General features: G+C 71.6%; 55 protein-coding genes and 3 tRNA genes (1 of these 58 only partly in view). 20 read left to right on the top strand and 38 right to left on the bottom strand.

Translation table 11 applies throughout. The annotated features are described in order from the left end of the window. The 11 genes in view from ACFCZF_RS22475 to ACFCZF_RS22525 are tightly spaced (at most 53 nt apart) and all read right to left on the bottom strand, a layout consistent with a single transcriptional unit that may run on beyond the window. Positions 1 to 370, bottom strand: partial view of a Rieske 2Fe-2S domain-containing protein gene (locus ACFCZF_RS22475; protein WP_376673156.1) — the 5' end (the start) only. 659 nt of this gene lie to the left of the window's left edge; 370 of the gene's 1,029 nt are visible here — the first part of the coding sequence; its start codon is at positions 368 to 370; its stop codon lies beyond the left edge, outside the window. Position 371: 1 nt separating this feature from the next. Then, positions 372 to 599: a recombinase-like helix-turn-helix domain-containing protein gene (locus tag ACFCZF_RS22480; RefSeq protein WP_100048119.1), complete on the bottom strand. Its 228-nt coding sequence runs from the start codon at positions 597 to 599 to the stop codon at positions 372 to 374. An 18-nt stretch (positions 600 to 617) separates the two neighbouring features. Then, positions 618 to 1,568 (bottom strand): PDR/VanB family oxidoreductase, encoded by a 951-nt coding sequence (locus tag ACFCZF_RS22485; RefSeq protein WP_376673157.1) that lies wholly within the window; start codon positions 1,566 to 1,568, stop codon positions 618 to 620. A gap of 15 nt (positions 1,569 to 1,583) precedes the next feature. After that, positions 1,584 to 3,215 carry a thiamine pyrophosphate-binding protein gene (locus ACFCZF_RS22490; RefSeq protein ID WP_376673158.1) on the bottom strand — a complete coding sequence of 544 codons (1,632 nt, stop codon included), beginning with the start codon at positions 3,213 to 3,215 and terminating at the stop codon, positions 1,584 to 1,586. Positions 3,216 to 3,224: 9 nt separating this feature from the next. Then, the gene (locus ACFCZF_RS22495; protein ID WP_376673159.1) at positions 3,225 to 4,016 is read right to left on the bottom strand and encodes an SDR family oxidoreductase; all 792 of its coding nucleotides are present in this window, start codon (positions 4,014 to 4,016) and stop codon (positions 3,225 to 3,227) included. 53 nt (positions 4,017 to 4,069) lie between these two features. Further along, the gene (locus ACFCZF_RS22500; RefSeq protein WP_376673160.1) at positions 4,070 to 4,822 is read right to left on the bottom strand and encodes an SDR family oxidoreductase; all 753 of its coding nucleotides are present in this window, start codon (positions 4,820 to 4,822) and stop codon (positions 4,070 to 4,072) included. Beyond that, a complete protein-coding gene (locus ACFCZF_RS22505; protein ID WP_361203918.1) occupies positions 4,815 to 5,336 on the bottom strand; it encodes a cupin domain-containing protein in 522 nt (173 codons plus the stop codon). Before ACFCZF_RS22505 ends, ACFCZF_RS22500 begins: the two co-directional genes overlap by 8 nt. A 5-nt stretch (positions 5,337 to 5,341) precedes the next feature. After that, positions 5,342 to 6,145 (bottom strand): alpha/beta fold hydrolase, encoded by an 804-nt coding sequence (locus ACFCZF_RS22510; RefSeq protein WP_376673161.1) that lies wholly within the window; start codon positions 6,143 to 6,145, stop codon positions 5,342 to 5,344. Next, on the bottom strand, positions 6,142 to 6,954 hold the full coding sequence (locus tag ACFCZF_RS22515) for an aspartate dehydrogenase domain-containing protein (protein WP_376673162.1): 813 nt from the start codon (positions 6,952 to 6,954) through the stop codon (positions 6,142 to 6,144). The genes ACFCZF_RS22510 and ACFCZF_RS22515 overlap by 4 nt, the downstream gene beginning before the upstream one ends. Further along, entirely contained in the window at positions 6,951 to 7,901 is a 951-nt protein-coding gene (locus ACFCZF_RS22520; protein WP_376673163.1) for a VOC family protein, read from the bottom strand. The genes ACFCZF_RS22515 and ACFCZF_RS22520 overlap by 4 nt, the downstream gene beginning before the upstream one ends. A 23-nt stretch (positions 7,902 to 7,924) precedes the next feature. Then, positions 7,925 to 9,412, bottom strand: a complete 1,488-nt coding sequence (locus ACFCZF_RS22525) for an aldehyde dehydrogenase family protein (protein ID WP_376673164.1) — start codon at positions 9,410 to 9,412, stop codon at positions 7,925 to 7,927. 378 nt (positions 9,413 to 9,790) lie between these two features. On the opposite strand from ACFCZF_RS22525, the gene ACFCZF_RS22530 reads away from it, so the two are divergent. Next, complete coding sequence (locus ACFCZF_RS22530) at positions 9,791 to 11,191, top strand: MFS transporter (RefSeq protein ID WP_376673165.1); 1,401 nt, start codon at positions 9,791 to 9,793, stop codon at positions 11,189 to 11,191. 115 nt (positions 11,192 to 11,306) lie between these two features. On the opposite strand, the gene ACFCZF_RS22535 is transcribed toward ACFCZF_RS22530, so the two are convergent. Further along, on the bottom strand, positions 11,307 to 12,281 hold the full coding sequence (locus ACFCZF_RS22535) for a helix-turn-helix transcriptional regulator (RefSeq protein WP_376673166.1): 975 nt from the start codon (positions 12,279 to 12,281) through the stop codon (positions 11,307 to 11,309). A gap of 101 nt (positions 12,282 to 12,382) precedes the next feature. Between ACFCZF_RS22535 and ACFCZF_RS22540 the strand changes: the two genes are divergently transcribed. The 3 genes from ACFCZF_RS22540 to ACFCZF_RS22550 are packed head-to-tail and all read left to right on the top strand — an operon-like array spanning position 12,383 to position 13,749. Then, entirely contained in the window at positions 12,383 to 12,748 is a 366-nt protein-coding gene (locus ACFCZF_RS22540) for a VOC family protein (RefSeq protein ID WP_376673167.1), read from the top strand. Between the two features lie 33 nt (positions 12,749 to 12,781). Beyond that, positions 12,782 to 13,270 carry a GNAT family N-acetyltransferase gene (locus ACFCZF_RS22545; protein WP_376673168.1) on the top strand — a complete coding sequence of 163 codons (489 nt, stop codon included), beginning with the start codon at positions 12,782 to 12,784 and terminating at the stop codon, positions 13,268 to 13,270. Further along, on the top strand, positions 13,267 to 13,749 hold the full coding sequence (locus ACFCZF_RS22550; RefSeq protein WP_376673169.1) for a MarR family transcriptional regulator: 483 nt from the start codon (positions 13,267 to 13,269) through the stop codon (positions 13,747 to 13,749). The genes ACFCZF_RS22545 and ACFCZF_RS22550 overlap by 4 nt, the downstream gene beginning before the upstream one ends. Before the next feature lie 16 nt (positions 13,750 to 13,765). Here the strand turns inward: ACFCZF_RS22550 and ACFCZF_RS22555 are convergent, their stop codons facing one another. After that, a complete protein-coding gene (locus ACFCZF_RS22555; protein WP_376673170.1) occupies positions 13,766 to 14,185 on the bottom strand; it encodes an ATP-binding protein in 420 nt (139 codons plus the stop codon). Positions 14,186 to 14,403: 218 nt separating this feature from the next. On the opposite strand from ACFCZF_RS22555, the gene ACFCZF_RS22560 reads away from it, so the two are divergent. The 3 genes from ACFCZF_RS22560 (at position 14,404) to ACFCZF_RS22570 (ending at position 16,626) form a co-directional block, all read left to right on the top strand. Continuing rightward, positions 14,404 to 15,255, top strand: a complete 852-nt coding sequence (locus tag ACFCZF_RS22560) for a helix-turn-helix domain-containing protein (RefSeq protein ID WP_376673197.1) — start codon at positions 14,404 to 14,406, stop codon at positions 15,253 to 15,255. Between the two features lie 3 nt (positions 15,256 to 15,258). Continuing rightward, positions 15,259 to 15,453, top strand: coding sequence for a DUF397 domain-containing protein (locus ACFCZF_RS22565; protein ID WP_376673171.1), 195 nt, complete (start codon positions 15,259 to 15,261; stop codon positions 15,451 to 15,453). 72 nt (positions 15,454 to 15,525) lie between these two features. Continuing rightward, complete coding sequence (locus ACFCZF_RS22570; RefSeq protein ID WP_376673172.1) at positions 15,526 to 16,626, top strand: LLM class flavin-dependent oxidoreductase; 1,101 nt, start codon at positions 15,526 to 15,528, stop codon at positions 16,624 to 16,626. Here the strand turns inward: ACFCZF_RS22570 and ACFCZF_RS22575 are convergent. Beyond that, positions 16,602 to 18,497 (bottom strand): putative bifunctional diguanylate cyclase/phosphodiesterase, encoded by a 1,896-nt coding sequence (locus ACFCZF_RS22575; RefSeq protein WP_376673173.1) that lies wholly within the window; start codon positions 18,495 to 18,497, stop codon positions 16,602 to 16,604. The two genes, ACFCZF_RS22570 and ACFCZF_RS22575, sit on opposite strands and share 25 nt — an antisense overlap. 284 nt (positions 18,498 to 18,781) lie before the next feature. Here ACFCZF_RS22575 and ACFCZF_RS22580 point away from each other — a divergent pair, with 284 nt between their 5' ends. Continuing rightward, the gene (locus ACFCZF_RS22580; protein ID WP_375909922.1) at positions 18,782 to 20,158 is read left to right on the top strand and encodes a M6 family metalloprotease domain-containing protein; all 1,377 of its coding nucleotides are present in this window, start codon (positions 18,782 to 18,784) and stop codon (positions 20,156 to 20,158) included. Between the two features lie 133 nt (positions 20,159 to 20,291). On the opposite strand, the gene ACFCZF_RS22585 is transcribed toward ACFCZF_RS22580, so the two are convergent. From ACFCZF_RS22585 to ACFCZF_RS22610, 6 genes are all read right to left on the bottom strand, one after another. Further along, positions 20,292 to 20,365: transfer RNA gene (locus tag ACFCZF_RS22585), tRNA-Lys, on the bottom strand. After that, positions 20,356 to 20,964 (bottom strand): bifunctional DNA primase/polymerase, encoded by a 609-nt coding sequence (locus tag ACFCZF_RS22590; RefSeq protein ID WP_376673174.1) that lies wholly within the window; start codon positions 20,962 to 20,964, stop codon positions 20,356 to 20,358. Before ACFCZF_RS22590 ends, ACFCZF_RS22585 begins: the two co-directional genes overlap by 10 nt. Positions 20,965 to 21,123: 159 nt before the next feature. Next, complete coding sequence (locus ACFCZF_RS22595; protein ID WP_375909915.1) at positions 21,124 to 21,483, bottom strand: hypothetical protein; 360 nt, start codon at positions 21,481 to 21,483, stop codon at positions 21,124 to 21,126. A gap of 167 nt (positions 21,484 to 21,650) precedes the next feature. Continuing rightward, complete coding sequence (locus ACFCZF_RS22600; RefSeq protein WP_376673175.1) at positions 21,651 to 23,219, bottom strand: polysaccharide lyase family 1 protein; 1,569 nt, start codon at positions 23,217 to 23,219, stop codon at positions 21,651 to 21,653. A 401-nt stretch (positions 23,220 to 23,620) separates the two neighbouring features. Next, positions 23,621 to 24,430: a hypothetical protein gene (locus ACFCZF_RS22605; protein WP_376673176.1), complete on the bottom strand. Its 810-nt coding sequence runs from the start codon at positions 24,428 to 24,430 to the stop codon at positions 23,621 to 23,623. A 122-nt stretch (positions 24,431 to 24,552) separates the two neighbouring features. Further along, positions 24,553 to 25,704: an MFS transporter gene (locus ACFCZF_RS22610; protein WP_376673198.1), complete on the bottom strand. Its 1,152-nt coding sequence runs from the start codon at positions 25,702 to 25,704 to the stop codon at positions 24,553 to 24,555. A 162-nt stretch (positions 25,705 to 25,866) separates the two neighbouring features. On the opposite strand from ACFCZF_RS22610, the gene ACFCZF_RS22615 reads away from it, so the two are divergent. Beyond that, positions 25,867 to 26,766 (top strand): LysR family transcriptional regulator, encoded by a 900-nt coding sequence (locus tag ACFCZF_RS22615; RefSeq protein ID WP_376673177.1) that lies wholly within the window; start codon positions 25,867 to 25,869, stop codon positions 26,764 to 26,766. 186 nt (positions 26,767 to 26,952) lie between these two features. Here the strand turns inward: ACFCZF_RS22615 and ACFCZF_RS22620 are convergent, their stop codons facing one another. Together ACFCZF_RS22620 and ACFCZF_RS22625 are read right to left on the bottom strand one after the other, a co-directional pair. Further along, entirely contained in the window at positions 26,953 to 27,684 is a 732-nt protein-coding gene (locus ACFCZF_RS22620) for an aspartate/glutamate racemase family protein (protein ID WP_375909905.1), read from the bottom strand. Continuing rightward, entirely contained in the window at positions 27,681 to 28,550 is an 870-nt protein-coding gene (locus ACFCZF_RS22625; protein WP_375909902.1) for a decarboxylase, read from the bottom strand. Before ACFCZF_RS22625 ends, ACFCZF_RS22620 begins: the two co-directional genes overlap by 4 nt. Before the next feature lie 188 nt (positions 28,551 to 28,738). On the opposite strand from ACFCZF_RS22625, the gene ACFCZF_RS22630 reads away from it, so the two are divergent. Then, entirely contained in the window at positions 28,739 to 29,710 is a 972-nt protein-coding gene (locus tag ACFCZF_RS22630) for a D-2-hydroxyacid dehydrogenase (RefSeq protein ID WP_376673178.1), read from the top strand. A gap of 27 nt (positions 29,711 to 29,737) precedes the next feature. After that, positions 29,738 to 31,141, top strand: coding sequence for an amidase (locus ACFCZF_RS22635; protein WP_376673179.1), 1,404 nt, complete (start codon positions 29,738 to 29,740; stop codon positions 31,139 to 31,141). A 144-nt stretch (positions 31,142 to 31,285) separates the two neighbouring features. Here the strand turns inward: ACFCZF_RS22635 and ACFCZF_RS22640 are convergent, their stop codons facing one another. Further along, a complete protein-coding gene (locus ACFCZF_RS22640) occupies positions 31,286 to 31,780 on the bottom strand; it encodes a DUF3830 family protein (protein WP_376673180.1) in 495 nt (164 codons plus the stop codon). A 106-nt stretch (positions 31,781 to 31,886) separates the two neighbouring features. Here ACFCZF_RS22640 and ehuB point away from each other — a divergent pair, with 106 nt between their 5' ends. The 6 genes from ehuB to ACFCZF_RS22670 all read left to right on the top strand — a co-directional run bounded on the left by ehuB (position 31,887) and on the right by ACFCZF_RS22670 (position 36,167). Continuing rightward, positions 31,887 to 32,816, top strand: coding sequence for an ectoine/hydroxyectoine ABC transporter substrate-binding protein EhuB (gene ehuB / locus ACFCZF_RS22645; protein ID WP_375909891.1), 930 nt, complete (start codon positions 31,887 to 31,889; stop codon positions 32,814 to 32,816). Continuing rightward, positions 32,813 to 33,526, top strand: coding sequence for an ectoine/hydroxyectoine ABC transporter permease subunit EhuC (ehuC, locus tag ACFCZF_RS22650; RefSeq protein WP_375909888.1), 714 nt, complete (start codon positions 32,813 to 32,815; stop codon positions 33,524 to 33,526). The genes ehuB and ehuC overlap by 4 nt, the downstream gene beginning before the upstream one ends. Beyond that, complete coding sequence (gene ehuD, locus ACFCZF_RS22655) at positions 33,526 to 34,176, top strand: ectoine/hydroxyectoine ABC transporter permease subunit EhuD (RefSeq protein ID WP_375909885.1); 651 nt, start codon at positions 33,526 to 33,528, stop codon at positions 34,174 to 34,176. Before ehuC ends, ehuD begins: the two co-directional genes overlap by 1 nt. After that, on the top strand, positions 34,166 to 34,951 hold the full coding sequence (ehuA, locus tag ACFCZF_RS22660; RefSeq protein WP_376673181.1) for an ectoine/hydroxyectoine ABC transporter ATP-binding protein EhuA: 786 nt from the start codon (positions 34,166 to 34,168) through the stop codon (positions 34,949 to 34,951). Before ehuD ends, ehuA begins: the two co-directional genes overlap by 11 nt. A gap of 222 nt (positions 34,952 to 35,173) precedes the next feature. Beyond that, positions 35,174 to 35,932, top strand: coding sequence for an IclR family transcriptional regulator (locus ACFCZF_RS22665; protein ID WP_376673182.1), 759 nt, complete (start codon positions 35,174 to 35,176; stop codon positions 35,930 to 35,932). A gap of 161 nt (positions 35,933 to 36,093) precedes the next feature. Continuing rightward, positions 36,094 to 36,167 (top strand) — tRNA-Lys (locus ACFCZF_RS22670). A gap of 45 nt (positions 36,168 to 36,212) precedes the next feature. Here the strand turns inward: ACFCZF_RS22670 and ACFCZF_RS22675 are convergent. The 3 genes from ACFCZF_RS22675 to ACFCZF_RS22685 all read right to left on the bottom strand — a co-directional run bounded on the left by ACFCZF_RS22675 (position 36,213) and on the right by ACFCZF_RS22685 (position 39,460). Continuing rightward, positions 36,213 to 36,818, bottom strand: coding sequence for a lytic polysaccharide monooxygenase (locus ACFCZF_RS22675; protein ID WP_375909877.1), 606 nt, complete (start codon positions 36,816 to 36,818; stop codon positions 36,213 to 36,215). Positions 36,819 to 36,934: 116 nt separating this feature from the next. Further along, complete coding sequence (locus tag ACFCZF_RS22680; protein ID WP_376673183.1) at positions 36,935 to 38,092, bottom strand: SPFH domain-containing protein; 1,158 nt, start codon at positions 38,090 to 38,092, stop codon at positions 36,935 to 36,937. Positions 38,093 to 38,152: 60 nt separating this feature from the next. Beyond that, positions 38,153 to 39,460: a peptidoglycan-binding protein gene (locus ACFCZF_RS22685; RefSeq protein ID WP_376673184.1), complete on the bottom strand. Its 1,308-nt coding sequence runs from the start codon at positions 39,458 to 39,460 to the stop codon at positions 38,153 to 38,155. A 208-nt stretch (positions 39,461 to 39,668) separates the two neighbouring features. On the opposite strand from ACFCZF_RS22685, the gene ACFCZF_RS22690 reads away from it, so the two are divergent. The 3 genes from ACFCZF_RS22690 to ACFCZF_RS22700 all read left to right on the top strand — a co-directional run bounded on the left by ACFCZF_RS22690 (position 39,669) and on the right by ACFCZF_RS22700 (position 43,955). Continuing rightward, positions 39,669 to 39,742, top strand: a tRNA-Lys gene (locus tag ACFCZF_RS22690). A gap of 293 nt (positions 39,743 to 40,035) precedes the next feature. Further along, positions 40,036 to 42,021 (top strand): glycosyltransferase family 2 protein, encoded by a 1,986-nt coding sequence (locus ACFCZF_RS22695; RefSeq protein ID WP_376673185.1) that lies wholly within the window; start codon positions 40,036 to 40,038, stop codon positions 42,019 to 42,021. Then, a complete protein-coding gene (locus ACFCZF_RS22700) occupies positions 42,018 to 43,955 on the top strand; it encodes a galactose oxidase-like domain-containing protein (protein WP_376673186.1) in 1,938 nt (645 codons plus the stop codon). The genes ACFCZF_RS22695 and ACFCZF_RS22700 overlap by 4 nt, the downstream gene beginning before the upstream one ends. 73 nt (positions 43,956 to 44,028) lie before the next feature. On the opposite strand, the gene ACFCZF_RS22705 is transcribed toward ACFCZF_RS22700, so the two are convergent. The 12 genes from ACFCZF_RS22705 to ACFCZF_RS22760 form a co-directional block, all read right to left on the bottom strand. Beyond that, positions 44,029 to 45,060, bottom strand: coding sequence for a glycoside hydrolase family 6 protein (locus tag ACFCZF_RS22705; protein ID WP_376673187.1), 1,032 nt, complete (start codon positions 45,058 to 45,060; stop codon positions 44,029 to 44,031). Positions 45,061 to 45,149: 89 nt separating this feature from the next. Next, a complete protein-coding gene (locus ACFCZF_RS22710; RefSeq protein ID WP_375909861.1) occupies positions 45,150 to 45,821 on the bottom strand; it encodes a class F sortase in 672 nt (223 codons plus the stop codon). Between the two features lie 6 nt (positions 45,822 to 45,827). Further along, complete coding sequence (locus tag ACFCZF_RS22715) at positions 45,828 to 46,391, bottom strand: hypothetical protein (protein WP_376673188.1); 564 nt, start codon at positions 46,389 to 46,391, stop codon at positions 45,828 to 45,830. 131 nt (positions 46,392 to 46,522) lie between these two features. Next, a complete protein-coding gene (locus ACFCZF_RS22720) occupies positions 46,523 to 47,302 on the bottom strand; it encodes an HAD-IIA family hydrolase (protein WP_375909857.1) in 780 nt (259 codons plus the stop codon). Positions 47,303 to 47,384: 82 nt separating this feature from the next. Beyond that, positions 47,385 to 48,437 (bottom strand): 2-aminoethylphosphonate ABC transporter substrate-binding protein, encoded by a 1,053-nt coding sequence (locus tag ACFCZF_RS22725; protein WP_376673189.1) that lies wholly within the window; start codon positions 48,435 to 48,437, stop codon positions 47,385 to 47,387. 53 nt (positions 48,438 to 48,490) lie between these two features. After that, positions 48,491 to 49,288, bottom strand: a complete 798-nt coding sequence (locus ACFCZF_RS22730; protein ID WP_376673190.1) for an ABC transporter permease — start codon at positions 49,286 to 49,288, stop codon at positions 48,491 to 48,493. Further along, positions 49,275 to 50,153 carry a 2-aminoethylphosphonate ABC transporter permease subunit gene (locus ACFCZF_RS22735; protein ID WP_376673191.1) on the bottom strand — a complete coding sequence of 293 codons (879 nt, stop codon included), beginning with the start codon at positions 50,151 to 50,153 and terminating at the stop codon, positions 49,275 to 49,277. The genes ACFCZF_RS22730 and ACFCZF_RS22735 overlap by 14 nt, the downstream gene beginning before the upstream one ends. Further along, complete coding sequence (locus ACFCZF_RS22740; RefSeq protein ID WP_376673192.1) at positions 50,146 to 51,207, bottom strand: ABC transporter ATP-binding protein; 1,062 nt, start codon at positions 51,205 to 51,207, stop codon at positions 50,146 to 50,148. The genes ACFCZF_RS22735 and ACFCZF_RS22740 overlap by 8 nt, the downstream gene beginning before the upstream one ends. Then, entirely contained in the window at positions 51,207 to 51,914 is a 708-nt protein-coding gene (locus tag ACFCZF_RS22745) for an HAD family hydrolase (RefSeq protein WP_376673199.1), read from the bottom strand. Before ACFCZF_RS22745 ends, ACFCZF_RS22740 begins: the two co-directional genes overlap by 1 nt. Positions 51,915 to 51,994: 80 nt before the next feature. Next, entirely contained in the window at positions 51,995 to 53,119 is a 1,125-nt protein-coding gene (locus tag ACFCZF_RS22750; protein WP_376673193.1) for a TIGR03364 family FAD-dependent oxidoreductase, read from the bottom strand. Positions 53,120 to 53,250: 131 nt separating this feature from the next. After that, on the bottom strand, positions 53,251 to 54,006 hold the full coding sequence (locus tag ACFCZF_RS22755; protein WP_376673194.1) for a GntR family transcriptional regulator: 756 nt from the start codon (positions 54,004 to 54,006) through the stop codon (positions 53,251 to 53,253). A 90-nt stretch (positions 54,007 to 54,096) separates the two neighbouring features. After that, entirely contained in the window at positions 54,097 to 54,933 is an 837-nt protein-coding gene (locus ACFCZF_RS22760; protein ID WP_376673195.1) for a hypothetical protein, read from the bottom strand. Between the last annotated feature and the right edge of the window lie 20 nt (positions 54,934 to 54,953).

Below are 54,953 nucleotides of genomic sequence, written 5' to 3' on the forward strand. Positions count from 1 at the left end.
GGATCGCGCCGCCGACCTCGCGGACGGGCAGCGAGGTGACGAGGGTCTTGCCCTCCAGGTTGCAGCCGGGCAGGCCGGGGACGCTGGTGACGGTGCCGGTGCCGTCGATCTCGACGCCGTGGTACCAGCAGGCGACCCGGTCGCCGAGGTGCTTGCCGAGGGAGAGGGGCGCCCCGCGGTGGGGGCAGCGGTCGGCGAGCATGGAGAGCGCGCCGTCGGACTTGCGGAAGAGCAGCCAGTTCTCGCCGAGGGCGGTCACCCTGCGCATGCCGCCGGGCTCGACGAAGTGGGACGGTACGACGGGGTGCCACTGGTTGCGCAGGCCGTGGGCGTAGATGTGGTCGGCGGTGTCGTAGGTCGAGAGGGTCATGTCAGGCTCCCAGGCGGTGCATCTCGGCGCGGAAGGATTCCTCGGTCCAGGGCTCTCCCGTGGGTGTGCGCAGTTGGCGGGAGTTGAGGCCGTCGATCACGTCGGACAGCTCGTGACCGTCCTTGGTGAAGATGTCCTCCAGGGTGCGCGCGAGTTTCGTCTCGTACGGGGTGGGCTCGTGGTCTCGGGTCTGGTGGGGGTCCAGGAAGGGCCAAGTGGTCTCGGGCACAGCGTTCTCCGTAGGTGGTCAGAGGTTCAGGACGAGGCGGTCCGAGGCACAGCGCGAGACGCAGATCATCATCGTCTCGCCGGTGGCGCGTTCGGCGTCGCTGAGCAGGAAGTCGCGGTGGTCGGGGGTGCCGGCCAGGACGCGGGTCTCGCAGGAGCCGCAGATGCCGTCGCGGCAGGAGGAGGCGACGCTCAGGCCGGCGTTCTCGGCGGCCTCCAGGACGGAGGTGCCGGGGCCGACGTGCAGGGTCACTCCCGAGGCCCGGCACTCGACCTCGAAGGCGCTGTCGTCGCCGTCGTCGCGTGCCACGGCGGGCGCGGCGAAGCGCTCGGTGCGGAGCCGCCCCTCCGGCGCCGCGTCCTCGACGGCCTTCAGCAGCGGCTCGGGGCCGCAGCAGTACACCAGCGCGTCGGCCGGGAGGTCCGCGAGCGTGCCCGTCACGTCGATGTGGCCCTGCTCGTCCTGCGGTACGAGCGTCACCTCGCCGCCGTCGAGCGCGGCGAGTTCGCCGCCGAACGCCATGGAGGCGCGCGTACGGCCGCCGTGGACCAGCCGGTACGAAATGCCGTCCCGTTCGGCGCGGCGGGCCATCGCCAGGATCGGCGTGATGCCTATGCCGCCGGCGATGAAGACGTAGGAGGCGGCCGGTTCGAGGGCGAAGTGGTTGCGCGGCCCGGCCACCCGCACAGTCTGGCCGGGCCGCACCTTCGTGTGCACGTGACGTGAACCGCCACGGGACGTCGGCTCGTTGAGGATGCCGAGCCGGTACGTCCCAGCCACCTCCGGGTCGCCGCACAGGCTGTACTGGCGGACGTGGCCGCCCACGTGCAGGTCCAGGTGCGCGCCCGGCGTCCAGGCGGGCAGCGGCTTGCCGTCCGGGTGGACCAGCTCGACGGAGAGGACTCCCTCCGCCTCCCAGGTCGTGCGGTGGACGAGGAGGTCCAGTTCCTGCTCTTCGGTGGCGCTCATGTCGGCGGGGCCTCCCTACCGGGTGGGGATCTTGACGGGCGGGGTGAACGGGTTTTTCATCGGGCCGAGCGAGGCCAGGTCGACCTCGACGAGGGTCGGACCGTCGGAGGCCACGGCCGCCTCGATCACCTTCGCGGCCTCGCTCGCATCGCCGATCCGCGCGTACGGGAGTGAGCAGGCGGCGGCGAGCTGGGCGAAGTCGGGGGTGAACAAGTCGACGCCGGAGCGGCGTTCGGTGTAAGTGGCCTGCATGTTGCGCAGTACGCCGTATCCGCCGTCGTTGAAGACGACCAGGGTCAGCCGGGGCCGTTCCTGGGCGAGGGTGAGCAGTTCGCCGAGGTGGACGGCGAGTCCGCCGTCCCCGGCGATGACCACGGTGGGTTCGTCGGGGCGGGCGAGGGCGGCGCCGATGCCCATGCCGAGGCCCTGGCCGATGCCGCCGCCACGCGGGAAGACGTTGGCCCGCGGATCGTGGATGGGCAGCAGTCGGTTGCCCCAGGCCGACGAGGGGATGGTCACGTCGCGGGCGACGACGGCGCCCCGGGGCAGGGCGGCGGCGAGCGCGTCGCAGATCGCGGCCTGGGGGCCGATGCCGTCGTGCAGGGCGGCCCGCACCTCCTCGCGTACCCGCCGCACCCGGTCCGTCCAGTCCGCGTCCGCCCGTACGGCTGCCTCGGTGAGCCTCGGCAGTACCGCCGCCGCGTCACCGTGGAGGGCGTGCGGTGCGGGGTACACCCGGCCGAGGGCGGCGGCGTCGACGTCGATCTGGATATGTGCCTCGGGGAGCCGAAGTCCGTAGTCGGCGGTCTCGTTGGAGCGGAAGTGGGTGCCGACGGTGACGAGGACGTCCGCGTCCGCGAGGAGGGCGCGGGCGGCGGGGGTGGTGGCGAAGTTGCCGACGACCTGGTCGTGATCCTCGGGGACGGAGCCCCGGCCGGAGTTGGAGGTGAGCAGACCGGCGCCGGTCGCCTCCAGCAGGGCGAGGAGCTGGTCGCGGGCGGTGTTCGCGCCGCCGCCTGCCCAGATCAGCGGGCGTCGGGCGGCGGCGAGCAGGTCGCGTGCCGCGGCCAGCCGGGACGGGTCCGGCACCGGTGCCCCGAAGGCGGGGGCGCTTTCGCCGTCGTCCTCCTGGGCCGCGTACTGGAGGTCGATCGGCCACTCCACGCTCGCCGGTCCGCCCGGCGCGGTGAGTGCGGCGGCGGACGCCTCGCGCAGGACACGGCCCGCGTCCCGGGCGGAGGTGACGGTCGCGGCGTACTTGGACGCCGCGGCGAGCATGCCGAGCTGGTCCTTGGTCTCGTGGATGAAGCCGCGCCCGCTGCCGAGGTACGCCGTCTCGACCTGACCCGTGATGTGCAGCACCGACGTCCCCGACGCGAGCGCCTCGATCAGGGATCCGGCGGCGTTGCCGGCGCCGGTGCCGGTGGAGGTGAGCGCGCAGCCGATGGAGCCGCGGGCGCGGCCGTAGGCGTCGGCGGCGTTGACGGCGCTCGCCTCGTGCCGCACCGGCACGAACCGCAGCTCCGGGTCGGCCTCGACGGCCTCCACCAGCGGCAGGTTGTGCACGGACACGATGCCGAACACGGTGTCGACGCCGAGGGACTTGAGGTGGGCGGCCAGGAGTCCGCCACCGTGGTCGTAACGCATGCGAACTCCTCAGAGGATGCCGCGGCCGACTCCGCCGCAGACGTCGATGCTGGTTCCGGTGATGTACGAGGCGCGCGGCGAGAGCAGCGCGACGATCGCGTAGGCGACCTCCTCGGCGCGGCCGAGCCGCCCGAGTGCGATACCCCGGTCGGCGGCGATCTCCGCCTGCCACTCCTCGTAGGTCAGCCCGCTGTCCGCCGCCGCGTGGCGGCGGGTCCACTGGCCGGTGTCGACCAGGCCGAGGCAGACCGAGTTGACGCGGATGCCCTCGGGGGCGAGTTCGCGGGCCAGGGAGGTGGAGAGGTTGAGGATGCCGGCGCGGGCGGCGCTCGTCGTGATCAGCCGGGTCTCGGGCTGCTTGGCGAGGACGGCGTTGACGTTGACGATCGCGGCGGCGTCGGAGGCGCGGAGGTGGTCGCGGGCGGCGGCCAGGGGATGGAGGACGCCCGAGAACTTCAGTTCCAGCTCGTCGCGCCAGTCGTCGCCGGTCGTCTCGTCCAGGGACTTCATGCGGGACTGGCCGGCGTTGTTGACGAGGCCGTCCAGGCGTCCGCCGAGGTGGGCGGCGGCGCGCTCGGTGAAGTCCCGTACGGCGTCGGCGTCCCGGACGTCGCAGACGCCGGTGTAGAGGCGGTCCGTACCGGCGCCGAGGCCGGCGGCGGCCTTGGCGAGCCGGTCGGCGTCGCGCCCGCAGGTCGCGACGCGGGCGCCTTCCGCGAGCAGGGCGCGGACCGTGGCCAGGCCGACGCCGGAGCTGCCGCCGGTGACCAGGACGGTGCGGTCGGCGAGGCCGAGATCCATGGGTGCTCCTTGCAGACGGATGTACTGAGGGGGCTGAGCGGGCTGAGGGGGACTCAGTGCATGGTGAAGCCGCCGTTGACGGCGACCACCTGCCCGGTCAGGTAACGGGACTCCTCGCCCAGCAGGTACGAGACGAGCCCCACCAGGTCGTCGGGCCGCTGCGGCCGGGGGATCGCGCGGTTCGCCGCGTACAGGGCGTGCCGCTCGGCCGGGACGGTCTCGGTCGCCTCGACCTCCGTGAGGCCCGGCGCCACCGCGTTGACGGTGATGCCGCGCTCCCCCAGCTCGCGGGCCATCGCCCGGGTCAGGGCGACGACCGCGCCCTTGGAGGCGATGTAGTGGGCGAGGCGCGGGGAGCCGTAGAGGGCCGCGTCGGAGGCGATGTTGACGATGCGTCCCGGTGCGGACATCAGCGGCAGCAGGTGCTTGGCGACGAGCCAGGGGCCGCGCGCGTTGACGGTCATCAGCCGGTCCCAGGCCTCGACGTCGATGTCCTGGAATTCCCGGCCGCCGACGCCGTTGGCGAGCGCCGCGTTGTTGACCAGCCCGTAGACGGGGCCGCCGGGTGCGAGGCGGGCGGTCAGCGCCTCGGCCGAGGCCGGTTCGGCGACGTCCAGCGGCACGAACTCCGCCGCGCCGCCCGCCTCGCGGATGGCCGCCGCCGTACGGGAGCCCCACTCCTCGTTCAGTTCGGCGACGACGACCCGGTACCCGTCGGCCGCCGCCCGGCGGGCCATGGCCTCCCCCAGGCCACGGCCCGCGCCGGTCACGACGACCGTACGGCGCCCGGTGGCCGGGTCAGTCACGGGTGACGCCGTACAGCGGGGAGTACTCGGGGTAGGTCGGCACCTGCGGCTTCCGCGTGCCGATGATCACGCAGAACAGCGCGTCCGTGTCGCCCTCGTTCTTCAGCGAGCGGGTCACCCCGGCCGGCACCACGATCATGTCGCGGTAGCCGAGGGTGCGGTACTCGGTCTCGTCCGGGCCGCGGTGGATGCCGACGCGGACCTCGCCCTCCAGGACGAAGAAGGCCTCCTCGACGTCGTGGTGGGTGTGGGCGGGGCCCTCGGCGCCGGGCGGCAGCAGCATGTTGGAGAAGGTGAACCCGCCGGAGGGCAGGATGCGGCCGTCGTTCTCGTGGTTGCCGGTCGCGCCGGAACCGACGTAGCGGATCTGCGCCCGCTTGTACTGCGGGCCCGCCTTCTCCTGGAAGGACAGGGTGCCCCAGTCCGGCTCGCGGGACGCCTTGGAGGCGATCAGGGAGTCGGTGTACTTGGCGAGGTCCCCGTTGTTGTCGTACTCGTCGGTGGTCAGCGGCATGGTGGTCAGCCCTTCGTGGTGCGGGTGTTGGTGACGATGTGCAGGTGGGAGAGCAGCCAGGCGTTGAAGTGCTCGGGCTGTTCCTGGTTGGCCAGGTGACCGGCGTCCTTGACGATCACGTAGGCGGTCCGGTGCAGACCGCCGGCCAGGACCTGTGAGGCTTCGGGGCCGGTGATCCGGTCCTTCTCCCCGCACAGGACGAGGGTGGGCGCGGTGACCCGGTCGAGTTCGCCGCGCAGGTCGGTGCGGGCCATCGACTCGGCCGCCCTCCGATAGCCGGGCGACCGGACCGAGTCGGCCATGGTGTCGACGACGCGTCGCACCAGCTCGGGCGGCGCGTCCTCGGACAGCAGCCGGGGGCCGCGCTCCTCCGCGAAGGCACGCGGTCCGAGGCGCTCCAGCTCCGGGGCCCGGGCGCGCATCGCGGCGGCCTTCTCCGGGCTCGTACCGGAGCCGGGCGTGGAGTCGGCGACGGTGAGGGAGGCGACGAGGTCCGGGTGCCGGGTGGCGAGCCGCAACGCGATCACGCCGCCCCAGGAGACGCCGACGACGTGCGCCTCGGTGCCGCGCGCCCGGATGACCTCGGCGGCGGTGTCCGCGTAGTCGTCGAGGGTGAGGTCGTGGTCCGGGTCGGCGGATTTCGCGTAGCCGGGGGCGTCCCAGGCAACCACCCGATGGTCGGCGGCGAGGGCGTCGGTCTGCGGGGCGAAGGCGGCGGACGAGGAGCCGATGCCGTGCAGGCACAGCACCAGCGGCCCTTCGCGGCCGGCTTCCTCCAGGTGCAGCCCGGCGAGGTCGTACGCAGTCACAGGATCTGCCCCCGGCGTCCGGCCAGGGCGGCGAGCGAGCGCAGCACGGCGTAGGGGACGACCCTGCTGGTGGCCGGGTTGGCGGCGTCGGGGACGTGGCGCACCTCGAAGCGGTACGAGCCCCGCGGGCCGCTCGCCTCGATCACGTGGGAGGTGTGCGAGGCCGCCGGGTCGGCGACTACGCGCACCTGTACGGCGTCGAGGTCGCCGACCGCGAGCGCCACCGAGGCGGCGACGTTCGTGGACTTGGGGAACTTGACCGGTACGTCGCGCGCGGTGCCGCGCATGACCTCGACGGGGCCGGTCGCGGACCGCAGCCGGGTGAGCGTCACCTCGTCCATCCAGGGCTGTTCGAGGGTGGACGGCAGCTTGGTGGTGGTCAGTGTGACCTCGCCGAGCGGTCCCATGGCGCGTACCGCCTGGAGCAGGTCGAGTCCGCCGACGGCGCCGCCGGTGAAGTACACCCGGCCGGGCCCGGCCGCCAGGAGCCGCTTCGACAGGTCCTCGTCGGTCAGTGCTCCGGTGGACGCCACGAGCAGGTCGGTGCCGGACGCGAGGACCGTCTCGCCCCATTCGCGTACGACGCCCTGTCCGGCGGCCTCGACGATCAGGTCGCAGGAGGCGAGGGCCTGTTTCACGGTGAGCTGCGGGGCGGGGACGGCGTCGCCCAGAGGCCGGTTGTCGACGATGCCGACAAGCTCGGCCCCCGGCACCTCGCCCGCGGCGAGCGCGCCGCCGACGATCCGGCCGATGGCGCCCCAGCCGATGAGACCGACCTTGCGCGTGTGGGCTTTCGTGGCGCTGTTCATGCCGCCGCTCCATCCGGGCCGGTGGTGGCGTCCACGGGGGCGGCGACGGGGCTGCCGTCGGGCGTGCCCGTCATGTGGGTGCGGATCCGCCGCGACGGCGGGCCCGCGGTCCCCCACAGGTCGGACAGCTCGGGCGTGCGCCGCCACACCTTGCAGATCCAGGTGTCCTCGACGACCTGGGCGACCTCGGTGGTGTACTCGCACACCAGGCCGGTGGGGTCGGTGAAGTAGGAGAAGGTGTTGTTGCCGGGGCCGTGCCGGCCGGGGCCCCACTCGGGGGTGATCCCGTGGTACCGGAGCCGGCCGAGGCCGCGCATGAAGTGGTCGATCGAGGTCATCTCGTAGGCCACGTGGTTGAGGGAGACCCATGGCGCCTGGTTGAAGGCGACGCAGTGGTGGTCGGTGCCGCAGCGCAGGAACGCCATCTGGTGCTCGGACCAGTCCGAGACGCGCATGCCGAGAACGTCGCGGTAGAAGGCGACGGAGGCGTCGATGTCGGGGGTGTTGAGGACGGCGTGGGTGACGCCCACCGGCAGGGACGCGTCACGGCTGCGCTCGGTGACCGCCCAGGTGTCGGCGGACAGTTCGATCAGCCGTCCGTCGAGGTCGTGGAAGCGCAGCCCGTAGCCGCCGCCGACCTGGTCGAGGGGGCCGGGCTCGGTGACGAGCGCGATGCCGCGGGCCCGGAGGCGGCGTGCGGCCTCGGCGACCTCGGCGGGCGTGCCGAGGGCGAAGACGAGACGGCCCAGGCCGATCGTCTCGGAGCGGCTCAGGTGCAGGGCGTGGTGCTCTCCGCCGGTGCCGCGCAGCCAGCTCGCGCTGTGCTCGGCCTCGACGACCTGGAGGCCCCACACCTCCTCGTAGAAGTCGACGGCGTCGGCGAAGTTCGGGGTGAGCAGCTCGACCGAGCGCAGGGCACGCAGCCGGCCGATCGGGGGGTGGGTCATGGCGATATCTCCCGAGGGGTGGGTCAGTTGGCCCAGGGCAGGGGCGTGGCGTCGGTGCCCCAGTACAGGGACTTCTGCCGCTGGTAGGCGCGGATCAGGTCGCGGCCCTTCTCGGTGCCGAGCCCGGAGTCCTTCATCCCGCCGAAGGGGGTGGAGATGGAGAACTGCTTGTACGTGTTGATCCAGACGGTGCCCGCCTCGATCCGCCGGCCGAGGCGCCAGGCGGCCCGCGCGTCGCGGGTCCAGATGCCGCAGGCGAGTCCGTAGACGGAGTCGTTGGCCCGGGCGACGAGTTCGTCCTCGTCGTCGTAGGGGAGCGCGACGAGCACCGGGCCGAAGATCTCCTCCTGGCAGACGCGGGCCGAGTCCGGCAGGGAGTCGATGACGGTCGGCAGGTAGTAGGCGCCCTTCGCGTACCGCTCGCCCTCGGGTGCGGCGCCGCCGCACAGCACCCGGCCGCCCTCCTGCCGGGCGAGGTCGACGGCCGCGGCGACGGCGTCGCGGTGCGCGTGGTGCACGAGCGGCGCGACCTGGGTGCCGGGGGACGTGCCCGGTCCGACCCGCAGCTCGCGGACCCGCTCGACGAGTTCGCCGACGAAGGAGTCGTAGCGCGAGGCGTGGACGAACAGCCGTGAACCGGCGATGCAGGACTGGCCGCTGGAGGAGAAGATCCCGTACATCACGCCCGCGAGAGCCTGTTCGGCGTCGGCGTCCTCGCGCACGATCGTCGGTGACTTCCCGCCCAGTTCGAGCGAGGCGGGGACGAGTTTGTCGGCGGCTGCGTGGGCGATGGCGCGCCCGGTGGTGGTGCCGCCCGTGAAGCCGATCCGGCCGACCAGCGGGTGTCTGACGATCGCGTCGCCCACGACGCGGCCCTTGCCCGGAAGCACCGCGAGCAGTGCGGTGGGCAACCGCTCCTCGGTGAGGACCTGGTGGACCAGGCGCCCGAAGGCGAGGGAGACCAGCGGGGTCCACTCGGCGGGCTTGAGCAGGACCGCGTTGCCGCCGCCCAGCGCGGGGGCGACCTTCTGCGCGTCGGAGGCGATCGGCGAGTTCCAGGGGTTGATCGCTCCGACGACGCCGACCGGTTCGTACGTGCTCATCGTGACGTAGGGGCCGCGCGAGGGCGTGAGCGCGTCCTCGGCCGTCTCCAGTGCGGCGGCCGTGTACCGGAAGGTGCCGGCGGCGCTCAGCGCGAGGGCGTGGGTCTCGCCGAGGGTCTTGCCGGTGTCGGCGGTCTGGAGGGCGGACAGCCGGTCGGCGTGGTCCTCGATCAGGTCGCCGATCCGGTACAGGACGCGGGCCCGCCGGTGCGGCGGCAGGTCCCGCCACTCGGGTGCGGCGGCGGCCTCGGCGGCGGCGTGCGCGGCCTCGTCCACGTCGTCCGGCGAGGCTGCGTGGACGGTGGTGATGACGCTGCCGTCGGCGGGGTCCACCGTCTGGATCGGCAGCCCGCCGCCGCGTCGCCACTGCCCCGCGATGAGGATCTCGTCGGCTGGGATGCGCGGCATGGGGGCCTCCGGGAAGGGACGGTGCGGGAACTCGCGGACACGGCGGGGGCGTTGCCCGAGTCATTGTGCCTAAGCACTAGGAATCTAAGGGCTTAATTAATTGGCCCGCAAGGGACCGCGGTCGATGAATTTTTTACGACGTCAGGAGTAAGGCTTGCCTAACCTCGGCGGACTACCGGTAGAACTTAAGCCCTGAGACATTCAGCGCCTACATAAGTGGTGCGGCACCCTCCGCACGGCCCGCCCGTCTCGTCCTCGCCGCACCTCTCCAGCCCTCATCGCCGCCCGGCACGCGGTCGCTCCGCCGTGCCGTACGGCCCGAACCCTCCCGTGCGGGCTCGCGCGTTTCTCGCCCTACGGGAACCGGAGACCACACTCATGACGATCGACGCAACCCGCGCCGGCACCGGCGGAAAGGGCGACTCCGCCGAGCTCGCGGCCGCCATCGGCGCCCGCTTCGAACGCCTGCCGCTGTGCCGCTGGCAGGTGATGGTCCGGCTCGTCGTCGGCGCCGTCACCTTCTTCGAGGCGTTCGACCAGCTCCTGATCGCATACGCGCTTCCGGACCTGCGCGACGAGTGGAGCCTCGGCACCACGCAGGTCACCGCCCTGATGACGGTCGGCTCGATCGGCATGCTGGTCGGCGCGCTGGCCTCGGGCCGACTCGCGGACCGGATCGGCCGGGTCAAGGTCATCGCCGGCTGCATCGCGCTGTCCGGCCTCTGCAACCTGGCCCTGACGCTCTGCACCTCCCCCGAGCCCTTCATGGCGATCCGCTTCGTCCAGGGCATGGCCATCGGCGGCGAGGTGCCGATCGCGGCCACGTTCATCGCGGAGATCACTCGCGCCCACCAGCGCGGCCGCTTCGTCCTCCTCTACGAACTGGTCTTCCCGGCCGGCCTGACCGCGGGCGCGCTGCTCGCCGCCTGGCTGGTGCCGGTACTCGGCTGGCGCTGGGTCTTCGCCCTGGCGGCCGTCCCCGGCCTGCTCTGCTTCGCCCTCGCCCGCTGGGTACCGGAGTCACCGCGCTGGCTCGCCGACCACGGCAGGCACGACGAGGCCCTGGCGACGATGGCGTCCATCGAGGAGAAGGTCGAGCGGATCACCGGCGCCCCGCTGCCCGACCCCGCCCCGGCGCGGCCCGCCCCACCCGCACCGAACAAGAGCGGCCTGCGCGAACTGCTGAGTGGCCGGTACGGCAAACGCACCCTGGTCATCGGCATCCTCTGGTTCACGGGCTACTTCGCCAACTACGGCATCACATCCTGGCTGCCGACCATCTACGAGGATCACTTCGACCTCGACCTGTCCACGGCGCTCCTCTACTCCACCGTGACGAGTTGCGCGGGTCTGGTCGGCTGCCTGGTCGTCGCCCTCACCGTCGACCGCGTCGGCCGCCGCAACACGGTGATCTGGTGCCTGTCGGCGGCGGCACTGTGCCTGCTGCTCCTCGGCCTGACGGGCGGCGACTCGGCGACGGGCATCCTCGCCTGGACGTCCCTGGCCGCGGTCTTCCTCTTCGGCTCCAACATCTGCCTCTACCTCTACACGCCGGAGCTCTTCCCCACCCGAATCAGGGCGCTGGGCTCCAGCGTGGGCGGCGCGATGAACCGCCTGGGCGTCATCCTCGGCCCGATCGTCGTGGGCGCGATCTACGCGGGAGGCGCCATCGGCACGGTGTTCGTGACCCTGGCGGCCGTCGCCCTCGTCGGCTCGCTGTCGGCGGCGGTCGGCGCGGAGGAGACGAGCGGCCGGACGCTGGAGGACGTCGCGCCGTAGGGCCGCCGCGAGGCCGGGAGGGTGGGGGGCTTTCCGGCACGGCGAGGACGGAGTGGTGGAATCTGTCCTCGGGGGGCTCATGTGAGCGGTGAGTGAACAGATCGGGCCGCGGTGTTCACGGCGGCGAGTGGTGGGTGTGGGCGATGCGGGTCGCGAGCCGGTGCACGAGTCGGCGGGCCGCCTCCGGTTCCACGACCTCGATGTGGTCGCTGAACTGAAGCAGCTGCCGCACTCCGTCCAGGTGGCCGTACGCCACGGTGATCTCGACACGCCCGTCGTCGTCCTGCCGGTCACTCACCGTCCGGATCCGAGCCCCCAGGATGCGGCGGACCAGGTCGATGCTCCCGGCATCGACGCGCGCCGTGACGATGACCTGCTGACCACTCTCCAGCGCCTCACCCAACTCCCGTGCCGTGCCTGCGAGGTCGGCGCCAGGCCTGAGTCGCCGGGCGGTGTTCAGCACCGTCCAGTCCCGGAGGCGGATGAGTGCGAACATGCGCGGCCGCCCGTCACGGTCGCCGACGAGGTACCACCGTCCCGCCCGCTCCACCAGCCCGTAGGGATCGACCACGAAGTCCTCGGCGGCAGCCGCGCCACTGGGCCGGTAGCCGATGCGCAGCCGCCTCCCCGTGCGCAGGTCCCGCACCAGTGCCGCGACGTCGGGCAGGGGCGCGGCCTCACCGAACCAGGGCCGGTTGTCGATCGCGATCACGTCCGTCAGCGACAGCGGCAGGTCGTCCCGGCCGGGCCGTGGCGACCGGCGCGGCGTGAGCTTGCGCAGCGCAGACCGGGCGGCCGCCTCGCCACCCACCCGGCGGGCCCGGTCGGGATCGAGCCCGACGGCCCGCAGCAGATCCGCCTCACCGATCGTCAGCTTCGACAGATCGGCCTGGTCACCGGGCAGCAGACTGATCCCGCCGTACTTACCCCGCTCGGTGAGGACGGGAATGCCCGCGTCGACCAGCGCCCGCACATCGCGGAGCACCGTCCGCGTCGAGACCCCCAGCTCCCGGGCCAGCGCCTCGGCAGTGGTCCGCGGGTGCGCCTGCAGCGCCGCCAGGAGCTCGATCAACCGCTGCGGCCGCCCCATGCGACCCCTTCCTCCCTGGAACAGGACAGTCCCTGTCATGTTCCCACGCAAGGCTGACACCGACGGCCGGAACCGGCCCACTCGGAAGGAGCCCGACACCCATGTCCGCACCCAACCTCTTCCTCGTCTACGTCAACGACGTCGAGCGCGCGACCGCGTTCTACGCCGACCTGTTCGACATGAAGCCGATCATGGTCACGCCGCGCTACGTCCCGTTCGAGGTCTCGCCCGGAGTGGTGTTCGCACTCTGGAGCGGCAAGTCGGACCAGGTCGCCCCGGGCACGCCGCGCACCTCGGAGATCGGCCTGATGCTCCCGGGCCCCGCGTCCGCCATCGACGACATCCACACCACGTGGACCGCCAAGGGCGCCACCGTGGTCGAACCGCCGCACGACGAGGTCTTCGGCCGCACCTTCGTCGTCGCGGACCCGGACGGCAACCTGATCCGGGTAGCGCCGGTCGACTGACCCGTGCGGTTGTGGCAGTTCCGGCTGGGTCAGATGGACGCCGATCCCGGTCATGCGCGGTGGATGGCGCGGCAGGCGGTCGTCGGCGACGAGAGTCTCGTCGTCGGGCACGCCGGGTTCCACGGGCCGCCCGACGAGGCGGGCATGGTCGAGATCGGCTACTCCATCGATCCCCGCTTCCGCCGCCGGGGATACGCCCGGTCGACACTGATCGAGTTGCTTCGCCGGGCGGCGGCCGAACCCACGGTCGCGACCGTGCGGGCAACAATCGGCCCCGACAACGTAGCGTCCCTGGCCACGATTTCGGGCTTCGGTTTCACCCACGTCGGGGAAGAGTGGGACGAGGAGGACGGCCACGAACTGGTCTTCGAGGCCCGGCACGCCGGGGGCGTGCCACACCGCATCCCCGGCGTCCGCCTGATCAACGCTTGCTCTCAAGCGAACTTGAGGTCTTACGGTCTCCGCACGACCGCGCGCGGCCCCGCTCCGCGCGCGACGCAACCAGGAGGGGACCTCTCATGACGACCCAGCAGTTCTCCGAGGCCGAACTCGCCAAACAACCCGCGGCCTACTGGACCGGTGTCGCCTACGAGGCGCTCATCGCGTACACCCGGGCTCGACAGGCCGAAAAGGGCTACACCCAGCCCCAGTTCTGGCTGCTGCGCAACCTGTCGGCAAACGACATCTCGCCCGACGGCGCGGGGATGACGCTGCCCGAGCTGCGGGCGGCCATGGCCTCCTACATCCGGCCCGAGGACGACCTGGCGGCGGAGGCCGAGGTGCTCCTGGATCGCGGCTGGCTGACCCGGGACGCAGAGGCCCGGCTGTGGCTCACCGACAAGGGCGAACAGGCCCGCGTCGACCTCGCGCGCAGCGCCCCCGCGATCCGCGCCGCCCTCCACCAGGGCATCGACGACGCGGACTACGTCACCACGGTGAAGGTGCTCCAGCAACTGATCCGCAACGCGGACGGAATGCCCGGCCCTGTCGCGAGCCGGTGACGGGCCGGCCGACGCGTCAGGCCGTACGTCTCGCGGCGCCCAGCTCGCACCACACGTACTTGCCCCGGTTGCCCTCGCGGGCCAGTGGCTGCCACCCCCACACGTCGGCACAGGCCCGGACCATCGCCAGCCCCCGCCCGTCCTCCCGGTCCACGCCCCGGTCGAACGGCTGCGGCGGCTCGGGCGGCGACGGGTCCGCGTCCCAGGCCCCGATCCGCAACACGCCCGCCGCCCAGCGCACCCGCAGGGCGGCGGGCCCCTTGGTGTGCCGCACGGCGTTGGAGACCAACTCCGCCGCCAGCAGCTCCGCGACGTCGACCAGCCGGATCAGCCCATGCATGGTCAGGATCAGCCGAAGGGTGCGGCGGCACACGGTGACGGCACGGGGGTCGTTCGGGATGTAGAGGGAGTACTCCCACGGATCGTTTTCGGGCACGCGGACTCCTTCGGAGACGGGAAGGGGGATGGGGGTGCGGTGGCATTGCCGCAGCCGTCATGGCAGGACGACGCGGTGCGCTTCCGACATCCCGCGATTTCGCAGAGTGTGCGTCACATCACCGACGGTAGGTCATAGATTTATTACTCGGCAACCCAGTCGCGTAACCTTGCCCCGAACGAGCCGCCCGAGGGCGCCCGTTGAGCGAGGAGGAAGTTGTGCCGCCGAGACGCACGCCCACAGCACGTCAGGAGCGCCTGGGGGCTGAACTGAGGAAGATGCGGGAAGCCGCGGGACTCAAGGCAACCGAGGCGGCAGCCCTTCTCGGCGTGAACTCCGTCCAGATCAGTCAGATCGAGTCCGGAATCGCCGGAGTGAGCGAGGAGCGACTACGCCGCCTCGCAGCCAACTACGCTTGCTCCGGAGGCGACTTGGTCGATGCACTGGTGGCCATGGCGACGGTTCGGGTCCGGGGCTGGTGGGACGACTATCGCGGCGTGCTGCCCGCCGCCTATCAGGATCTCGCCGAGCTGGACCATCACGCGACATTCCGCCGCGATGTGGCGGTCATCCACGTGCCAGGTCTGTTCCAGACGGAGGACTACGCGCGCTCCCTCTTCACCTACATGAACCCGGAGTTCCCCGACCGCGAAGTGGAGCACCGGGTGCGCCACAGGATGAAACGGAAGGTCATCGTCGAGGGCCCTGATCCAGTGCCCTACGAGACGTTGATCCACGAAGCGGCGCTCCGGATCAAGGTGGCTGGACGTGCTGCGACACGGATGCAACTTGCGCGCATCGTGGAGATGTCCGAGGCCAAGCACGTCACAGTTCGCGTCATTCCGTTCGCACTGGACGACTTCGCGGGAGCCGGCAGCGCGATGGTGCATGTGGGCGGAGCCGTGCCCCGTCTGGACACCGTGGTACGCGACGCACCGCATGGCACGGTCTTTCTCGATTCCGAAGCCCAGCTGGGTCACTTCCGGAAGCTCTTTCGTAGGGTGAGAGACGAGTCGCTCTCCCCGGAGCGGTCACGTGACCTCATCCACGGTCTGACCAAGGAGCTGTGAGGGATGACCACCCCCACCCAGTGGCAGAAGTCGTCCTACTCCGGCGGGGGTGAAGGCAACGACTGCATAGAGGTCGCCCACCTCCACCCCCACATAGCCGTCCGCGACTCCAAGGCCCCGGACCGAGCCATGCTCACCTTCGCCACCCCCGCCTTCACCGCCTTCCTCGGCACCCTCAAAACCACCCCCGGGGAATAACCGGAGACCCCCTCCTGTTACGCCGCGCAGCGAACCCGCAGCGATTGTTCACGACACAGGAGGCACCCCACCATGCCCGCAGACGCCGCAGAGGAGATCCGGGGCACGGCCCACGGCACCGCACCCGTCCCCCTCTCCGTGCTGGACCTGGTGACCGTCGGCGCCGGCCGAACCGCCACCGACGCCCTGCGCACCAGCGTGGACATCGCGCGCCTCGCGGAGAGCCGCGGCTTCCACCGGTACTGGGTCGCCGAGCACCACTCGATGCCCGGCGTCGCCTCCTCCTCCCCCGCGGTGATCCTCGCCCACCTGGCCGCCCACACCACCCGCGTCCGGCTCGGCTCGGGCGGCGTCATGCTCCCGAACCACGCGCCCCTCGTCATCGCGGAGCAGTTCGGCACCCTCGAAGCCATGGCCCCCGGCCGCGTCGACCTCGGCCTCGGCCGCGCCCCCGGCACCGACGGAGCCACCGCCGCCGCCCTGCGCCGCACCGACCGGCTGAACGAGGGCGCCGACGACTTCCCGCAGCAGCTCGCCGAGCTGATCCGGTTCCTGGACGACGACTTCCCCGACGGGCACCCGTACCGGCGTATCCACGCCGTGCCGGGCCCTGTGCAGGCCACCTCCCCCGGCGGCGTCCAGTCCCCGCACCGGCCGCCGGTCTGGCTGCTCGGCTCCTCCGGTTTCAGCGCCCGGCTGGCCGGCACCCTCGGGCTGCCCTTCGCCTTCGCGCACCACTTCTCGGCGCAGAACACCGTCCCGGCGCTGGACCTGTACCGGGAGTCCTTCCGGCCGTCCGCCGTCCTCGACGCCCCGTACGCCCTCATCGGCGTCTCCGCGCTCGCGACCGACGACGAGAAGGAGGCCCGCAGGCAGGTGCTGGCCGCCGCGCTGAACATGGTCCGGCTGCGCACCGGCCGCCCCGGGCTGGTGCCGACGCCGGAAGAGGCCGAGGCGTACGACTTCAGCCCGATGGAGCAGGAGTTCATCCAGTCCTGGAACTCCAACGTCATCCACGGCACCGCCGACGAGGTCCGGTCCGGCCTCGACGATCTCCAGAAGCGCACCGGCGCCGACGAGCTGATGCTCACCGCCAACGCCCACGGCGGCGACGTACGGCTGCGCTCCTACGAGCTGATCGCCGACGCCTACGGGTTGCCGACGCTCGCCTGAACCCCGGCCGCTCCGGGCCCGGCGGGGCCCAGCAGCGCGGAGATACGATCCGGCGCCACCGGTCGGGAGTACAGCCAGCCCTGACCGGTGTCGCAGCCGATGCGGCGCAGGCGGGTCGCCTGGTCGGACGTTTCCACGCACTCGGCGGTGACGGTCAGGCCGAGCCGGTGGGCCAGCTGGACCATCGCCTCGACGATGACCTCGTCGGCCGGGTTCGCGGTGGACGCGTCCGCGGACGCGTCCACCCCGGCACCCGCGTCGACCTTGTCGTACTGGAAGCCCCGTACGAAGGCGCCGTCCAGTTTCAGGACCGAGACCGGCAGCCGGCTGAGGTAGGCCAGGTTCGAGTAGCCGGTGCCGAAGTCGTCGATGGCGATGTGGACGCCCATGTCGCTGAGCGCCTTGAGGGCCTGGAGCGGGCGGCCCGCCGAGCCCATCACCGCCGACTCGGTCAGCTCCAGCTGGAGCAGGTGCGGGGCGAGGCCGGTCTCCTCCAGGGTGGCCGCCACGTCCGCCACCAGGTCGGAGTCCCATACCTGCCGGACCGCCACGTTGACGCTGACGAAGATCGGCGGGTCGTCCGGGTGGGCCAGCTGCCAGCGGCGGGCCTGGTGGCAGGCCGTGCGCAGGATCCAGCGGCCGAGGGGAACGATCGAACCGTCCTCCTCCGCCAGTGCGATGAACCGATTCGGCGCCAGTACGCCGAACTGAGGATGATTCCAGCGGATGAGCGCCTCGACGCCCCGCACCCGGCCGTCCTCCATGCCGACCAGCGGCTGGTACTCCAGGGCGAACTCGCCGCGCTCGATGGCGGGGCGGAGCGTGGCGGCGAGGGCCTGGCGGGTCATGCGGTTCGCGTTGCGCTCGGGGTCGAAGAGCGTCCAGCGGGCCCTGCCGTCGGCCTTGGCCCAGTACAGGGTCGTGTCGGCCGCCTGCATCAGGGCGGTGGGGGTGGTGCCGGCGGTGTGGCGTTCGACGACGCCGACCGACGCGGTGACCGAGAGGCGGCGATCGCAGAGCTCGAAGGGCGCCTGGAGCGCCGTGAGGACCGAGTCGGCCAGGTCGGCGAGCTGGTCGGTGCCCGTGGAGTCCTCCACGAGGAGGGCGAACTCGTCGCCGCCGAGCCGAGCCACCAGCGGGGCGCCGGACCGGGCGTCGGCGGCCTCCTCCGCGCAGCGCGTGAGGCGTTCGGCGACGGCGGCCAGCAGCCGGTCGCCGACCCGGTGGCCGAGGGTGTCGTTGACGGCCTTGAAGCCGTCCAGGTCCAGGTAGCACACGCCGATCCGGCCGGTGCCGCCGTGTTCGTACGACTCCGCCTCCAGCGCGGCCGTCAGACGCTCGAAGAACAGCGCGCGGTTGGGCAGCCGGGTCACCGGGTCGTGCATCTGGAGGTGGCGCAGCCGGGCCTGGAGTTCGCGCCGGGCGCTGATGTCGGCGACCGACAGCAGCAGGCCGCCCGGCACCTCCCCCGGCTCGGCCAGGGGCGCGACCGTCACCTGCACCCACAGGGAGTGCCCGTCGGCTCCCTTGAGCCGCCGGGTGCAGCGCAGCCGGGGCTGCCGGCCCCGCAGCACCTCGCGGTACGCGTGCCAGGTTCCGGCGTCGGAGGCGAGGTCGACCAGGTCGGCGGCCGCGCAGCCGGCCAGCGCGGCCGGGTCGGTGCCGAGCAGGGTGCCCAGCGTGTCGTTGGCGCTGACGACCAGGCCCTCGGCGTCGACGACGGCCATGGCGAGGGGGGCGGCCGCGAACGCCGAGTGGTAGGTCGGGGGCCCCGTACACGGCGTACGAGGAGCCAGATAGTTGCCACTCTCTGTGACGGCCGACCGATCGAGGTCTGCCGCGGGCGCCGGCCCTTCGGAGGTTCCGTTCACCGCTCGCTCCCGCAGTGCCTCGATCTCTGTTCGTGCTCTGTTCGTGCAGGAAAGTGTGCCGATCATAGAGGCTGCCACCGAGCCCTTCCAGCCGCCGTTCCGCGGTCCGGACCGAGTGACCCCCATGGGGGATCGTTTCTGCCCACACCTGGACGGGTTCTACATGCCCCCGACCAGTTGTGACGTTCCGTAAGTGTCCTCGGGGTGTCGGCCGGTGGGCCTCCCGCGAAATTCCCGGCGGCTCACCCATCCGGTGCAGACGAACAGGGCGTAGTACGACAATCATGCACAAGCTGGGTGCGGTGTCCCGTCAACCGCACCCGGAGGTCCATGTGCCGCGCCAGCTCCCCCTGAGGCGACTTCCCCGGGAGACCCTCAAGGGGCTCGGCGCGGTCCGCCGGGCGGCGGGGGCGCCCCGGTCCCGACTGCGCAGTACGGCGGCGGTGTGCACCACGATGTCGGCACTGGCCGCGACCTCCCTGGTCACCGCCCCGTCGGTCGCCGAGCCCTTCTCCCCGGAGCCCTGCGCGCTCCAGCGCACCGAGGTGCACCACTCCGAGGGCCTGGACACCTGGAACGCCGCCTACCCGCGGCCGGCCCGCGCCCTGGACGCGGTGATGGTGTTCCTGTCCTTCCCCGACTCCCAGCCGCTGACCGCGCCCGCCGAACTCGCCGCCGACCACTTCCCGGCGACCACCCGCTTCTTCCAGCGCGCCTCCTACGGCACGTTCACGCTCCGCCCGCACCCGCTGCCGAGCTGGATCCCCATGCCGCGGCCGTCGACGGCGTACGACATACAGCGTGACTGGAGCCCCGAGCACCGGGCCGCCTACCTGCGCGACGCGCTGGGCGCCGCCGACCGGCACGTCGACTTCTCCCGCTACGACATCGTCTACTTCGTCGCGGACCCGGACGCGCCCGGCGTGGACTCCGACGCCACGAAGGTCGTCAACCTGAACACCCCGATGAGGGCCGACGGCACCGACATCCGGCGGGTCGTCACGGTCTTCGAGAACCATCCGCCGGACCGGCTGGTCCTGGCCCACGAGACCGGGCACGTCTTCGACCTGCCCGACCTGTACCACCGGCCCGTCGACGGCAAGGGCGACTGGGACACGCATGTCGGCGACTGGGACCTGATGGGCAGCCAGTTCGGGCTGGCTCCGGATCTCTTCGGCTGGCACAAGTGGAAGCTGGGCTGGCTGGAGCCACGGCAGGTGGCGTGCGTGCGGGGCAGCGGGACCACCCGGCTGACGCTGGAGCCGCTGGGGGCGGGGCCGGGGGTGGTGGTGACGGGCGCCGCCGGGGCGCCCGCCTTCGGCCTCGGGCGCGGTACGAAGCTGGCCGTGGTGCGCACGGGCGCGGACAGCGTGCTCGCCTTCGAGGCGCGCGGGCCGGTCGGCAACGACCTCGCCGCCTGCCGGGCGGGGGTGCTGGTGTACCGGGTGCGGAGCGGCGCGGAGTCCGGGGGCGGGCCGATCGAGGTGATCGACGCCCATCCGGACACCGAGGCCTGCTGGGAGGACTCGGTCTACCCTCCGCTCGCCGACGCTCCGGTGAGCCTCGGCGAGAGTTTCACGGTGCCGGAGGAGGGCGTACGGGTGGAGGTGGAGGGGCGGACGGTGTCGGGGGCGTGGACGGTACAGGTCACGCCGGGCTGAGCGGTCTGCCCGGGGCACGGTGACCGAGGGGGTGCGGGTGGCGGAGCCCCCGCCACGCGCGGCGAAGCCGCGCAGGAACAACGATGGCGAGGCCGGTTCGCGCTTCCGCGAACATGCCTCGCCATCGACAACGTGCGCCGCCAGGGACTCGAACCCCGGACCCGCTGATTAAGAGTCAGCTGCTCTAACCAACTGAGCTAGCGGCGCCTGCTGACGTCGTAGACCTTAGCATCCTGGTCGGCGGGAGGAAAAATCGAAATCCGCACCGCCGCGCGGGCCGCCCGTACGGCCGCCCAGAGCAGGATCTCGGGGCCCGGCAGCCACGGCAGGCGCGTGTCCGGCGCCACCAGCCAGCGGGAACCGGAACGCGCGGGTCCGCCCACGGGGGCCGGCACCGTCACCGCGTCCCCGGCACCGTGGCACAGCAGCGGGGGCACCGCGCCCGTACGGCCGCCCGCCCGGCCACGCGCGCTCCACTCCTCCCACTCCAACAGCGACGGCAGCCGCTGGGCCGTGCCCGGCGCGGCGAACAGCAGCATCCGGCCCCGGAACTCCGCCACCGGCCCGGACCCCGGCCCCTCGTCCCACATCCGGTCCAGCATCCGGCGCCCGAAGATCGCAGGGGCGCTCACCACGTCGAAGGCGGAACCGCAGGGCAGGACGACCGGGGCCTGGGGCCGCTCCTCCCAGAGGGCGAGCGTGCTGCGCGGGTACGGGCCCGCCGAGGCCAGCCAGGCGGCGCCGTCGGAGGTGACGTCCGAGACGTGGGACGTGGCGTCGAGGATGACATCGCGTGTGCTGCTCATGACGCATACATCTACCGGGCGTGAGGGGACCGCTCCGCTGGGTTGCGGGAAACCGGGACAGGAGGGAGAGGAAGGGAGTATCTTGCCCACTCGCCTGGCATATGCGGACGAGCCAGTCGGGCGCTGGTCGGGCTGCTCGGGCTGCTCGGGCTGCTCGGGCTAGTCGGGGTGCACGCCGCCCTCGCCGCCGCGCATCAGGTCGCGCCCGAACTCCACCATCTTCTTCGCGTAGTCCTCGGTCCACTCGGCCCGCTCGGCGATGTCCGCTGGCGTCAGCCGGTCGAAGCGCCGCGGATCGGCGAGCTGCGCCGCCGCCATCGCCTGGAACTCCATCGCCCGGTCCGCCGCCGCGCGGAAGGCATGCGTCAGCTCCGTCGCCCGGTCCAGCAGCGCCCGGGGGTCGTCGATCGACTCGAGGTCGAAGAAGTGCTCGGGGTCGGCGGACGCCTCCGCCGGCTCGAAGAGCAGGGGCGCGGGGCGTAGCCGCGGTTCGTTCCGACGCGGCGTGGGCTCCGCCATGTCTTCTCCTCCTCGTACGTACGGCGGCCCTCCCCGTGGACCGGGGCACTCCCCCGTGAAGGAGTGGGCCACCGTCCATTGTCCCGCGCCCACGCAAGAGGGCGAGGCCGTGCCGGTACGCGCATACCGGACACTCCCCGCCCACTCCCGCGTGACCTGGCCGCTCGCTAGCCGGCGTAGGTCTCGAACTCGGCGACCTTCGGCGTGCCGCTGGAGCCGGTGATCTGGAAGGTGACCTTCTTCAGCGAGGTCGCGGCGAAGTCGATGGCGCCCGCTCCGCTGCCGGAGGCCAGGACGGAGCCGGTGTCGTGGTTGACGACCCGCCAGGACCCGATGGCGCCCTCGGAACCCGATGCCTCCCGGATGACGGCCTTGGAGACCGTGGTGGCGGATCCCCACTTCACGGAGACGGAACCGGTCGAGCCGGACGGGGACCAGTAGGTGCCCATGTCGCCGTCGCGGACGTTGCCGTAGCTCGTTCCGTCGGCCTTGGAGGAGCCGTCGGAGCCCGCCCCGATGCTGAGGTTGGCGCCGGTGGGCGGGTCAGTGGGGTCCGGGTCGGTCGGGTCCGGGTCCGGGTCGGTGGGGCCGGGGTCGGTCGGACCCGGGTCGGTCGGGTCCGGGTTCTGCGGCGTACAGCTGCCGTCCGAGACCTTCAGCCCCTTGCCGGCGCCCGCCGTCTGGCTCACGAGGCCCGGCACGCAGTCGGCCGCGTCGAGGCTGTAGGAGTACGGGATGCTGACGCTGGTGTTGGACTGCGGGTCCGGCCCGGCGGGGTTGTTGTCGCCCTCGCGCTCCGACCAGGTCACGTTGTCGAAGATGTTGCCGCTGACCTGCCAGGAGCCGGCCTGGTCGGTGTAGAAGGTGCCGAGGACGTCCTTGGAGTCCTCGAAGTAGTTGTTGTCCACCTTGGCCTTGGCGCCGGCCCGGGAGTTGATGCCCGACTCGTTGAGGCTCACGTAGTGGTTGTTGTAGATGTGGGCCGTGCCGCCGCGCAGCAGGGGCGCGCGGGAGTCGATGTTCTCGTACTTGTTGTGGTGGAAGGTGACGTAGCCGTTGGAGCGGTCGCTCTCGCTGGAGCCGATCAGGCCACCGCGGCCGGAGTTGCGCAGGACGCTGTAGGACAGGGTCACGTACTGGGTGTTGTCCTTCATGTCGAAGAGGCCGTCGTAGCCCTCCGACTCCCCGCCCGACGCCTCCAGGGTGGTGTGGTCGACCCAGACGTTGCGGACGTCGCTCTCCATCCCGATGGCGTCGCCGCCGTTGGACGTGGGCGAGCCCAACTTCTTGACGTTCCGGACCGTCACGTTCTGGATGATGATGTTGCTGGACTCCCGGATGTGGATGCCCAGTTGGTCGAAGACGGCACCGCCGCCGACCCCGACGATCGTGACGTTGCTGATCTGCTTGAGCTCGATCTTGTCGGCCGCGGTGCTGCAACTGTCGCCCGACACCTTGGTGGTGTTGCCGTGGTTGATCGTGCCCTCGACCTCGATGGTGATCGGGGTACTGCTGTCGGCCCGGCCGCACAGGGCCTGGTGGATCGCGGTTCCGGTGGTGGCCCGGACCGTCTGTCCGCCCGCACCGCCGGTCGTGCCGCCGTTCTGGGTCGCGTAGCCGGTGGCGCCGCCGGCCGCTGCCGCCGCCTCGGGCATCGACAGCACCACACCGGTCGCGGCGGCGACAGCCAAGGTGGCCAGCGCCGCGTGAAGTCGCAGCGCGACTGGTCGTCTCATCCTCGGTCTCCCCATTCGTCTTCACATGACGGAACGAACTATCTGTCGTAATCATGTCAACACGACAGTCGGGAAAGCGCTTTCTCGCCGTGAGAATAGGGGTGCCTTCGGGGGCTGGCAAGAGATTGGACATGTTCAGCAAGCAGACCGGCGTCCAAATAGGTGAACCCGCTTCTTCTGCGCCACGGAGCCGATGTGCACCCCGAGCAGAGCTGCGGTACGATCATCCTGCCAGCTCGCGGGGCTCAACCCCCCACGGTCGGCAGTGCGTTGGTGGTCCAAGGAAAGACGCCCCACTTCCCGTGGGGAAATGCAGGTGCAAGGCCTGCCCAGCGCTCCGGTCGAAGAACCCCGGCCCGCCTCGGCGGACCGGGGTTCTTTCGTGTCGGTTCGAGTCCGGGTCAGCCGAGCTTGGCGGCCTGCGCGTCGATCACGGCGGTCGGCTGCTCGAACGCCTCGCCCCGGCTGATCGCCGCGATGTTGAAGGACGAGAACCCGGCGAGCGTGGTGCCCTGCCGGAAGACGGCGACCTTCGTCTCGACGGCTTCGCCGTCCGTCTTCGTCCCCACCGTCCAGGCCACGGCGTCGTCGCCGACGGCGAGCTTCTCCTCAGCGACCTTGGTGACCTGCTGCTTCTCCCCGTCGATCGTCATGGCGAAGCCCCCGGCGCACTTCTCGCCGGCCTCCCGCAGCGTGCCGAGGGTGCGCTCCGCGCCGTCGGAGTCGTAGGACCAGAGGGAGGTCATCGTCTTGGTGATGTCGAGGGAGTCGATGGTCGCCTCCTTCGCCTCCTCCTCCGTCATCTCCGCGAGCTCCTCCATCGAGGGCATGCCCTTCTTGGCCGCCGCGGACTCCTGGACGACGAGCCGCTGGGCGCTCGCCGCCGGGTCGCCCGCCGGCAGGGCCGACAGCACCCGGGCGACGGGCTCGCACTCGGCCTTGTCGACGGAGAGGGCCTCGGCCTCGAAGACGTCGTCCTTCCCCGGCTTCTGGACCTTGTGGTCCTTGAGGTCGCCCGTGGCTATGACCAGCTTCTCCAGTTCAGCGGCGGTCAGCGCCTTCGCCGCCGGCTTGTCGGACGCGCCGCCGCCCTTCGCCTTGGCGTCGGCGCCGTCCCCACCGTCCTGGTCACCACTGCCGCAGGCGGTGACCGCCAGGGCGAGGGTGACCGCGGAGGCGGTCAGGACGGTACGGCGGACGGTGGTGCGCATGGTGCTCTCCCTGTGCTCAAGCGCCCCGCGCCCAGGTACAGCGCGGGGTCGACAAGATCAAGACCAACGTGACCGGCCCGGGGTTGTACCGGCACCACCAGGCGTTCGTGCGGTTGCTCCGCTCAGCCCCCGGAGCCCGTCGGGCCGTCGGCCGTCGCGGGGGCCCGCCCGAGGGCGGTGACCACCAGGGCGGCCAGTGCCAGCGAGCCGCCCAGCCACAGCACCGACCGGGTGCCGAGGCCGTCCACCGCCCGGCCGCCCACGAAGGCGCCCAGGGCGATGGCCCCGTTGAACGCGCCCACGAACAGGGAGGTCACGCCCTCCCGGGCCCGCGGCGCGGCGAGCGCCAGCCACGTCTGGGTGCTCACCGACACACCGCCGTAGGCCAGGCCCCACGTCACCAGCAAGGCCGCGGCGCCTGCCGCGGACAGCCCGAGCAGCGGGAACAGCAGTACCGCGGCCGCCAGGGCCGGGCTGATCACCAGCAGGACGCCCCGCACCGATCGCCCGGCCCGGGCGCCGACCACGAAGTTGCCCGCGACACCGGCGATTCCGTACACCAGCAGCAGGGTGCCGACCATCGAGGCCTGAACGCCGGAGACCTCCTCCAGGACCGGCCGGACATAGGTGTACGCGGCGAAGTGGCCGGTCACCAGCAGGACCACCACGGCGAGCCCGGTGACCACCCGGGGGTCGCCGAACAGTCGCACCACACCCCCCAGGGCGACCGCCTCCTCGGCGGGAAGCGGCGGCAGCAGTACGGCCATGGCGACCGTCACCAGCAGAGCCAGACCGGCGACGGCGAGGAACGCCGCGCGCCAGCCCGCCAGTTCACCGAGGTACGCGCCGGCCGGGACGCCCGCCACCGAGGCGACGGCGATACCGCTGAAGATCATGGAGGTGGCCGGCCCGACGGCCCCGGCCCGAACCAGCCGGATCCCCAGACCGCCCGCGAGCGACCAGACACCGCCCATGCCCACGCCGATCAGCACCCGGGCCACCATCATGACCGCGAAGTTCGGCGACCAGGCGGCCAGCGCGTTGGCCGCCGCCAGCAGCACCATCAGGGAGCAGAGCACCGTACGCCGGTCCAGCCGCCCCACCGCCGAGGTGACCAGCGGCGCGGCGAGCGCACCGACCAGGCCGGTGACGGTGAGCGTCAGCCCGGCCGTGCCCTCGCTCACCCGCAGGGAATCGCCGATCGGCGTGAGCAGGCCCACCGGCAGCATCTCCGCCGTGACCACGGTGAACGTCGCGGCCGCCACGGCCACCACCGCGGGCCATCCGCCTCTCGCGGGGCCCCTCGGTGCGGGGGCGTGTACGGGCAGGTCGTCAACTTTTGCCATGGCCTCAGCCAACGCCGGGGCCCCAGGCGGAACAAGCGCGAAGTTCTCATGCTTCCATGAGGCGGATTAATCGATCCGGAGGGCAGGACCTTGAGCGTGGAGATCCGTGAGCTGGAGTGCTTCCTGGTCCTCGCGGAGGAACTGCACTTCGGACGGACGGGAGAACGGCTGTACGTCTCCCAGGGCCGGGTCAGTCAGCTGATCCGCGCCCTGGAGCAGCGCATCGGCGCCCGCCTGGTGGACCGTACGAGCAGACGGGTGCGGCTGACCCCGCTCGGGGAGGACTTCCTCGGCGCCCTGCGCCCCGCCTACGCCGCCCTGCGCGCCACCGTCGACGACGCCCGCGCGGCGGCGCTCGGCGGCAGCGGGCCCCTGCGCATCGGGTTCCAGGGTGTGGCGGGGTACGGATTCATGGACGTGGTCAGGGAGTTCGGGGACCGGTATCCCGGCTGCGAGACCTGGATCACCGAGCTGCCGCTCTGTGACCCCTTCGGGCCGTTGCACCGGGACGAGGTGGACACCGCCGTCGTCCTGCTGCCGGTCAAGGAGCCTGCCCTGGTGCTCGGGCCCGTCTTCTCCCGTCGGCCGCAGTACCTGGCGGTCTTCCATCGGCACCCCTTCGCCGGCCGGGCCGGCCTGGACGCCGAGGAACTGGCCGGCGCGCCGCTCGTCGGTGTGGCCGCACCGGCGCCGGACTACTGGCGCGAGGCCCAGGCGCCGAGCCGCACCCCGTCCGGTACCCCGGTGCCGCGGGGGCCCGCGGCCGGCACGCTTCAGGAGGGCCTGTCCCTGGTCGCGGCGGACCGGGGTGTGATGCTGCTGTGCCACCCGACCACCGAGTACCACCAGCGCCGGGACGTGGTCTACGTCCCGGTGGCCGGGCTGCCCGAGTCCGCGGTCGGGCTGGTCTGGCACGGCGAGCGGGAGAACGCCCGGATCCGCGCCTTCGCCGACGCGGTGGCCGGCGACCTGACCGGCCCGGGCCGCTGACCCGGCCCGGGGACCCGGCCCGGCCCGGGGACCCGGCCCGGCCCGCGGTCTGGCCCGGCCCGGGGTCTGACCCGGCCCGGGGTCTGACCCGGCCCGCGGTCTGACCCGGCCCGCGGTCTGACCCGGCCCGGGGACAGACCCCGGGGACAGGCCCGCCCGGTGTCAGCCCCAGCGTCGGCCCCGGTGTCAGGCCTGCACCACCGGCTCCCGGGTGAACAGCGCTCCCAGTTCCGGTGCGTTGACCCGGCGGTCCGCCAGGCGCAGGCCCTCCCAGATGGTGACCTGGTTGGCGGTGAGGACCGGCTTGCCCAGTTCCTTCTCCAGGGCCGGGATGTGGGCCGCCGTGTGCAGGGCGGTGTCCGGGAGGAGGACCGCCTCCGCGTCCGGGTGGTCGGCGGCGCGGGCCAGGGCCAGCACCTCCGACTCGGTCCAGGTGCCGACCTCCGCGGCCGTGATGATGCCGGAGCTGACGACGCCGACCGCCTCGATGCCCGCGGCGCGCAGGAACTCCGCGAAGAGCTGCGCCACGTCGTCCGGGTAGGTCGCCCCGATCGCGACCCGCCGCGCCCCGATCTCCTTCGCCGCGTGCACGAAGGCGAAGGAGGTGGAGGAGGCCGGCAGGCCCGCCGCCTGGGCCAGGGCGCGCACCTGTTCCTGGGCGCCGTCCCAGCCGTGCACGAAGCTTCCGCTGGTGCAGGCCCACACCACGGCGTCGGCGCCCGCGAGCCGCAACTCCTCCACACCCGCCGCGAGCCGCTGCGGTGAGCCCATCTCGCGCAGCGCGTCGACCCGGTGCGCGTCCTCGCCGATGTCCGTGTGCACCAGGTCCACCCGGATGTCGCTGCCCAGGAGCTGCTCGATGCGTGGATAGTCGTCCTCGCCGGAGTGGCCCGGGTACAGGAATCCCAGTGCTGTCATGTCCACCCTTCCTGCTGCTGTTCCGTGTCCGGAGCGTCACCGACGCCCGGCAGGTCCGCCACCGCGGGGCCGACCGGACCCGCGACCGCGGGACCCACCGGACCCGGCACCGCGGGGCCGATGCGCGCGGACGGATCGGTCAGCGCCTGATACGGCCCCACCGCAGGGGTACCCAATCGGCGCAGTGCCGCCCACATCGTCACTTGGTTGGCCGAGATCACCGGGATCCGCAGCTCGGCCTCCAGCTGTGGGATGACGTCGTAGGTGGGGAGGTTGGTGCAGGAGATGAACAGGGCGTCCGCCGACCCCGGGCTCGGTACCGCCTGGCGCGCCATGTCGGCCACATCGCGGTACGGGACCTTCCAGATGTGCCGGGTCAGGCCCATGAAGGCGCAGCCGGTGACCGCGACACCGGCTTCGGCGACGTACGCCTCCAGCGCCCGGGTCACGGACACGGTGTACGGCGTCACCAGCGCGACCCGGCGTACGCCCAGTTCGGCCAGCGCGTCCAGCAGCGCGCCGGAGGTGGTCACGGACGGGACCGCGCCCGCCCAGGTCATCGCCTCGCACATCGCGCGTTCCCCGGCGATGCCGCCGACGAAGCTGCCCGAGGTGCAGGCGTAGGCGATGACCTCGGGCGCGATGGCGTTGAGGGTGCGCACGGCCTCACCGAGCGTCTCGTGTTCGCTGACCATCCGGGCGAGGTCCAGACTGACCTCGACGGGTACAAAAGGGGTTCGCGTCATGTGCAGCGACACGTCGTCGGGCACCCAACGCCACAGCTCGCGATCGAGCGCGAAGTCGAACGGGGCGACCACGCCGACCCCGCGTTGCGGAGCTGGTCCGCCGAGAAAGGAGATGTCCATGGCACGCACCGGCCTCACACTGAGAAAGGGGAGGACAACGCACCGTTACGCACGGCCGTGTTGACGAAGGTAGGTTCCGGTGCGAGCGTGGTCAATCCGCCCGCGTCACTCCCAGGTCAACAGCCGGTTAACTTCCCCGTCAACTCCTGAATCGCACCCGTTTTCACCGACCGGAGACAGACCTGCCGATGACCACGCCCACGCCCCCGCCCCCGCCCCCGCCCACGCTCCTCGTCCTGGACGCCGAGCCGCTCCCCCGCCTGGGCCGGCTGACCGGCCGGGCCCGGATCGAGCACGCCGACGAGAAGAGTCTCGCCGAGCGGCTGCCGCACGCGGACGTCCTGCTCGTGTGGGACTTCGCCTCGCACGCCGTACGGAAGGCGTGGCCCGGCGACGGTCCCCGGCCGCGCTGGGTGCACACGGCGAGCGCCGGCGTGGACCATCTGATGTGTCCGGAGCTGGCCGCGTCGGACACGGTGGTGACCAACGCGCGCGGTGTCTTCGACCAGCCGATCGCCGAGTACGTCGCCGCGCTCGTCCTGGCGATGGCGAAGGACCTGCCCACGACACTGCGGTTGCAGGGTGAGCGGACCTGGCGGCACCGGGAGTCGATGCGGGTGGCCGGAACTCGCGCCTGTGTGGTCGGCTCCGGGCCGATCGGGCGGGCGATCGCGGGGACGCTCAAGGCGCTGGGGATCACGACCGCGCTGGTCGGCCGGACCGCCCGCACCGGCGTCCACGGGCCCGGTGAGCTGGACCGGTTGCTGGCCCGCGCCGACTGGGTGGTCGCGGCGGCGCCGCTCACCGACGACACGCGCGGCATGTTCGACGCCCGGCGGTTCGGGGTGATGCAGCCCTCCGCGCGGTTCGTGAACGTGGGGCGGGGTCAGCTGGTCGTCGAGGACGATCTCGCCGAGGCGCTGACCAGGCGCTGGATCGCGGGCGCCGCCCTGGACGTGCTGAGCCACGAGCCCCTCGCGTCCGACAGCCCGTTGTGGCGGGTCCCGGATCTGATCATCTCGCCGCACATGAGCGGGGACACGATCGGCTGGCGGGACGAACTGGGCGCGCAGTTCGTGGAGTTGTACGAGAGCTGGGCGGCCGGCGAGCCGCTGGCGAACGTGGTCGACAAGAAGCGCGGATACGTGCCCGGACACTGACGTCCCACATACGCGGGAGGGTGCTGCATGACCGACCTCACCGAGCTGACCGCTGTACAGCTCGTCGACGGGTACCGCAAGGGCGACTTCAGCCCCGTGGAGGTGACCCGGGCCGCGCTGGAGCGGGCCGAGCGGATCCAGCCGGAGGTGAACGCGTTCGTCCGGCTGACCGGCGAGGAGGCGCTCGACGGGGCACGGCGGTCCGAGGAGCGGTGGCGGCGCGGGGAGCCGGGCGGTCGGCTGGACGGCGTACCGGTCACGGTGAAGGACATCCTGCTGACGCGCGGTCACCCGACCCTGCGCGGCTCCCGCGCCGTCTCACCGGACGGGCCCTGGGACGAGGACGCGCCCTCCGTGGCCCGGCTGCGCGAGCACGGCGCCGTGTTCCTCGGCAAGACGACGACGCCCGAGTACGGCTGGAAGGGCGTCACGGACTCGCCCCTGTCCGGCGTCACCCGCAACCCGCACGATCCGACCCGCACCGCGGGCGGCTCCAGCGGGGGCGCGGCGGCGGCCGTCGCGCGCGGGGCGGGGCCGCTGGCGCTCGGCACGGACGGCGGCGGCAGCGTGCGCATCCCGGCGTCCTTCTGCGGCATCTTCGGCCTGAAACCGACGTACGGCCGGGTCCCGCTCTACCCGGCGAGCGCGTTCGGCACCCTCGCGCACGTCGGCCCGATGACCCGGGACGCGGCGGACGCGGCGCTGATGCTGGACGTCATCGGCACCCCGGACGCCCGTGACTGGTCGGCGCTGGGCCCGGCGCCCGGGTCGTACACCGAGGCGCTGTCCGGCGGGGTGCGGGGGCTGCGGGTGGCGTACTCGCCCTCGCTGGGCGGGCAGGTGGCGGTACGCCCGGCGGTGGCGACGGCGGTCCGGCGGGCGGTGGAGCGGCTGGCGGAGCTGGGCGCGTACGTGACGGAGGCCGACCCGGACTTCGCGGACCCGGTGGACGCCTTCCACGCGCTGTGGTTCAGCGGGGCGGCGCGCGTGGTGCAGCACCTCGGGGCGGGTCAGCGGGAGCTCCTGGACCCCGGACTGCGGGAGATCGTCGGCGCGGGGGCGCGGTACTCGGCGCTGGAGTACCTGGCCGCGGTGGACGTGCGGATGGAACTGGGCCGGCGGATGGGCCGCTTCCACGACGCGTACGACCTGCTCGTCACGCCGACGCTGCCGATCACGGCGTTCGAGGCGGGGGTCGAGGTGCCGAAGGGGTCGGGGCTGCGGCGGTGGACGGGGTGGACGCCGTTCACCTACCCGTTCAACCTGACGCAGCAGCCGGCGGCGACGGTGCCGGTGGGGGTCGACGGGGATGGGCTGCCCGTCGGGCTTCAGCTTGTCGCGGCGCGGCATCGGGATGATCTGGTGTTGCGGGCGGCGCATGCGTTGTATGGGGCGGGGGTGGGGGTGGGGACGGGAACGTCGGCCGAGTAGTGGTCGGCGTGCGGGTGGGCGCCGGGGTGGGTCGCGCTGCCCGGCGCTAACGGGGTGCCGCTGCGCCCACCCGTGCCGCCCCAGCGGCACGACTGCCCGCAGCGGGGGCGGCGTACGGCTGCGGGCAGTCGGGGGCGCGACGTTCTACGCTCGGCGGAAGCTGAGTGTCTCCCCCTCCGCTCCCGCTCGCCACAGGTCGTTGCAGGCCTCGGCCATCTCGGTCAGGCCCTCGACGATCTGGCCCCAGACGGTGCCGGGGACCCAGCCGACGTCGCCGTTGAGGAGCAGGTTGTTGCGTTCGTAGAACAGGGCCAGGTCGACGAGGGTGGTGCCCGCGCGGACCTCACGGTCGTAGCCGTACGCCTTGGTGCCCAACTCGGCACCCGCGAAGGCGAAATAGCACAGGTCGCCCGGAATGGGCGTCACGGTCGGGTTCTCCAGCGGTGGTGCGGATGCCGCGAAGGGCGGGAAAAGGGCGTAGATCTCGTTGCGGGCGTATTTGGCGTGGTATACGTCGCCGCCGAGAGGGAGCGCGTCCCAGACCGCCGCGCAGGTGATCGGGGCCCGGTCGTCCAGCAGTTGGGCCGTGCAGGTGATTCCGCGCTTGACCAGCGAGACTTCGATGAAGCGATCAGCCATACCTCCATGGCAGTGCCCGGCGGCCCCGTGGTCAAGGGTGCGGGGCCGAGGTATCGGACTGAAAAAGATCGGCATAACCTGCCCGGCTTCGGGTAGCTGCGCGCCCATGGCTCCACCACACAGAACCCCTCCATGGGGTATATCCGACCAAAGGCCCAGCACAGCCGGGCCCACTCGCCGGTCGCTGCTCGCGGGGGTCGCGGCGCTCGGCGCGCTGGGGGCCGCCGGCTGCTCGCGGGTGGCCACCGCGTCAGACGTGGAAGGCGGCGATCTCCTCGACCGGCTCAAGGCACAGGGCGTGGCCCGGCTCGGCATCGCGGGCGAGATCCCCTTCGGGTACATCGACAAGAACGGTGAGCTGACCGGCGAGGCGCCGGAGCTGGCGAAGGTCATCTTCAAACGGCTCGGAGTGGACCGGGTGCAGCCGGTACCGACGGAGTTCGGCTCCCTCATCCCGGGGCTGGCGTCGCAGCAGTTCGACGTGGTGGCGGCCGGGATGTACATCAACCCCGAGCGCTGCCAGCAGGTCATCTTCTCGGACCCCGACTACCAGATGCTCGACGCGTACATCGTGCGCAAGGGCAACCCGCTCGGGCTGCACAACTACAAGGACGTCTTCAAGAAGAAGGCCAAGTTCGCGACCGGCACCGGCTACGCCGAGATCGCCTACGCGGTGGAGCACGGCATCAAGGAGGACGACATCCTGATCGTCCCCGACCAGGTGGCCGGACTCAACGCCGTCGAGTCCGGGCGCGTGGACGTCTTCGCGGGTACGGCGCTGACCGTCCGCGAAGTGGTGAAGAAGTCCAACAAGGCCGAGGCGACCGAGCCCTTCTCGCCGATCATCGACGGCAAGCCGAAGGTCGACGGCGGCGGCTTCGCCTTCCGGCCCAACGAGACCAACCTGCGGGACGCCTTCAACGTCGAGCTCCAGAAGCTCAAGAAGAGCGGCGAACTGCTGCGCATCCTCAAGCCCTTCGGTTTCACCGAGAACGAGATGACCGATCTGACCGCGAAGGAGCTCTGCGGCGGATGACCTCGGGACTGTGGGAACTCGTACTCCAGGGTGTCTGGGTCACCATCCAGCTGCTCTTCTTCAGCTCGCTGCTGGCGGGGGCCGTCTCCTTCGTGATCGGTGTCGCGCGCACCCACCGGCTGTGGGTCGTCCGCTTCCTCGCGGGCGTCTACACCGAGGTGTTCCGCGGGACCTCGGCGCTGGTGATGATCTTCTGGGTGTTCTTCGTGCTGCCGCCGGCCTTCGGCTGGCAGCTGGTGCCGATGTGGGCGGGCACGCTGGCGCTGGGCCTGACCTACGGGGCGTACGGCTCCGAGATCGTGCGCGGCGCGCTCGGCGCGGTCGACCCGGCGCAGAAGGAGGGCGGCATCGCCCTCAGCTTCACGCCCTGGCAGCGGATGAAGCTGATCCTGCTGCCGCAGGCGGTGCCGGAGATGATCCCGCCGTTCTCCAACCTGCTGATCGAGCTGCTCAAGGGCACCGCGCTGGTGTCGATCATGGGCATGGGCGATCTGGCGTTCAGCGGCAACCTGGTACGCCTGGCGCTGCAGGAGAGCGCGGAGATCTACACGTACATCCTGCTGATCTACTTCGTGATCGCCTTCCTGCTCACGCGGGTGATGCGCGGTCTGGAGAAGAAGCTGAAGGCGGGCGTCGGGAAGGCTCCCACGCGCAAGTCCGAGGCGGAACTGAAGCGCCCTGAGGCGACCAACGTGGGGGGTGCTGTCTGATGAACTGGGACTGGAGCGCGGTCTCCGACTTCATGCCGCACTTCTGGGACGGTCTGCTGGTCACCCTGCAGATCCTGGTCCTGGGGTCGCTGGTCTCGTTCGTCCTCGGACTGGTCTGGGCGATGCTGATGCGGGTGCCGTCCCGCTGGGTGACCTGGCCCGTCGGCGTGGTCACCGAGTTCGTCCGGAACACTCCGCTGCTGGTGCAGCTGTTCTTCCTCTTCTACGTGCTGCCCGAGTGGGGAGTGACCGCCTCGGCGCTCACCACCGGCGTACTCGCCATCGGTCTGCACTACTCGACGTACACGATGCAGGTCTACCGGGCCGGTATCGAGGCGGTGCCGGTCGGCCAGTGGGAGGCCGCGACGGCGCTGAACCTGCCGATGGGGCGGACCTGGTCGGCGGTGATCCTGCCGCAGGCGATCCGCCGTGTGGTGCCCGCCCTCGGCAACTACGTGATCTCCATGCTGAAGGACACGCCGCTGCTGATGGCGATCACGGTGCTGGAGATGCTCGGCGAGGCACGGCTGTTCTCGCAGCAGAACTTCCAGTTCACCGAGCCCCTGACGGTGATCGGCGTGGCCTTCATCGTCATCTCCTACCTGGCCTCCCTTGCCCTGCGAGCCCTGGAGCGACGCCTTGCCCACTGACACTCTCCCCAATCCCGAGAAGAGCCCCGAGCGCAGCTCCGGCGAGCTGATACGCCTGGAGCAGGTCACCAAGCGGTTCGGTGAGAACACCGTCCTCGACCACCTCGACTTCTCCGTCGACGCCGGCAAGCACGTCACCCTGATCGGCCCGTCCGGGTCGGGCAAGACGACGATCCTGCGGCTGCTGATGACGCTCCTCAAGCCCGACGAGGGCACGATCACCGTGGACGGGCAGAAGCTCTTCCCGGCGACCGAGAAGGAGCGGCGGGAGGTCCGCAAGCAGATCGGGATGGTGTTCCAGCAGTTCAACCTGTTCCCGAACATGAGCGTCCTGCGCAACATCACCGAGGCGCCGGTCACGGTCCTCGGCATGTCCAAGGACGAGGCGGCGGAGCGGGCCAAGGGCCTGCTCGACATGGTGGGCCTGGCCGACAAGTGCGACGCCCGCCCCGCCCAGCTCTCCGGCGGCCAGCAGCAGCGCGTGGCGATCGCCCGGGCGCTGGCGATGCGGCCGAAGGTGCTCCTCCTCGACGAGGTGACCTCGGCGCTCGACCCGGAGCTGGTCGCGGGCGTCCTCGACCTGCTGCGGGACATCGCCCGCACCACGGACATCACCATGCTGTGCGTGACCCACGAGATGAACTTCGCCCGGGACATCTCGGACCAGGTCCTGATGTTCGACTCGGGCCGGGTCATCGAGACCGGTCCGCCGGAGAAGATCTTCAGCGAGCCGGAGCACGACCGGACCCGGGAATTTCTCAGCGCGGTGCTGTAAGTACGCGGCGTCACCGCCCCAACGCCCGAGGTCGGGGCGTTGGGGCACGCCGCTGGCATATGCCAGCGGGCCAGCACCGCAGTTGGGGGCGCTGAAATCTCGCCAACACCCCCTCACTTCGGGCCGCTTGGCGGCTATCGTGAAGGGGATCCGCTGTCCGGATCGGGGGCACAGGCAGGGACAGGGGCAGGGGCCTACCAGCGAGCGCAGGGGGAGACCACCGTGGCGCTGCAGCACAAGCCGACCGCGCCGCACCACTCGGCCCAGGACGCCCTGCGCGTCCTGGAGACGGTGACGCGGCACAGCACCGGAGTCACGGACACCGAACTCGCCCGGCGGACCGGCCTCGACCGGGAGCGACTGACCACGCTCCTGCGCATGCTGCGCCGCGAGGGCTACGTCGAGCAGACCAACGACGGCACATACGTCACCGGCGAGGCCCTGGCCCGCCTGGGCTCGGCCCACGGCCGCGAGGAGGCCGTGCGCGACAAGCTCCAGCGCATCCTGGACCGGCTGCGCGACTCGGTGGGCGCCGCCGTCTACATCAGCCGGTACGTCGACGGCGAGGTCAGCGTCACCCAGTACGCCGACAGTCCGACCACGCCCAAGGTGAACGAGTGGGTGGACTTCCGCGTCTCGGCGCACGCCACCGCGGTCGGCAAGAGCCTGCTCACCCAGCTGGACCACGCGGGCCGCCGCGACCACCTCGCCCGGCACAAGATGGCCCGCCTGACCTCGCGCACCATCACCAGCGACAAGCTGCTGCTGTCCCGGCTGGAGTCCCAGCCGCCCTCCGTCCCGGTCCTCGACCTCCAGGAGTACGCGGTGGGCACGGTCTGCGCGGCCGTCCCGATCACGGCCGGTTCCGCCGTGGGCTGCCTCGCCCTGTCCCTCCCGGTCGAGCACGCCCACCGGCTGCGCCGGGCCGCCGACGAGCTGAACCGGAACGCCGCGGGGGTGCTGCTCTCGCTGGCGATCTAGCCGCGGGGACGGCAGGGCGGAACGGCCGGTGGGACGGGCGTCGGGACGGGCATCGGGACGGGGCGTCGGGATGGCCGGCGGATCAATGGTCGGAAGCACCCCTGGAGACCAGGTAGTATTTTCGTCGTCGCCGACCGCGGAACGCGGACGGCGGGAGTCATGCGCCGCTAGCTCAGTTGGTTAGAGCAGCTGACTCTTAATCAGCGGGTCCGGGGTTCGAGTCCCTGGCGGCGCACAGCAAGAGGGCCCCCTCGCCCAGGCGAGGGGGCCCTCCGCTCGTTCAGAAGGTCACGTCCGAGCACGCGTAGAACGCGTTGGCCGTGTCGGCGACCGTCCACACCGCGACGATCACGTGGCGTCCGCTCAGCCCGGACGGCAGCGTGCCGCTGTGGGAGAGCGTGGCCGGAGGACGCTGGCCGCCGTAGGGCACAGTGAAGAACGGCGTGAGGTTGAGGTCGGACCGGGCCAGGTTGTGGTTCTGGTTCCAGCCCGGCTTGGTGACGTAGTACCGGAAGTCGGTCGTGGCGTGCCGGGCGGTGAACTGCCAGCGGAAGTTGTAGCTCTGCCCGCCGTTCACCTTGGTGGCCGGCCACGCCTGGCCGCCCGGGGCCTTCGGGCTGTCGAGCGGGGCGAACGGGGTGTTGTTCGCGGAACATATCCGCCCGTCGGCCGGTCCGCCCGCCGGGAAACCCTTGGGGCCCTCGACGCTCTGCGGCTCCCACTGGATGGCGCCGCAACCGCTGACGGTGCCGTTCTGGCAGACCTTCTGCCGGCTGACCGGCAGGTCGGTGTAGCCGTGGCCGCTGGCGCCGCCGGACGAGAGCACGAGGGCTCCGGTAGTCGCCATGCCCACCGCGACGGCGGACAACTTGGTCTTTGTACGCATACTGCTGCTCCTGTGACGTGGGGGAGGTTCAGTGAGCCGTGCAGGTCTAGACCAAGTCTCAGGTTATTGCCGTTAGTTGAACATGTCCATACCAATCGGAGAACCCGGGGAACGGGTCAGGCCCCCGTGTCCCCCCGCCCCGCGCAGAACGCCACCGTCAGGTCCTTCACCAGCATCTTGCGCTCGTAGTCGTCGAGTTCGACCAGCCCGCGCATGGTCAGCCGGGTCACCGTGTCCTCCACCGAGTCCACCACCGAGGTGAGCACGCTGGCCCGCTGCGCCGCGTCCAGCGCGGCGATCCGGCGCCGGTGCATCGCGGCGGCGACCTCGGGGGCGTACTCCACCCGGACCGGCCGCACCGAGAACACCTCCAGGCCGACCGGCGCCGCGTCCGCCGCCACCAGCCGGGTCAGCGTCTCGCCGGCCACGTCCGCGGAGCTGCGGACCGTGCCGAGGGGCTCCACCGGAACCCGGGCCAGCGCCGCCTCGACGCACTCGCGCAGGTACGTCTCGTGGTCCTCGACGCCCAGCGTGGCCTTCGCGGTGTCCCGCACCCGCCACACCACCAGCGTCACCGCCCGGAGCACCACCCCGTTGCCGTCGGCCGCGGGCATCGGCTCGCTGCGCCAGTGCCGCAGCCGGACGTCGACCCGGCGGCGCAGCAGCAGCGGGTTGACCCACATCAGGCCGGTGCGCCGGACGGTCCCCCGGTAGCGGCCGAACAGGCCGAGCACCCAGGCCCGCCCGGTCCGGCCCCGGGCCAGCCCGCCGAACCCGAACAGCCCCAGCGCCCCGGCGGCCGCGTACGCCGCCCACTGCGCGGGGCCGAGCCCGGCCCCCGCGTACGCCGGCAGCCCGAGCGCCTCGGCCGCGAGCGGCGGTACGAGCCCGGCCCACCAGGAGGTGACCGCGCAGCCCGCCGCACCGCAGGCACCGGCGGCCACGCCCGCGGCGCCGGGCAGCACCCGGGCCGGACGCTCCGTCAGGTCCGGGTCGACGCTCGGCGCCGGGCGCGGGCGCGCGGCTACGGGGCGCCGCGTGAGGGGCTGCTCCCCCGTGCTCTGCCGACGGCCGACGACCGCGGACCGCAGCGCCACCGGCGCCGGATGGGGGTCGTCGCGGAACAGCAGGTGGACGGGGATCTCGGTGGTCGCCTCGTTGTGGATGAGCCGGGCGGGCCGGTGACCGGCCGACTCCGCCGCCCCTGCGGGGCCTTCGGGCTCCGAGGGGGCCGGCGGTTTGGTGTCCGGGTTCGTCGATGAAGTCGTACTCATGCGTGCTCCAGCCTCCGCGCCAGATGCGTCATGAACGGGTGGTCACCGCTGGGCGGGCGGTCAGGAGAAGAGCCGTCGCCAGGTCTCCGGGCCCGGGTAGCCGTCCGCCGCGCCACCGCGCCAGCCCTGGGCGCGCTGGAAGGCCTCGACGCCCCGCCGGTCCGCCTCGCCCCAGCGCGGGCCCGGCCCGGTCGTGTAGTACGTGCCGAACCCCTTCCTCACCAGCTGCCTGCCGAGCCTGGTGACGTACGGGTTGTCCGCGCCCGGCCCGAACATCGCCCGTCCGGGGTATCCGGCCACCCCGTGCGAGGCGGGGGCCGGCGCGGGGCCGGCCGCCGGGGCCGCGATGTCCTTTCCCCCGCCCGTCTTCAGCAGCCGCCAGGTGCCCGGGCCGGGCAGCCCGTCGGCGTCCTCGCCCCGCCGGCCCTGGGCCTGCTGGAACGCCTGGGTGGCCCTGAGGTCCGCGTCCGACCAGCGGGGGCCCGGCCCCGAGGCGTAGAAGCGTCCGGCGCCGCGGGCGACGAGCATCCGGCCCAGCTCGGTGACGTTCCCGTTGTCGGCGCCGGGGCCGGGGCCGAAGGAGGACGCCCCCGGGTAGGCCGTGGCGGCCGGCGCCCCGCCGGCCGTGGTCGTGGTGACCCCCTTGTAGCGGTAGGGCAGGTACTTGGCGGAGTTGCTCCAGTAGGCGTAGGGCGTGGCGAGCTTTCGGGCGTGCGGCGGGGTCTGTTCGTAGGCCGTGTAGGCGGTGCGGGTGGCGTCCGTCCAGCCGCCGAAGATCACCACGTGGGAGCCTTTCTGGGGGTCGGACGTGTTGTGGAACAGCAGGATGTCGCCGGGCTGGAGTTCCTCCTTGGTAATACGGTCGGCGAAGGTGCCGAGGCTGCCCGTCCATTCGTTCGTGGGCAGCTTCCAGGCCATCGCCACATAACCCGAGCAGTCCTGCCGGTAACCGTCGGACCAGTAGGCGGTCATGCTGTAGGGCACCTTGGCGGTGACCCAGGTCTTGGCCCGGTCGATGATCTCCGTACGGGTGATCGCGGCCAGTTCCGCACCGGCCGGAGGTGCCGCCGGCGTACCGGTCGGGCCGTGCAGCGGGGCCCTGGGGCCCTGCGGGGTGTCGGGCTCGTCACCTGCGGGAACGCCCGGCCGATGGGAGGCGTGAGCGGTGGTCGGCGCCGCTGCCGTCTGTCCCGCGCCCAGGGCCCCGACGGTGGCGGCCGCGGTGGCCACGATCAGCGCGCGGTGGGCCGCCGGATGGGCGGGGGCGCGGCCGGCCGGGGAATGCGGCAGGACGCGGCGCCAGTGACGGCAACCGGGGCAGTCGCAGTCGCTCGCGGGGTCGATCTCCTCGAATACGGGAGCCTCCATGCGATTCCCCTCACACTCCCGGTGAAAATGTCCGCGATAGTGCACTTCGGTACATGTCGGTCAGTTTCTCAACTGTGTTCTTCGCGCGCATGCTGACGGTCCGAATGATGTACACGGCGGCGGACGCGACCCCGGACCGTGCCCGGAGGTCCCCCGGGCACGGTCCGGAGCAGCGTCCGGCATCCGGTAGAGTTGTGCAGGTCAGCAGGCGCCGCTAGCTCAGTTGGTTAGAGCAGCTGACTCTTAATCAGCGGGTCCGGGGTTCGAGTCCCTGGCGGCGCACCGACGGCCGAAGGCCCCCCGTAGCACACGGGGGGCCTTCGGCGTACCCGGCCTCCGGACATCTTGCGATCATGGCGAACACCGTAGAACCCTGGTCCGGTTGGGGGGCCGGATGCCGAGGGGATGCCGAGGGGGGCATCATGCAACCGGGGGTCGCCATTCCATGTCTATATAAGGTGTGGATGCCGTGGTGACAGCAACCCACCACTGTTACGTGCGTGAAGGTCGAGGGGGACCGGAGCGGACGATGGAAGCGACGAAACACGCGTGACCCGCGTGTGGGGGGATGACTCATGACGTCGACGCCGACGGGCGCCGGGCAGGACCACGACCCGTCCCAGACCACCCAGCTCAGGGTGCCCGCGCATCGGACCTGGAACACCGGTTCGTTCCGCCGGATACAGAAGACCCTGCCGAGGTACGACTACGAGCACTACAGCCGGCTCGCGGGCCCCCTCACCCAGCCCGACCCGCACAAGCCGTACAAGGTGCAGTACCGCTCGCTGATCTCGCAGGAGCCGCACCGCATCCGGGTCGCGCTGATGCTGGCCGCCGCCCCGCTGCTGTCGGTGGTGCTGCTGGTCTGGCTGCTCCAGCCCACGCACTGGACCGAGCGCGACTACGTGGCCTTCGACTGGCTGCCCACGCTCGACATCGTGATGCTCGTCTCGATCGGCCTGATCGAGCTGTTCCGCTGCCTGAACGTGCTGTCGAACGCGCACGCGACGCTGGTCGCCCGGGACCCGATCCCGGTGGTGCCCGAGACCGGCACCCGGGTCGCCTTCCTCACCTCCTTCGTGCCCGGCAAGGAGCCGCTGGAGATGGTGACGAAGACCCTGGAGGCGGCCGTGAAGATCCGCCACCGCGGTCTGATGCACGTCTGGCTCCTCGACGAGGGCGACGACCCCGAGGTGAAGGCGGTCTGCGAGCGCCTCGGCGTGCACCACTTCTCCCGCAAGGGCGTCGCGAAGTGGAACATGCCCAAGGGCCCGCACCGCGCCAAGACCAAGCACGGCAACTACAACGCCTGGCTCGACGCGCACGGCGACGGCTACGACTTCTTCGCCTCGGTCGACACCGACCACGTGCCGCTGCCCAACTACCTGGAGCGGATGCTCGGCTTCTTCCGCGACCCGGACGTCGGCTTCGTCATCGGCCCGCAGGTCTACGGCAACTACGACAACCCGATCACCAAGGCCGCCGAGTCGCAGCAGTTCCTCTTCCACGCCCTGATCCAGCGCGCCGGCAACCGCTACGGCTCCCCGATGTTCGTGGGCACCTCGAACGCGGTGCGCATCAGCGCCCTGAAGCAGATCGGCGGTCTGTACGACTCGATCACCGAGGACATGGCGACCGGGTTCGAGATCCACCGCCACAAGAACCCGGCCACGGGCCGCAAGTGGCGCTCGGTCTACACCCCGGACGTGCTCGCGGTCGGCGAGGGCCCGAACGCCTGGACGGACTTCTTCACCCAGCAGATGCGCTGGTCGCGAGGGACGTACGAGACGATCCTCAAGCAGTACTGGAAGGGCTGGTACTCGCTCCCGCCGAGCAAGCTCTTCAACTACACGATGATGATCATCTTCTACCCGATGTCGGCCCTGAACTGGATCCTGGCGGCGCTGAGCTGCTGCCTGTTCCTGGGCCTGGGCGCCTCGGGTGTCAACATCGACCCGGCGGTCTGGCTGATGCTCTACGGCAACGCCTCCGCCCTCCAGATCGGCCTGTACGTCTGGAACCGCCGCCACAACGTCTCGCCGCACGAGCCGGAGGGCTCCGGCGGTGTGGCCGGCATGGTCATGTCCGCGCTGTCGGCGCCGCTGTACGCGAAGGCGCTCATCGACTCCGTGCTGCGCCGCAAGAGCAAGTTCGTGGTGACGCCGAAGGGCGACTCGGCCAGCCCGGACACCCTCTTCGGGACCTTCCGGTACCACTGGTACTTCATCCTGATCTTCGGCGGCTCGATCGCCGCGGGCTTCGTCTACGGCCACTCGCACCCCGCGATGATCATCTGGGCGACGTTCGCACTGCTGATCACCGCGTCGCCGATGTTCGCCTGGCGCCACGAACTGCGGAAGGCGAAGAAGCAACCGCCGGCCGTGGCGGCGGAGCCCGAACCGCGGGTCCCGTCGCAGCAGCAGGCACCCGCGGACGCGGCACCCGCGCAGGCGTACGCGCCGCACGCGCCGCAGCAGAAGCCCAGCTGGGCGGCCTCCGACGGAGGCAACGACCAGACCATGCAGATCGCCCTTGGTGGACTTGGGGGACGTAAGGAATGAAGGACCGTGCCGGCCGCCGCCGCGCCCGTCGCTTCGCGATAGGTACGGCGGTGGTAGTCGCGCTGGCCGGGATGAACGGGCCGTGGCTCTACCGCTTCGGAACCGAGAAATACCACCAGTACAAGATCAACAAGCCGGAGTACAAGGCCGCCAACGGCAAATGGGAGATCATCGAGTTTCCCGAGAAGTACCGGCAGAACACCATCCACGCGGCGCTGCTGCGCACCGGCAAGGTGCTGCTCGTCGCGGGGTCGGGCAACAACCAGGACAACTTCGACGCGAAGCAGTTCGACACCCGGATCTGGGACCCGGTCAAGGGGACCATCAAGAAGGTGCCGACGCCCACCGACCTGTTCTGCACCGGCCACACCCAGCTCGCCAACGGCAACCTGCTGATCGCCGGCGGCACCAAGCGGTACGAGAAGCTCAAGGGTGACGTCACCAAGGCCGGCGGCCTGATGATCGTCCACAACGAGAACCCGGACAAGCCGATCACCCTGCCGGCGGGCACCAAGTTCACCGGCAAGGAGAACAAGAAGACGTTCGTCTCCAAGGACCCGGTCCTGGTGCCCCGCGCCGAGAAGGTCTTCGACAAGGCGACCGGCAAGTTCCTGCGCAACGACCCGGGCATCGGCCGGATCTACGTCGAGGCCGAGAAGAGCGGCCGGGAGTACCAGACGGGCACCCAGGACAACTACACCGTCCAGGGTCTGTCGGGCGCGGACGCGCAGAACACGTACGGCATCGCGCAGAAGCTCGCCCTCGACAAGAAGGACTTCCAGGGCATCCGGGACGCCTTCGAGTTCGACCCGGTCGCCGAGAAGTACATCAAGGTCGACCCGATGCACGAGGCCCGCTGGTACCCGACGCTCACCACCCTGAGCGACGGCAAGATCCTCAGCGTCTCCGGCCTCGACGACATCGGCCAGCTGGTCCCGGGCAAGAACGAGATCTACGACCCGAAGACCAAGGAGTGGACCTACACCGAGGAGACCCGCCAGTTCCCGACGTACCCGGCGCTGTTCCTGATGCAGAACGGCAAGATCTTCTACTCGGGCGCGAACGCCGGCTACGGCCCCGACGACGTGGGCCGCGACCCGGGCGTCTGGGACGTGGAGACCAACAAGTTCACCAAGGTCCCCGGCATGAGCGACGCCAACATGCTGGAGACCGCCAACTCGGTGCTGCTGCCGCCGGCGCAGGACGAGAAGTACATGGTGATCGGCGGCGGCGGGGTCGGCGAGTCCAAGCTCTCCAGCGAGAAGACCCGGATCGTCGACCTCAAGGCGGACGACCCGAAGTTCGTGGACGGGCCGTCACTGGACAAGGGCACGCGCTATCCGCAGGCCTCGATCCTGCCGGACGACAGCGTGCTGGTCTCCGGCGGTTCGGAGGACTACCGGGGCCGCAGCGACTCCAACATCCTTCAGGCCCGGCTGTACCACCCGGACACCAACGAGTTCGAGCGGGTCGCCGATCCGCTGGTCGGCAGGAACTACCATTCCGGTTCGATCCTGCTGCCCGACGGCCGCATGATGTTCTTCGGGTCGGACTCGCTCTACGCCGACAAGGCCAACACCAAGCCGGGCAAGTTCGAGCAGCGCATCGAGATCTACACCCCGCCGTATCTCTACCGGGATTCCCGGCCGGATCTCTCCGGGGGGCCGCAGACCATCGAGCGTGGTGAGTCGGGGACGTTCACGTCCCGGGCGGCGGAGTCGGTCAAGAAGGTGCGGCTGATCCGGCCGAGCGCGTCTACGCATGTCACTGACGTGGATCAGCGGTCGATCGCGTTGGGCTTCGAGGCGGACGGGGACAAGTTGACGGTGACGGTTCCTGAGAACAAGAACCTCGTTCAGTCCGGCTGGTACATGATGTTCGTGACGGATGGGGAGGGGACGCCTTCCAAGGCGGAGTGGGTGCACGTGCCGTAGCGCTCCCGCGGGTGCGTTGTCGGGCGCGGGGAGGTTGTGGTTGATCGCGCAGTTCCCCGCGCCCCTAGGGCGTTTACCCTTGCGCCAATTTCAAGGCGTACTCGGGCCACCACTCGCCGGCCTTGGGGCCGCCCTTGCACTCGCCGTCCGACTCCCCGGGGCGCTTGACCCACAGGTAGGCGTCGACCAGGGGGTCGGCCGTTTTCGTCGTCGGGGTTTCGCCGAGGGCTCGGCCGGGGGGGTTGCACCAGCGTTCGCCCGGGTCGCCCTCGGTGTAGGGGCCGTTGCCGTTGCGGCTGGTGTCGATGACGAAGTGCTTGCCGCCGACCTTGGCGGAGAGCTGCTTGCCGTAGGCGATGGAGTCCTCGGTGGTGTAAAAGTTCGAGACGTTGACCGCGAAGCCGTCGGCCTGGTCGATGCCCGCCCACTTCAGCGGTTCGAAGATCTGGTCCGGGTGACCCCAGCCGGCGTTGCCCGCGTCCAGATAGACCTTGGTGTTCTCCAGCGCGGTGAGCTTGGCGATGGCGCCCTTGAGGAGGTCGTAGCGCTCCTCGTGGAACTGCTCCGGGGTGCAGCCGTCCACCAGGTGGAGCACCGCGTCCGGTTCCAGGACGACCGTGGCGGAGCGGTCGCCGATGCCCTTGGCCACGCCGTCGATGAAGTCCCGGTAGGCGTTGCCGTCGGCGGCGCCGCCGCCCGAGTACTGGCCGCAGTCGCGGTGCGGGATGTTGTAGAGGACGAGCAGCGCGGTGCGGCCGGCCTCGTCGGCGGCCTCGGTGAAGCCGCGGGCCTGCTCCTCGGGGTTCTCCGGGCTGATCCACTCGCCGGTCGGCTGCTGGGCGATCTTGCGGATCTGCTCGGCCTGGTCCTTCTTGTCGGACTTCTGCAAGGCCGCCAGCTGCTGGGCCGCGTTGCCGTCCGGGTTGACCCAGAACGGGTCGGCCTCCTTGGGCTGCTGGGTTATCCCGGCGCCCGCGTTCTTGTCCTTTTTCTCGTCCTCGCCGCCGTCGGACGAGGAGCAGCCCGCGAGCAGCAGTGCCGCCCCCAGCGCCACCGCGGACGCTCGCCTCGTGGACAAGTTTCCGGCCCCCCTGCTGCCGTACATCCAACCCCCCTGGGTGCACTGTTCCAAGTCTCAATCCTGACATACGCCTCCGGCACCCAAGAGGTTCCCGGATACCGGCCCGAAGGTTCCTAGGAGCCGGTACCCGTGAGGTACGCCGATACGACCACGTTGGCCGTGTAGCTGTTGGTGGCGCGGTCGAAGGTGCCGCCGCAGGTGATCAGGCGGAGTTCGGCGCGGCCCGTGCTGTGCGGCCCGTAGGCCTGCTGGGCGTCGAAGCCGTCGCGGGTGAGGACCTGGACGTCGTCGACGGTGAACTCGGCGACCTCGGCGTCGTCGCGCAGCACCCGGATCGTCTCGCCGGGCTCCAGGGTGCTGATCTCGTAGAAGACGGCGGGCTTGGTCTCGGTGTCGACGTGGCCGACCATCAGCGCGGTCCCGGCCTCTCCCGGGCTCACGCCGTCCGCGTACCAGCCGACGGAGCCGGGTCGGTCGAAGGGCGGTGGTTCGATGGCGCCCTCGGTGTCGAGGCCGCGGGCGACGACGGGCGCCTGGATGTCGAGCCCGGGGACGTCGAGCCGCTGCGGCAGGGCGTCGCCGAGAGGTGCGTGGGCGGGGGGCAGCGGTACGTCGGGGGGTCGGCCGGCCGCCGCCATGTCGCCGGTGGCCGGCCGGGATATGCCCTCGCGCACGTCGGTGGCCTCGCGGCCCCACAGCCACAGCCCGAGGAGCAGCACCACCCAGGCGATGCCGGTCACCAGGCGGCCGGAGCCGGCGGTGTGTCGCTGGTCCTGTTCGGACATGGTCGGTCAGTCCGTCCCGCGGCTCCGGCTGCGGACGCTGCGCAGCGCGACGGCGACGGCGGCGATGCCCGCGAGGACCAGGCCGGTCACGGTGTGCGCCGTGCCGGGAGGTTCGGGACGGGCCTCGTCCCGGGCGTCGGCGGCGGCGAGCCGCGCGGTGCCGCCGCCGCCCGCGTCGACGGGGGCGACGGGAGAGGCGGGGGCGGCCGGGCGGCGCCGCTCGGCGACGGTGACGGTGCCCTTGCGGGCGTCGTCGCCGCACTTGACCTGTACGGCGTACGCGCCGGCCTCCATGGTGGAGCGGACCGTGCCGGCCCCGACGAGGACGCCGTCCTTCGCGGCCAGGGTGAGCCGTACGTCCGAGGAGAACGCCGCCGACACGGCGAGGGCCGTCTTCTCGGTGCAGTCCGCCACGCGGAGCCTGACGTCGCCGCCGGGCGCGGGTGTGGACGGTGACACCGAGACGCCTGAGCCGTCCACCGCGTACGCGGCCGGTGCGAGTGCCGCGATCGGTGCGAGCGCCGCGGCCACCGCGGCCCCGGCACAGAGAGTGACTTTCAGTGAGCCCATCGTGCACCTCCAGTTACCTGGAGACTCCCCCGCGGGACAGGCCCCCGCATCCTGCGCGGGGGCCCGGCTGCTCCGAACGGGTTACAGCGGGGGCGGGCGGGTTTACCGCCGCTCCACGGGCTCCACGGGTCTCAGACCCGTTCGACCAGGTCGGCGATGGAGTCGACCACCTTGGACGGGCGGTACGGGAAGTTCTCGACCTGCTCGGGCCGGGTCAGGCCGGTCAGGACGAGGAAGGTCTGCATCCCGGCCTCCATGCCGGCCAGCACGTCGGTGTCCATGCGGTCGCCGATCATCGCGCTGGTCTCGGAGTGGGCGCCGATCGCGTTGAGCCCGGTGCGCATCATCAGCGGGTTCGGCTTGCCGGCGAAGTACGGCTGCTTGCCGGTCGCCTTGGTGATCAGCGCGGCCACCGCGCCGGTCGCCGGGAGCGGGCCCTCGGTGGAGGGGCCGGTCTCGTCGGGGTTGGTGCAGATGAACCGGGCGCCGGCGTTGATCAGCCGTACCGCCTTCGTCATGGCCTCGAAGGAGTACGTGCGGGTCTCGCCGAGGACCACGTAGTCGGGGTCGTGGTCGGTGAGGATGTAGCCGATGTCGTGCAGCGCGGTGGTCAGGCCGGCCTCGCCGATGACGTACGCCGAGCCGCCGGGCCGCTGGTCCTGGAGGAACTGGGCGGTGGCCAGCGCCGAGGTCCAGATGGACTCGATCGGCACCTCCAGGCCCATGCGGCGCAGCCGGGCGTGCAGGTCGCGCGGGGTGTAGATCGAGTTGTTGGTGAGGACCAGGAAGGGCTTGCCGGACTCGCGGAGCCTCTTGATGAAGGCGTCGGCACCGGGGATCGGCACGCCCTCGTGGATGAGGACGCCGTCCATGTCGGTGAGCCACGACTCGATGGGCCTGCGGTCTGCCATGTGCGGGGTCTCCTGCCTGCGCGGTCCTGCGTGCGCCCCAGCCTAAACGGCGGCCCGATCATGGGGAACGTCAGTTCACGCGTCAGTTCCCGGTCGCCTCCTTCCAGGCGTCGATGTAGGACGTGAGGTTCTTCTCGATGTCGTCCCAGTCGGGCTCGAAGACCTCCACGCCGTCCATCAGCTTGGTGAGCGCGATGGCGTTGGCGTCGATGGCCTTGACGTCCTGGCGGGCCGCGAAGCCGCCGCCGATCTCGCTGACCTGCTTCTGTGCCTTCTGGCTCAGCATGTAGTCGAGGAGCTTCTTGCCGTTCTCGCTGTGCGGGGCGTCGCTGACCAGGCCGGCCGCGTACGGCAGCGCGAAGGTGGTGGGCTTGCCGCCCTCACGGGCCGGGAACCAGATGCCGAGGTTGGGCATGGACTTGGACTGGGCGAAGTTCATCTGGACGTCGCCGTTGGCGACCAGCAGCTCACCCTTGTCGACCTTGGGCGCGAGCTTGCCGGTGGAGGCGGACGGGCCGACGTTGTTGGCCTGGAGCTTCTCCAGGTACTCCATGGCCTGCTTCTCGCCGCCGAAGTCGTGCATGGCCTTGATGAGTACGGCGGTGCCGTCGCCGGCGACTCCGGGGGTGGAGTACTGGAGCTTGTTCTTGTACTTGCCGTCGAGCAGGTCCTCCCAGGTGGTGGGGGCCTGCTTCAGCTCCTTCTTGTTGTGGATGAAGCCGAAGTAGTTGTTGACGACGGCGGACCAGGTGCCGTTCGCGGCCTTGTCGGCGCCGCTGACCTGGTCGACGCCCTTGGGGGCGTACTTCTGGAGCAGGCCCTTGGTGTCGGCCTGCTGGATGAACGGCGGGAGGGTGACGAGCACGTCGGCCTGCGGGTTGCGCTTCTCGCGGGTGGTGCGCTGCACCATCTCGCCGGAGCCGCCCTCCACGTACTCGACCTTGATGCCGGTCTCCTTCTCGAAGTCCTCGAAGACCTGGTCGTACCAGCCGTCGCCGTTCTCGCCCTTGAGGCCGTCGGCGCTGTAGACGGTGACGACGTTCTCGTCGGAGGCGGCGGAGGTGCCGCCGCAGGCGGTCAGGGGGAGGGCGAGGACGCAGAGGGCGGCGAGCGGCTTGGCGGGGTTCCTGGGCATGGCGAGGTGGACTCCTTGCGAGGCGGTGGGGCGTTGGCTAGCGGTAGGAGGCTCTAGCGGTACGAGGCTCTGGTGCGGATCCGGGAGACCGCGAGCAGCACCAGCAGGGTCGCCGCCATCAGGACCACGGCGATGGCGGAGCCGGTGAACAGGGCGCCGCGGTCGGTGGAGGCGTAGATCAGGACCGGCAGCGGGGTCCAGTCCGGCGGGTAGAGCATCATCGTGGCGCTCAGCTCGCCCATGGACAGCGCGAAGCAGAGGCCGGCGGCGGCGGTCAGGGACGGCAGCAGCAGGGGCAGCCTGACCCGCCACAGGACGTGGGCCGGGGAGGCGCCGAGGGAGGCGGCGGCCTGCTCGTACGCCGGGTCGAGGCGGGTGATCGCCGCCGACACCGACTGGTAGGCGAAGGCGGTGACCAGCACGGAGTGGGCGATGATCACGATCCAGCGGGTGCCGTTGAGCAGCATCGGCGGCTGGGAGAAGGCGACCAGGGTGGCGAGGCCGACGACGACGGAGGGCACGGCGACCGGCAGCACGAACAGGGCGTCGACCACCTTGCGGTGCCGCTTCTTCAGCGCCGCCGCGGCGAGGGCGGCCCAGGTGCCGGTGGCGAGGGCGAGCAGGCTGGCGGTGACCGCGGTGACCAGGCTGGTGGTGAGTGCCTGGAGGGCCTCGCCGCGGGTGGCCGCCTGGTAGTTGGCGGTGGTGAAGCCGGAGGGCAGGACGCTGGACCAGTTGGTGGCGAAGGAGGCGCCGAGGACCACGAGCAGCGGGAGGGCGAACAGGGGCAGGAAGAGGAGGAGGAAGACCGTCCACACGGCCCACCTCGCCCCGCGGTTATGCACCAGCACGGCGGCTCACCACCCGGTAGAGGCTGTAGAGGCCCACGGAGATCAGGACGTTGACGACGGCGACCACGCAGGCGCCCGGGTAGTCGGACTCCAGCATGGCCTTGCCGTACACGAGCGTCGGCAGGGTCGTGACGCCCTTGGCGCCGGTGAAGAGCACGATGCCGAACTCGTTCAGGCACAGGACGAGGACCAGGCTGCCGCCGGCCGCGAGGGCGGGCAGCGCCTCCGGCAGGATGATCTGCCGGACGATGCGCGACGCACGGGCGCCCAGCGAACTGGCCGCCTCCAGCTGGCCGGTGTCCAGCTGCGAGAAGGCGGCGAGCAGCGGGCGCATCACGAACGGCGTGAAGTACGTGATCTCCGCGAGCAGCACGCCCCAGGGCGTGGTCAGGAAATGGAACGGCCCCTCGGCGGCCCCCGTCACGTCGGTCCACGCCCCGTTGGCCATGCCGACCGTGCCGTAGATGAACAGCAGGGCGAGCGTGATCAGGAAGGACGGGAAGGACAGGAAGACGTCGATGAAGCGGGCCACCGCCTTCGACCCCGGAAACGGCACGAACGCGATGACCAGCGCGAGGACGAACCCGAGCACCAGGCAGCCGACGGTGGCCGCCACCGCCAGCCACACCGTGGTCCACAGCGCCTCGCGGAAGGCGTACGAGGCGAAGACGTCGGCGTACGGCTGGATCGAGGTGCCGCCGGTGTCGGGCTGGAAGGACTGCTGAACGACGAGGGCGAGGGGGTAGAGGAAGACGAGGGCGAGCAGGGCTACTGGGGGCAGGGCCCAGAAGAGCGCCCCGCAGGGGCGCGGGGAACTGCGCGCCCAGCCAACCACTGCCCGCGGCTTCCGAACAACCTCAGCCATGGTCCACCCCAGCGGGCAGCAACACCGCATCCTCGGGCGAGAAATGCAGACTCACCCACTCCCCGTGCGCCGGCGGAGCCTTCAGTTCACGCAGGTCGGCCATGACGCGGTGGCCGTCCACGTCGACGTAGAGCCGGTGGGTGGCGCCCCGCCACTGGATCTCGCCGACGGTGCCGGTGAGCCGGTTGGGGCCGTCGCCGAGTCCGACGAGGTGCGGCCGTACGCACAGGGTGGCCGAGGCGCCCGGCGCCGCGTCCGCCGTGTCGACCTTGATCTCGGCGCCCCCGAAGGCCACTCCCTGAGCGCCCACCGTCACGGGCAGCAGGTTCGCGTTGCCGACGAAGGACGCGGTGAACTCGTTGGCCGGCGCCCGGTACAGCTCCCGTGGCGTGCCGCAGGCCTGCAGGCGGGCCTTGTCCATCACGGCGATCCGGTCGGCGAGGGTCAGCGCCTCCACCTGGTCGTGGGTGACGTAGAGGATCGACACGTCGGGCAGCTCGCGGTGCAGGCGGGCCAGTTCGGCGAGCATGCCGGAGCGCAGCTGGGCGTCGAGCGCGGACAGCGGCTCGTCGAGGAGGAGGACGTCCGGGCGGATGGCGAGGGCGCGGGCGATGGCGACGCGCTGCTGCTGGCCGCCGGACAGCTCGCGGGGGTAGCGGCGGGCGTAGGCGCCCATGCCGGTCATCTCCAGGGCCTCGGAGACGCGGGTGCGGATCTCGGCCTTGGGGACCTTGCGGGCGCGGAGCCCGAAGGCGACGTTGTCCTCCACCCGCATGTGCGGGAACAGGGCGTACTGCTGGACGACCATGCCGATGCCGCGCCGGTGCGGGGGCAGGTCGGTGACGTCGCGGTCGCCGAGGTGGACCCGCCCGGAGGCGGGCCGTACGAACCCGGCGACCGCCCGCAGCGCGGTGGTCTTGCCGGATCCGGACGGCCCCAGCAGCGCCATGACCTCGCCCGGTTCGACGGTGAGGTCGAGGGCGTCCAGGACGACGTTGCCGTCGTAGGCGACGGTGACCGAGTCGAAGCGGATACCGCTGCTTGTGGTGCCCATCAGCCGGCTCCTCGCAGGAGGGCGGGCAGGTCGGCGACGGAGTCGAGGACGTGGCTCGCGCCCGCCTCGCGGAAGGCGTCGTCGCCGTGGGCTCCGGTGCGCACCCCGGCGACCAGGCCCGCACCGGCCCGTACGCCGCTCAGCACGTCGTACGAGGTGTCGCCGACGACGGCGACCTGGCGTACGGCGTCGGCGGCCCCGGTGCGCAGGAAGGCCGCCAGCACCATGTCCGGGTACGGCCGTCCGCGCCCGCCCGCGTCGGCGGGGCACAGGGTGAGCGGCACCAGGTCGCGCCAGCCGAGCGCGCCGAGGATGGCGTCCTGGGTGACGCGGGCGAAACCCGTGGACAGGACGACGGTGCGGCCGTCGGCTGTCAGCTCCTCGACGGCCTCGCGGGCGCCGGGGACGGGGGCGATCAGGCCGCCGTCGACGAGTTCGCCGTACGCCTTCTCGAAGGCGGCGTTGGCGTGCTGGGCGCGGTCCTCGTCACCGAACAGGTGCCGGAAGACGGAGATCTTGGACTCGCCCATGGTGGCGCGGACGTAGTCGAGCTTCTCGGCGTGGTCGGGGGTGCCGGGCTCCACGCCCAGTTCGCGGGCGGCGGTGTCGAAGGCGCGCTCGACGAGGCCGCCGTCGGCGACGGTGGTGCCGGCCATGTCGAGGACGACGAGGCGGATGTCGGTGGTGGTCATGTCGGTGGTGGTCATGTCGGTGGTGGTCATGGCGGTGGTGGTCATGGCGGTGGTGGTCTTGGGGGTGGTGGTCTTGGGGGTGGTCATAGGGGGTTTCACCAGCCCAGTTCGTTCGCGGTGGTTTCGGCTATCGCCGGTGAGCAGGTCATGCCGCGTCCGCCCGGCCCGGTGACCAGCCAGACGCCGTCGCGCACCTGCTGCCGGTGCACGACCCGGCTCTTGTCGGTGCACTGCGCGTACACCCCGGCCCAGCGGCGGCGGACCTTGGGCAGCGGGCGGCCGAGGAGGGACTCGACGACGCCGGTGAGGTGGTCGTAGGGGTCCTCGACGGTGTCGAAGGCGAAGGGGTGCTCGTACTCGTGGGTGTCGCCGATGGTCAGGCCGCCGTCGGCGCGCTGCACCATGAGCAACTGCATCTTGTGCTCCGCGGCCGTGGCCGGCTGCGGCTGCCGCGCGTTCAGCTCGTCCAGGGCGGGCGAGCCGTAGGCGGGGTAGTAGCGGAAGCTGTCGGCGTCGGCGACCGAGGTGGTCAGCGGTTCGCCGAGGGGGGCGGTCTGCATCATCTGGAGGCGGACCCTGCGCACGGGCAGGTCGGGTCCGGCCAGCTCACGGACGAGGCCGCCGAGCCAGGCGCCGGTGCACAGGACGACGACGTCGCCGGTGTGTACGTCGCCGTGGTCGTCGCGGACGGCCCGCTCGCCGATGACGTCGCGGACCTCGCGGCCGGGCAGGAAGGTGTAGCCCGGGGACTTGAGCAGCTCGGCGCGCAGGGCGAGCTGGGCGGTGCGCGGTTCGACGGCGGCGTCGCGCTCGCAGTACAGCGCGGCGTCGAACTCGCCGCGCAGGGCCGGGTTCAGGGCGCGGGCCTCACCGGGGGTGAGGAGCTTGTGGCCGCGGGCGGCGGCGTCCGGGCGGGCGACGGCCGCCTCGGCGACCGCGCGTTCCAGGTCGCCGCGGAGCGGGGTCAGGGAGCCGTTCGGGCGGAAGCCCAGCGCCGGGATCCGGCCACCGATCTCCTCCCACAGCTCCCGCGCCCGAAGCGCGGTCTCCAACTCCTCTCCACCCGCACGGCCACTGACCCAGATCTGGCCGAAATTGCGCAGTGAGGCACCACGGGCCTCGGTCTCGCGCTCGATCTGTACGACCTCGTGGCCGCGGTTCACTGCGTGCCAGGCGTGCATGGTGCCCACCACGCCGGCTCCGACGACTATCACTCTCACGACCGCCACGCTCCTTGGCATTGGGGAACCGGAGGAATCCGGCTGACAACGAGAGCGTGAACTGGGCTTCAAGTTTGGACTAGACCCGTTATCTTTTCGTTATTCTGGGGCGCTCTGTGGGGCGGCGCTTTTCAGCCGCGCAGATGCGTCGTGAAGGAGAAGCGGTCGCCGCGGTACAGCGTCCGGACGCGTTCCAGCGGGCGGCCTCCCGTGTCCCGGGAGACGCGGTGGATGAGCAGCATCGGGAGGGCCGGCGGGGTGCCGATCAGCAGGGCCTCGCGCGGGGTGGCGAGCACGGTCTCGATGCGTTCGTCGGCGTCACCGAAGGCGATGCCCTGCTCGGCGAGGTGCGCGTAGAAGGAGGAGTCAGGGTCGAAGGCGGTGTCGAGGTCCGGGACGCGGGACACGGCGACGTACGTGCTCTCCAGGCCGACCCGCTCGTCGTCCGCGAGCAGCACGCGCTCCAGGTGCCAGACGGGCTCCCCGCGCGTGAGGCCGGTCTCGGCGGCGAGCGCGTCGGGGCAGGGGAAGCGGTCGAGGGTGACGAGCGCGCGGCCGGGGGTACGGCCCTGGCGCCGGACTCCCTCGGTGTAGCTGGCCAGGGACAGCGGCTGCTCCAGCTTGGGGCCCGCGACCACCGTGCCACGCCCCTGCCGGCGAAGCTTGCCCTCCAGCACGAGTTCCCGCAGGGCCTGCCGTACGGTCTCGCGGGCGACCTCGTACCGCTCGGAGAGGTCCCGCTCGGTGGGGATGGCGCCGCCCTCCCCCAGTTCGGCGACCAGACGGTCGATCCGCGCCTTGACGGCGTAGTACTTCGGCACACGGCCGTGCTCCGGGATCCCGGAGCGGACGGGGGCGCCCGGGGCCTGGTCGTTCGGGTAGTCCACGCAGGGATGGTCGCAGATGGTCGCGGATGGACGCGGATGAGGCCGGCGCGGACCGCACGGCGCCCGCCCCGCCGCCCGGCCCGGTGCGCCTCAGCGCCGCCTGCGGGCCAGCAGTACCGCCGCCGCGCCGACGGCGACGAGCAGGGCGGTGGCGCCCAGGGCCGCGTCCACCCGGCCCAGTCCGGTACCGGCGAGTTCGTCGGCGAACGGGAGGCCGGTGCCCTGGTCGTCCGGGGTGGCGGCGACGGAGGGGGCGGCCGGGTCGGACGAGGCGGCGGGATCGGCGGGGTCGGTGCTCTGCTCGGCCGCCGGCTCACGGGCGCCGATGCGGAAGCGGTAGTCGTTCGACTGGCCGATCCACTCGCCGTCCCCGCCGCGGCGCTGGACGACGGCCGCGTTGGCGGTGACCTCGCCCGGGGCGGTGTCCGAGGTGAGCGCGAGCCGCACCTTGACGGTGAGGGTCTTGCCGGGTCCGACGGTGAAGCCCGGGAATCCGTCGCCGCCCGTGCCCGTCTCTCCCCCTTCGCCGAACGCGCCGATCAGCTCGTCCCGGTCGGTCGTCTCGAAGGCGACGGGGTGCGGCCGGGTGCCGTCGTAGAACTCCAGGCGGGGCTGCGCGGGTTCCAGGGCCCGCTTCTCGTCGACGAGGACGACGACCGGGTGGATGCCCTCGCAGGTGCGGGAGGTGGTGTTGGTCAGGTCCAGGTACCAGGTGCCGTAGCCGCCGCCGGCCTCGTAGCCGGCGGGGCCGCCGTGGATGCGGGTGGTGAGGGGGAAGGTGTGGTCGTCCGGCGCCGTACAGGCGGGCAGCGGGGCCTGGGGGTCCGCGTGCGCGGGGGTGGCGGGCGCGAGCACGGCGGACGCGGAGGCGGCGAGGAGGGCGGCTGCCGCCACCAGGCAGGGGGACGCGGACGTGAACAGTCGCATAAACACATGAGCGTGCCGAT

The sequence above is a fragment of the Streptomyces sp. NPDC056296 genome, assembly GCF_042268605.1.
In the GTDB taxonomy this organism is placed as follows: Bacteria; Actinomycetota; Actinomycetes; order Streptomycetales; family Streptomycetaceae; genus Streptomyces.

Coding starts and splice junctions, on each gene's coding strand:
- ACFCZF_RS22485 (WP_376673157.1), bottom strand. CDS start 1,568: ATGAGCGCCACCGAAGAGCAGGAACTGGACCTCCTCGTCCACCGCACG.
- ACFCZF_RS22490 (WP_376673158.1), bottom strand. CDS start 3,215: ATGCGTTACGACCACGGTGGCGGACTCCTGGCCGCCCACCTCAAGTCC.
- ACFCZF_RS22495 (WP_376673159.1), bottom strand. CDS start 4,016: ATGGATCTCGGCCTCGCCGACCGCACCGTCCTGGTCACCGGCGGCAGC.
- ACFCZF_RS22505 (WP_361203918.1), bottom strand. CDS start 5,336: ATGCCGCTGACCACCGACGAGTACGACAACAACGGGGACCTCGCCAAG.
- ACFCZF_RS22515 (WP_376673162.1), bottom strand. CDS start 6,954: ATGAACAGCGCCACGAAAGCCCACACGCGCAAGGTCGGTCTCATCGGC.
- ACFCZF_RS22520 (WP_376673163.1), bottom strand. CDS start 7,901: ATGACCCACCCCCCGATCGGCCGGCTGCGTGCCCTGCGCTCGGTCGAG.
- ACFCZF_RS22525 (WP_376673164.1), bottom strand. CDS start 9,412: ATGCCGCGCATCCCAGCCGACGAGATCCTCATCGCGGGGCAGTGGCGA.
- ACFCZF_RS22530 (WP_376673165.1), top strand. CDS start 9,791: ATGACGATCGACGCAACCCGCGCCGGCACCGGCGGAAAGGGCGACTCC.
- ACFCZF_RS22535 (WP_376673166.1), bottom strand. CDS start 12,281: ATGGGGCGGCCGCAGCGGTTGATCGAGCTCCTGGCGGCGCTGCAGGCG.
- ACFCZF_RS22540 (WP_376673167.1), top strand. CDS start 12,383: ATGTCCGCACCCAACCTCTTCCTCGTCTACGTCAACGACGTCGAGCGC.
- ACFCZF_RS22545 (WP_376673168.1), top strand. CDS start 12,782: ATGGACGCCGATCCCGGTCATGCGCGGTGGATGGCGCGGCAGGCGGTC.
- ACFCZF_RS22550 (WP_376673169.1), top strand. CDS start 13,267: ATGACGACCCAGCAGTTCTCCGAGGCCGAACTCGCCAAACAACCCGCG.
- ACFCZF_RS22565 (WP_376673171.1), top strand. CDS start 15,259: ATGACCACCCCCACCCAGTGGCAGAAGTCGTCCTACTCCGGCGGGGGT.
- ACFCZF_RS22570 (WP_376673172.1), top strand. CDS start 15,526: ATGCCCGCAGACGCCGCAGAGGAGATCCGGGGCACGGCCCACGGCACC.
- ACFCZF_RS22580 (WP_375909922.1), top strand. CDS start 18,782: ATGCACAAGCTGGGTGCGGTGTCCCGTCAACCGCACCCGGAGGTCCAT.
- ACFCZF_RS22590 (WP_376673174.1), bottom strand. CDS start 20,964: ATGAGCAGCACACGCGATGTCATCCTCGACGCCACGTCCCACGTCTCG.
- ACFCZF_RS22595 (WP_375909915.1), bottom strand. CDS start 21,483: ATGGCGGAGCCCACGCCGCGTCGGAACGAACCGCGGCTACGCCCCGCG.
- ACFCZF_RS22600 (WP_376673175.1), bottom strand. CDS start 23,219: ATGAGACGACCAGTCGCGCTGCGACTTCACGCGGCGCTGGCCACCTTG.
- ACFCZF_RS22605 (WP_376673176.1), bottom strand. CDS start 24,430: ATGCGCACCACCGTCCGCCGTACCGTCCTGACCGCCTCCGCGGTCACC.
- ACFCZF_RS22620 (WP_375909905.1), bottom strand. CDS start 27,684: ATGACAGCACTGGGATTCCTGTACCCGGGCCACTCCGGCGAGGACGAC.
- ACFCZF_RS22625 (WP_375909902.1), bottom strand. CDS start 28,550: ATGGACATCTCCTTTCTCGGCGGACCAGCTCCGCAACGCGGGGTCGGC.
- ACFCZF_RS22630 (WP_376673178.1), top strand. CDS start 28,739: ATGACCACGCCCACGCCCCCGCCCCCGCCCCCGCCCACGCTCCTCGTC.
- ACFCZF_RS22635 (WP_376673179.1), top strand. CDS start 29,738: ATGACCGACCTCACCGAGCTGACCGCTGTACAGCTCGTCGACGGGTAC.
- ACFCZF_RS22640 (WP_376673180.1), bottom strand. CDS start 31,780: ATGGCTGATCGCTTCATCGAAGTCTCGCTGGTCAAGCGCGGAATCACC.
- ehuB (WP_375909891.1), top strand. CDS start 31,887: ATGGCTCCACCACACAGAACCCCTCCATGGGGTATATCCGACCAAAGG.
- ehuC (WP_375909888.1), top strand. CDS start 32,813: ATGACCTCGGGACTGTGGGAACTCGTACTCCAGGGTGTCTGGGTCACC.
- ehuD (WP_375909885.1), top strand. CDS start 33,526: ATGAACTGGGACTGGAGCGCGGTCTCCGACTTCATGCCGCACTTCTGG.
- ACFCZF_RS22675 (WP_375909877.1), bottom strand. CDS start 36,818: ATGCGTACAAAGACCAAGTTGTCCGCCGTCGCGGTGGGCATGGCGACT.
- ACFCZF_RS22680 (WP_376673183.1), bottom strand. CDS start 38,092: ATGAGTACGACTTCATCGACGAACCCGGACACCAAACCGCCGGCCCCC.
- ACFCZF_RS22685 (WP_376673184.1), bottom strand. CDS start 39,460: ATGGAGGCTCCCGTATTCGAGGAGATCGACCCCGCGAGCGACTGCGAC.
- ACFCZF_RS22695 (WP_376673185.1), top strand. CDS start 40,036: ATGACGTCGACGCCGACGGGCGCCGGGCAGGACCACGACCCGTCCCAG.
- ACFCZF_RS22700 (WP_376673186.1), top strand. CDS start 42,018: ATGAAGGACCGTGCCGGCCGCCGCCGCGCCCGTCGCTTCGCGATAGGT.
- ACFCZF_RS22705 (WP_376673187.1), bottom strand. CDS start 45,060: ATGTACGGCAGCAGGGGGGCCGGAAACTTGTCCACGAGGCGAGCGTCC.
- ACFCZF_RS22710 (WP_375909861.1), bottom strand. CDS start 45,821: ATGTCCGAACAGGACCAGCGACACACCGCCGGCTCCGGCCGCCTGGTG.
- ACFCZF_RS22715 (WP_376673188.1), bottom strand. CDS start 46,391: ATGGGCTCACTGAAAGTCACTCTCTGTGCCGGGGCCGCGGTGGCCGCG.
- ACFCZF_RS22720 (WP_375909857.1), bottom strand. CDS start 47,302: ATGGCAGACCGCAGGCCCATCGAGTCGTGGCTCACCGACATGGACGGC.
- ACFCZF_RS22725 (WP_376673189.1), bottom strand. CDS start 48,437: ATGCCCAGGAACCCCGCCAAGCCGCTCGCCGCCCTCTGCGTCCTCGCC.
- ACFCZF_RS22735 (WP_376673191.1), bottom strand. CDS start 50,153: ATGGCTGAGGTTGTTCGGAAGCCGCGGGCAGTGGTTGGCTGGGCGCGC.
- ACFCZF_RS22740 (WP_376673192.1), bottom strand. CDS start 51,207: ATGGGCACCACAAGCAGCGGTATCCGCTTCGACTCGGTCACCGTCGCC.
- ACFCZF_RS22745 (WP_376673199.1), bottom strand. CDS start 51,914: ATGACCACCACCGACATGACCACCACCGACATCCGCCTCGTCGTCCTC.
- ACFCZF_RS22760 (WP_376673195.1), bottom strand. CDS start 54,933: ATGCGACTGTTCACGTCCGCGTCCCCCTGCCTGGTGGCGGCAGCCGCC.